We start from the raw sequence: 57,671 nt of genomic DNA on the forward strand, positions 1-57,671 counted from the left end.
GGCGCATGGCCGGGGGCTAATAATGTCGTGGTTTTTGGTTAGTTCTTCTTCTCAAAAAACACAAGCTATTTCAAGGCTTTTAATGCACTGACATTATTGTTAACATCAATCGTTGCAATAAATAGTTTACTGCCATTTACATCAGGAACCTTGTTTAAATCAATAGTTGCTTCCTTATCTGTTACAATCAGTTGCAATAGCTGACTATTGATGAATTTTACTTCTTTACCTGACGGTACGCTAAAGATGCCAAAGCCCCTGATTTTAAGATGACCATTGTAAACAATAGTAGTACTATTTGCATTCTGTGATATAGCAGGTTGATCTGGTGCATCATTATTGAGCCATGGCATTGGAGGCACCAGGGCTGGGTGATGGTAATAATTATTTCTTAAACTATCATTCCATCCATTCAGATTTTTTTCAAATGTTTTACTGCTAAAGTAAACACTGCCTTGGGTGGTTGGATATTTACGCAATTCCTTTATTTGTTCAGGAATTTGATTTTTGTCTTTCCATGACTCATTACTCCCGCCTCTGTATATTCCGTGTCCTATATAAATATGTTTGCCATATCCATTTTCATTCCACCATTTTAGCAATACATCATAATCGGCTAGTTTGTGGCCACGCTCCCAGTACAACTGCGGTGTTACATAATCAATCCATCCCTTGCTTAACCAAAGTAAAATATCGGCGTATAAATCATCATAATTGGTCTGGCCAGCTTTTGTATCACTGCCCATTGGATCCTGGCTTTTATTTCTCCAAACACCAAAGGGGCTGATTCCAAATTTAACTCTGGGATTGGTAGAACGGATTACTCTGTGTATATCTACAATGATACTGTCACAATTGCTTCTTCTCCAGGAATCTTTGCTAAGGCCATTGCCATATTTTTCAAAAGTTTTTTGATCAGGAAACTCTTTTCCGGGAATTCTGTAAGGATAAAAATAGTCATCCATATGAATCGCATCCAAATCGTAACGATTCAGTAAATCCTTCACTACCCTTACTGTATGTTGTCTTACTTCCGGTATTCCGGGATTAAAGTATTTTTTATCACCATATACCACAAACCAATCCGGATGAATTTTCGTAACATGAGAAGGGGCAACGGATGATTTGAAAATATTAAATACTGCCCTGTATGGATTCAACCAGGCGTGGAATTCCATCCTCCTTTTATGGGTTTCGGAAATCATGAACTCTAATGGATCATAGTACGGGTTGGGAGGCAATCCCTGCTTTCCTGTTAAATATTCACTCCAGGGTTCGTATTGGGATGGATAAAATGCGTCTCCTGCCGGTCTGATTTGCATTACAATTGCATTCATTCCATTGGATTGATGCAAATCGAGTAATCTGATAAAGCTGGCTTTTTGTTCAGCTACAGACAAGTTTCTTTTCGATGGCCAGTCAATATTTTCAACCGTTGCAATCCAGACACCTCTGAATTCATAGTTGGGCGAGTTTTGTGAAATTCCAATCTGGGAATTGAAAATGATGATAGCGAGAAGGATCTGGAACCGGTTTTTCATGCTATGAAGATAAGTCATCTCCTTAAATCTTCTCTCTCATTTTATCTAGTAAATCACTCAATCCGGCAGCTTCTTCCGGACTAAGATTTTGCAATATGGCATCCAACTCTTCATTTTTCTGATCCAGTCTTTTTAACAATTCCAGACCCGATTCAGCAATACTCACATCTACCAATCGTTTGTCAATATTGCTGGTTTTTTTCTCAACGAGTTCTTTTTTTACCAGACGTTCTACAATTCGGCTGGTATCACTCATTTTATCGAGCATTCTTTCTCTTATCTGAAGGGTGCTCAATGGTTTTTTACTACCTCTCAGAATTCTGAGGATATTGTATTGCTGAGGCGTAATATCTTCTTCCTGTAAAATATTTTTGATTTTCTCTGTAATCCAGTTGGTAGAAAAAATCAGGTTGATGGATAGTTTCTGATAAATACTTCTGAAATTTTCTTGCTGAATATCTTTATCTATTCCCATGTTGTTAAAGGTAAAAATTAATGTACAAACATTATCACTAATCTTCCCAAACACTTAGCCCCTCACTGCAATTTGAACAGATATCTATATTTTTTCTACTATTTAAAATTTCTGTTCTGAATTGATGATAATTGCTGTTTTTCCAGGTATCTCTAAAGCTTTGGGTTTTCAGGTTACCTAGTTGGTGCATGGCATCTTTATCGAAACAACAGGGTACTACTAAACCATCCCAGGTTATTACATTGGCATGCCAGAGTTTCCAGCAATAGTTCTTAAGGCCACTTTTGACCTTCATTTTTCCGTCTTTGCCTTTTTTGTATCTGCTGTATTTATTATTAGTGGGGATGAGCTGATTGGGGTCTTCTTCGTAGTTATATACCTGGGCTGTTTTAAATCTTACCTGATCTACCCCAATTTCTTTTCCCAATGCTTTTATTTCTTCAATCTGGTGTTCATTGGGTTTTACTACCAGGAACTGAAAAAACACAAACGGAGTTTTGCTATTGAGTTCTTTTTTCCATTTCACAATATTTCTGGCCCCTTCAATTACTTTATTGAGTTTACCACCCACTCTGTACTGCTGATAAACATCCTGTGTAGTTCCATCAATGGAAATAATCAGTCTGTCCAATCCACTTTCTACCGTTTTTCTGGCATTTTCATCTGTCAGGTAATGGGCATTGGTTGATGTAGCCGTATAAATCCCCTTTTTATTTGCATATTGAACCATTTCCAGGAAATTAGGATTTAAATAGGGCTCTCCCTGGAAATAAAAAATAAGATATAGCAGCTCCGGTGCAATATCATCAATGGTTTGTTGAAAAAAGTCCTTCTGTAACATGCCAGTAGGCCTGGTAAACTCTCTAAGTCCACTGGGGCATTCCGGACACCTTAAATTACAGGAGGTGGTAGGTTCAAAAGAGATAGTGACTGGCATTCCCCATTGAATAGGCCTGGAAATCAATCTTGAAAGCCTGAAACTGGAATATACAAGAATACCGTTCCAAAACCGCTTAAGAGTTAGTTTAGAAAGTAAATTAAGGCTGTCATTCAGGTTGAAATATGTCATTTTCAAAAATACTCAATTCAATTTGTTGATTTCATTAAAAATATTTCTTATCTTAAGATTGCTTAGTTTTTGCCATTTAACAGTTCTTTATTAAACAGATTCATGATTGTTGCGTCTATTATACAAAGCGCTACTATTTAATCAAGTATGATTAGTGAATCCTTAACAGTTAAGAATTTGATTTGGCATAGCGTTTGAAATAATTAGTAAAGAATAGCAGTTCTATACATTTTTCTCATAAGCAGTTAGTTTTGGTTGAGGCCCCTGTTTCCACAGGGGCCAACTTTTTTACAGACGCTTTATGAAAAACCTGAATCCAAGAAATATCAGACAACCAGACAGGTCGGCCAAAATATCCAACAGTTCAAAAGATCGTCCGATTATAAAATTCACCTGAATAAATTCAATGATAATACCATAAAGAGCCATGATCAGCACAATCGTCATGGCAATTCTTTTTTCAAAATCAGGAAAAACACTTACCAGCCATAGGTAGGCCGAGGAGCATAGGGAAATAAAAATACCTGCATGAATCAGTTTATCCAATTGTGGAATGGTAAGCCAATAGATTCTGGGTACTTTACTCGCGGGCAAAGTAAAAACAATAAAACTGACGATAAATAATAGAATGAATAAAATGGCCTTAAAGGGTCCACTTTTCCAATACTTTCCTAAGTTGATCAATGGTAAATGGTTTGGTAACAATGTCTTTCATTCCAAGCTGTAAGTACTCTGCTTCTGCTTCTTTTATGGCGTTGGCCGTCATTGCAATTATGATAGGAACTTTTGCTCTACCGCTGTTCAGAATTCTCTGTGTGGCTTCAATGCCATCCATTTCAGGCATATGGATATCCATGAAAACCAGGTCATAATCGTATTTGGCAGTCATTTCAACTGCTTCTTTTCCATTGTTTGCAATTTCAATGATATACCCAATTTTTTTAAACATTTTGGTAGCCAGTAACTGGTTCATATTATTGTCTTCGGCTACCAACATTTTTAACGGTTTTATCTCTGTTCCGCTGATCGCGCCCGCTGCATTTCTCTGCTGAGGTTGCTGACTTTTTCTTACTAGGTTAATCTGAACCGGAATGATAAATTTAAAAGTAGAGCCCTTGCCCAATTCACTTTCCACCCAGATTCTGCCCCCCATTTCTTCAATGATTTTCCTGCAGATGGAAAGTCCCAATCCGGTGCCACTGTGTTTTCGGGTGGCAGTGGAATCAATTTGTGTAAAGGGGATAAAAAGAGACTGAATATTTTCATCGCTAATCCCAATACCAGTATCACTTACAGCAAAATGAAGTTCTTGCAATGATTCATCAATCATGTTGGCATTAACTTCCAGCTTTATTTCTCCTGTTTCGGTGAATTTTATGGCATTGCCTACCAGATTAATCAGTACCTGTTTAATTCTGCTTTCATCGGCAATGATTTCCGATTCAACACTAGGCTGTACAGCAGCACTTAAAGTGATATTTTTTTTCAGTGAAATCAATCTGGGAGAGCTAATGGCTGTAACCTGCTGAATGATGTTTTCCAGATTGCAAGGCCCTTCAAACAATTCTAATTTATCGGCCTCAATCTTAGAAATATCCAGGACATCATTAACTATTTCCAGTAAATGCGTACTGCTCGATTTTAAAGAAAGCATTAGCTCTTCCTGTTCGGCATTTAGCGTAGTATGTTGCAATAAATCAATCGTTCCAATAATACCGTTGAGTGGTGTTCTTATTTCATGACTCATATTGGCCAGAAATCTGGATTTGGCTTTGGTAGCTTCTTCTGCCTGTTGCTTTGTTTCTGAAAGGTATTCCCTGGACTCTTCCAGGTCAATGGATTTCTTAATCAGGTTATCCCTGTCCATGTCATAGGTTCGCTTGTATAAGCTGACACTTATGGAAATAATCAGCAGATACAGGATGGTACTAATCAGAATATCTGTATGCTTTGTTTTTTCATTTGGATATTTTATCAGCCATTCGGGATGTTGAACTTCCAGCCAATACAAAGTCAGGATAATGGAAATGGTAACCAGAATAAACAATAAGTGGTAGCGCTTGGGCAAAATCATCATGGCCGCAACCACACTCATTAAATAAGCAGTTTTCGTTGGACCCACAATGCCCCCATTGCTAAACCAGATGGGCACGAAAAACAAAAGACTGAAAACAATGTAAACCAGCCCAATCGGAACAAATTTGTCCTGATAGCGGGAAATGTAAAAAACATAAAAGGAAATCATGGCAATGCACAATAGCATGCTCAATAAAAGCGAATCTCTTTCCAGTAAAATATTACTGGCAAGACTGATTGTCATTGCAATAAAGACAAGAAAAGAAACCAGGTTAAAGATTTTATTCTCCAGTGAGATAACAGCTTTCTTTAAGCCCAGTATTTTTTTAAGTTGATCTGCGTTCATAAAAATTATACGGAATAAAGATAACCGTAATTCACTACTCTAACCAACCTTTCCTGCAACATACATTTCGCTTAAGGTGGGTGATGAACTACCACCTGCCTTTTCAAGGGTAATGGCAAACATGGAAGCAGCGGGTATATTTTTCATTTTACACAATCCGGCACAATCTCCCATAACGCCGGCGTCCACGGGCTTACCATCTACGATTGCCCAAAGCTGGTATTGTTTTCCCTGAGCGGGCTGGGGTAATTTATTGGGCAGAAGGTAAACATCTTTTGATTTTGCATCCCAGAAAACAGTGGCATAATTCACTTCTTTTCCAGGAACGCCGGGCATGGCTATTTTTTGCATATTGGGGTCTGCCATCATTTGCATGCTGTTGAAAAGATCCAGACTCTTCGTTTGAATGATCTGGTTATTGGCCTGCAACGTATTTTTTTCAATTAGTAGTGCCTGATATTGCTGTGTGGTTTCGGTAAACTTACTGTAGAAATAAATGTTCAGGCCTCCGCTGATCATCAGTAGAATAATTGCTGCTGCAGCAAAATAGCGGCTAAAGCTCTTCATTGCAACAACTGGCGCTGGCTGAGTTGGCAAAACTGTCTGGTTGGGCTCTTCCGGCAAACTGGTTTTTGCAAAAGAAAATTCCAACTCTTTGAATAAGGCCTTTTTTACGCCCGGAGGTGGTGGAATAGCATTGGCCATTGCGTTTTTTTCCAGGGTTTCTTCAAACGCATTCAAAGCTGCTTTAATTTCAGGAAACTCAAGGCAAAGTGCTTCCAGTTCCGCAGCTTCCTCCGGACTGGCCATGCCTAACACATAGGTCTCAATAATGCCACTTTCTATGTATTCCCTTGTATTCAATCTTTAATCAATTTATGCAATTCTTTTAATGCTGCTCTCAGCCTTGTCTTAACGGTACCAAGCGGTATATCCAGCATTTTGGCCATTTCATCCTGGGTATATCCTTCAAAATAGGCCAGTTTAATCAGGACACTCCATTCCGGTTTAAGCTGATTCACCCATTTGCGAAGATTCAGATCATCTGAAGCTATGTTAACAGACCCTGCTGATTCATATACGGTTTCGGAAAGCGATTGGTTTTGCTGACTTTTTTGAAATCCCTTACTTCTTGTTGTATCGATGGCTGCATTTCGGGCAATATTCAACATCCATGTATACAAACGGCCCTTACTGCTATCGTAAGAGCCGATTTGTCTGAATATTTTAACGAAAACTTCCTGTAAGGTATCAGCAGCTATTTCCGAATCGGAAACAATACTCAGAATACTATGGTAAAGTGCTCCTGAATAATGGTCGTACAAATAACTGAAGGCGGCTTCATTTCGCTGCGTTAACAACAAAACAAGTTCTGCTTCTGTATATTGTTGATTTGGATTCAAATGATTATCCTACAAGGGCTTCGTAAGCTTCTTTGGTCATTAATCCATCCACGCTGGAAGGATCTGCAACAGTCATTTTAATCATCCAACCATCACCATATGGATCAGTGTTTACTAATTCAGGTTGTTTCTCCAATAAAGGATTTACTTCAGAGATGGTGCCGGTAACAGGTAAAAACAAATCACTTACTGTTTTAACTGCTTCAACGGTACCAAAAACCTCTTCAGCAGATAATTCTTTACCAACGGTGTTGATGTCTACATATACAATATCACCCAATTCATGCTGGGCAAAATCAGTAATACCAATGGTGGCAACATTGCCTTCCAATTTAATCCATTCGTGGTCTTTCGTGTAACGTAGTTCAGCTGGGAAATTCATATCGCTTTGTTTTAATTATGCAAATATTCAATAAAAAACGAAGGCAGAAAATTAAATATGATAAAGCATTAAAAGCCCGCCTGCTCAAAATACAGTAAAACATGGTCCTTGATAAAATTCTCCTGATCGGGCAAACTCATTTCCGGTAGTGGTTTCACCTGTCCGAAATGCGGCCAGCCCTCTTCATCCTTGCCTTCCATCAGGTAATATCCGCTTTGAGCCAAAACGGTACAAACGGCCACATGCATCAGGTCCTGCTTCTGTTCCTTCGATATTTTTTCGGCCATAAATCCGGTTTCCTGAAGGCCAATCAAAAATAAAACGGCTTCCAGATCGGGTTTTTTCCCGAATCTCTCTACCAATTTGGCTTCCAAAGCCCACCAACGTTGCTGTAAATCATCCGTAATAAACATAGTGCAAAGGTAAACCATCAAAGCATGCCATCATCAATTATTGAAAAGGTATATTTGCACCAAATTTGAGCAAATGTTACCCGTAAGTGTATTAAAAGCGAATCCCGAAAAAGTAAAACAACAGCTGGCTAAAAAGCATTTTAAACAGCCAGAACTGGTGGATTCTATCATTGCAAAAGATGAAGAGCGCAAGAAAGTGCAGGCCGCTTTTGATGATACACAAGCCAAAGTAAATGCCGCTTCCAAGGAAATTGGCCAGTTAATGGCCAAGGGGGATAAGGAAGGAGCAGAAGCCATCAAACAAAACGTGGCCACCTGGAAACAGACCCTGGAGCCATTGAAAGAAAAAATGGCCCAACTGGAAAAAGAGCTGTCTGAAGAGCTGGTTCAGCTACCCAATCTGCCAGCCGATATGGTTCCCGAAGGAAAAACCCCGGAAGAAAATGAAGTAGTAAGAACGGGGGGAGCAAAACCGCAACTAAGCGAAGGCGCTGTGCCACACTGGGACCTGACTACTAAATACAACCTGATTAATTTTGAACTGGGCAATAAAATTACTGGCAGTGGTTTCCCGGTATACATTGGCAAAGGAGCCAAATTGCAGCGTTCTTTAATTCAGTATTTTTTAGACTTTAATACAGCAGCCGGATACACAGAATACCTGCCACCTTTCATGGTAAATGCAGACTCTGCCTATGCTACAGGACAATTGCCGGATAAGGAAGGGCAGATGTACCATGCTACAGAAGACGATTTTTATTTAATACCCACTGCAGAAGTTCCGGTAACCAATGTGTACAGAGATACCATTTTAAAAGAATCTGATTTTCCGGTAAAAATGACGGCCTATTCTCCTTGTTTCAGAAGAGAAGCCGGCAGTTATGGAAAAGACGTTCGTGGACTCAACCGGTTGCATCAGTTTGAAAAAGTGGAAATCATTCAGATTGTACATCCCGATAAGAGCTATGAAACTTTAGATGAAATGGTATTGCATGTAGAAAAATTATTGCAATCACTGGAGCTGCCTTACCGTATTCTACGCTTATGTGGAGGCGACATGGGCTTTACCAGTGCCATCACCTATGATTTTGAAGTCTTCAGTGCTGCACAGGAGCGCTGGCTGGAAGTGAGCAGTGTCAGCAATTTTGAAAGCTATCAGGCCAATCGAATGAAATGCCGTTTCAAGGGAGCCGATGGTAAAACCCAATTGGTACATACCCTGAATGGAAGTTCATTGGCATTGCCGAGAATCATGGCTTGTTTATTAGAGAACAACCAAACACAAGAAGGCATTAATATACCTGCAGCGTTGCAGTCTTATTTTGGAGCTGAAAAAATCTGATTATAGCATATCTGCTATTTTTATTTATGAAGTATCTACTTACTATTTTTTTCTTTTCAGGAGTGACTGTTTTAACAGCACAAACAAACGGTAGTTTCTTTCTTTTTAATAAGGATTGGTCTTCTATGCAAGATTTTGATAAGGCTACCTATTTTATGCAGCAGGTAAAAGAAAATGACACCACTTTCACTTGCAGGTATTACCAAAAAAATGGACCGATGGTTAAGTGGGAAACCTATCTTGATTCTAATATGACTATACCCAACGGACTTTTTGCCTGGTACAACAAAAGAGGTGACTTAGATAGTATCGGGTATACCAATCGGGGGAGAAAAAACCTAACCTGGCAATATGGATTCAAGTCAGATGGGTCAGCCATTACAGCTGAAGAATATCTGAATGGTCGACTGGTTAAAAGGATTAATTATAAAACTAAAATAATTTCCTATCCGTCCGGGAAAGAAGAAAAATTAGAAGATGCCAAAGAAAACAAAACTGATGTTTTTAGGAAAGCCGAATTTATTGATGGTGGAATTGATGGCTGGGTAAAATACGTCTCAGAAAATTTAAAAACACCCGAAAGGTATATGTCAATTGCAGGGCCAAATTCGGATGGATATGTTGGCGTTAGTTTTGAAATAAATACAATGGGTAAAGTCAATAAAATTTTCTTGTACCATTCTGCGGAATGGTCTGCCGATAATGAAGCAATTCGATTATTAAATAACAGTCCTATATGGAATCCCGCAGAAAAAAATGGCTTGCCTGCAGAATATAATTTCAGACAAAAACTAACATTTAGGGTAGGACTTTAATCATCACTACCCTAAATATTATTGAATTAATGCTTGATAAACCGATCAAAAAACTCAATCGTTCTAAGCATCTGATCTACGCGCTGACGGTTATTTCCTGTGCGTGTTAATTCATGCGTACCGCCCGGATGCCTTACGTATTCAACGGTTCGGCCCAAGACCTTTAAACTTTTGTAGAGCATTTCACTTTGAATCACACCGGTTCTTAAATCGTTTTCACCATGGAAAATGATAAAGGGCGTATGTATTTTGTCTACATAATTAATGGGCGATTCACGGAATAAAATGGGTCTTGTTTTTTCTTCCCAGGGATAACCACCAAAATAATTCGGAACCAGACGCCATGCATTTCCTTCGCCAAAGAAGGTACCTAAATCGTACACCCCTCTTTGTGCGCAAGCTGCTTTAAAGCGCTGGTCATGGCTGATGATCCATGCAACTAAATAACCTGCATACGATCCACCAGTTACAGCTAATCTAGCCGTATCAATGAATCCTTCTTTTGTAGCTAAATCAACAGAAGTTAACACATCAGAAGTAGGTCCTGCACCCCAGTCGTTTACATTGGCTCTCAGGAATTCTTCCCCATAACCACCGGAACCTCTTGGGTTTCCATAAACAATGGCATATCCTTTTGCAGCATAGTACTGAAACTCATGCCACATAGAGCTTTCACCAGGTCCCCACATAGCCGAAGGTCCTCCGTGAATATTTAAAATAGTAGGATACTTTTTACCTGCCACATAATTGGCGGGCTTCATGATCCAGTATTCAACGGTTAAGCCTTTCTCGTTTTTAAAAGTTCTTTTTTCAGGCAGACTCAACTGTTTTTTGCTTACCCAATCGTAGTTGAAACTACTGATGCGTTTTTCGTTTTTGCCATTCAAATCGGTAGTATATATTTCAAATGGGTTGGCCACAGCGGTTTTCACGTATACTATTTTATCTCCCTTCATTGAGTAGCTGCTGATGCCTTCATCTATAGAAGTAAGTTGTTCAGCTTTTTTTGTTTTTACATTCATGCGATAGATGGGTGCACCGCCATTGCTTTGTGCCGTAAAATAAATATGCTGTTCGTCTTTGCTCCAGGTAAGACCTCCCTTGTTTCTGTCGAAGGGAAGCATAACCAAATCAGCAGCTGTTCCATTCAAAGGCATTATAGCTAATTCGGGCACGTTTACAAATGATACAGTTCCTACCTGAACAGCCAGCCATTTTCCGGAAGGAGAAACGGAGGGGCTATTATATGACTTACCTTTTTCTCCTAATAACTGCTTCATATCAGAACCATCGCTATTGGCTATGAAAATCTGTGTTTCCAATGCACGATCCGGGTGTTGTGTATCATCGGTATTACCAGTGAACAGAATTTTCTTTCCATCAGGAGTAAAGCTGGCACCACCAAAACGGTGGAAGCCATGGGTAATGGCTTTGGGTGTTGCACCTGCTTCTGCAGCCATGATGAATAAGTGCGAAAAAGACTGGTCTCCTGAAGTAGTGGCTTCTTCCTGGAAATTCAGTTTGTTAATTACTTTGGCTTTTCTTTCCGCCACATTCAGGTCTAAATATGCTTTAATTTCTTCGGGTGTTCCATCCGGGTTGGGTTGAGCGGAATTGGGTAACAAAAACTGGTTCTGACTGAATCCAGGCTTCTCGGCAGGCCATGCTGGCACAGCGCCTTTGGGATTCAGTTCTTTGTCTTTCAACAAGTCGCCCAATGAAACAGAGGCGCTGAATAGCAGCATGCTTCCATCCGGGCTGAATACCGGACTGCTGGCACCATATCGGAACCTGGTGATTTGAACCGGTTCTCCTCCCTCCAATGACAATAAAAAGATTTGCGGTTTACCGTCTGCTACTCTTACAAAAGCAATTTTTTTACCATCGGGGCTCCATACAGGCTGGCTGGCGCTCTCTTTAAATGTCAATGCTCTTGGGGCGGAAGAGCCATCTGCAGCTACCAGGTATAATTGGTTAGTGTATTTGTATTCCCATTTGCTGTTGCCCTCCGGCTCTATGCTGTTCAATACAAAGAGGGCCTGTTTACCGTCCGGACTAAGACTTACACTGTTCATTTGTTTAATCTTGTACATGTCGGTGATCTTAACCAGATCAACAGCCTGCTGTGCCAATGCAATGATGGGCAGAAAGCAAATCAGGAATAAAAATTTCTTCATTCGATAGTATTTGAGGTTTAAAATACAAAGAAATTGGTTCGGCTTAGTATTGCTGATGTATTTTTGCAGTATAATATTATCATATGAGCGAAATGGTGAATGAGTTTAACAGCTACAGAGAGCGGATGAACGAAGTGATTCTGAGTAAGAATAATCTGGTGATGAAGCGCCTTTGGAATCTGGATACCAATACTTACGAAGACGGCGCACTGGATAAGAAAACAAAAGAAATGCTGGGTCTGGTGGCCAGCATGGTTTTGCGTTGTGATGATTGTATCAAGTATCACTTAGGGAAAAGTTTTGAGCTGGGTGTAACCACCGAAGAAATGTATGAAATTTTTGCTGTGGCGAATATTGTTGGTGGAACTATTGTTATTCCACATACCAGAAGAGCTGCAGAATATTGGGAAGAACTTATTAAACAATAAATCATGTCTACTGAAACAATTGCCACTCCAACTTTAACAGCGAAGGATTTTGCAACGGATCAGGAAGTTCGTTGGTGTCCGGGTTGTGGAGATTATTCCATATTGGCTCAGGTGCAAAAAGTAATGCCGGGTATTGGAGTACCCAAAGAGAATATTGTAATCATCAGTGGTATTGGTTGCAGCAGCCGTTTCCCTTATTACATGAATACTTTTGGTATGCATAGTATTCACGGAAGAGCTACCGCTATTGCGAGTGGATTAAAAGCAACACGTCCTGAATTAAGTGTGTGGATTGTAACAGGAGACGGAGATGGATTAAGTATTGGTGGGAACCATACTATTCATTTGCTCAGAAGAAATTTTGATGTAAATATTTTATTGTTCAATAACCAGATTTATGGTTTAACCAAGGGACAATATTCTCCTACTTCTGAAGAGAAAAAAATCACGAAGAGTACACCTTTCGGTAGTATTGATCATCCGTTTAATCCTTTGGCATTGGCGATGGGTGCAGACGCTACATTTATTGCGCGTTCCATGGACCGTGACCCCAAGCATTTACAAACTATGCTGACCCGTTCACATCAACATAAGGGTGCTTCCTTTTTAGAGATTTATCAGAACTGTAATATTTTCAATGATGGTGCTTTTGAAATCTTTACAGAAAAATCTACTAAAGCAGATCACGATTTATTCTTAGAGCAGGGAAAACCTTTAGTCTTTGGTGCCAATCAAAATAAGGGGATTCGCTTGAATGGCTTACAGCCTGAGGTAGTTGAGCTAGGAGACAAGTATACTGCCGACGATTGCTGGATTCACGACGAGAAAGATTTTTACAAAGCACAAACATTAATCAGAATGTTTGATGATCCGCATCAGTCTAATTTCCAGTTCCCAAGACCATTTGGTGTTTTCTATGAAACAGAAAGACCATGCTATGAAGATTTGATGGCGCTGCAAATTGAAGAAACCATTGCTACCAAAGGAAAGGGCAACTTAGATCAGTTACTTCGCGGAAAAGAAATCTGGGAAATCAAAGCATAGGTTTTTAATCATGATTTCTTATAACTGAATTAGGTTGTTGCGAAGCGCAAACAAAACCAGACCAACCCTGTTGGTTACTTTTACTTTTTCAAACAGGTTATCTCTGTATCCGTCAATGGTTCTGGGACTCAGACTCATTTTAGCAGCAATCTCTTTCAGCGTTAAATCGGTGGCCAGTAATTTCAGGAATTCTTTTTCCCGTTCAGGCAGGTTAATTAAAATCTGGTATTCATCATTGGGTTCTTCCATTCCGTTTCTTACCGAGTGAATAAGATTGGTACAGAGTAGTTGATTAAAATAAATACCCTTATAATAGAGTTCATTTAAGGCACGGTTCAATTCTTTGGGATCAGTGTCTTTGGTCAAGTATCCAAGTGCCCCTAGTTTTAACATCTTAATAATGGTTCGTTCGTCGCCAAGCATGCTTAATACCATTACTTTAATGGAAGGATGATTGGTAATAATCCATTCGGCTGTTTCAAAGCCATTCATTACCGGCATGGTAACGTCGAGCAAAACAATGTCTGGCAAATTCTCTGGATTTAATTGCTCAATAAAGTGCTTTCCATGATTTGCTTCAAAAAGAACAGTGTAATCATCAAAGCCACTGATGATTACGGAGAGACCATTTCTTAATAGAACATGATCGTCTACTAAAACAATCTTTTTCATACAGTTCATTTAGTAAAATCGGGGGTATTACTAAACAGTGATATGAAGTAACTAAATAAAATTGAATATAAATTATTAATTATACGATTTTTTGACCGTGTTTTCACGGTATTTTTTAGATATAAATGCTGAGAATAAAACCTCTGAGGGTATTTAATTTTAATTACTATCAATTAAATGGTGACTATTTAATTTGATAGCATTTTTTAACCAGGGGTTACAAACAAACAGAGGGCGACAATAGTCGCCTTCGTTTTTTATTTACCTTTAAGTATGCTATTGCACATTCATCCGGATAATCCCAATCCACGTCATATTAAAACAGTGGTTGAATGTTTGTTGTCGGGTGGTGTTATCATTTATCCTACCGATACCATCTATGGTCTGGGTTGTGATATTTTTCAACCCAAGGCAGTAGAACGAATTGCCAGAATTAAACAGATTGATCCTGCAAAAGCACAACTGAGTTTTATCTGTAACGATTTAAGTGATTTAAGCAAGTATTGTAAAACAACTGATACGCCTTTATATCGTTTATTAAAAAGCCATTTACCAGGCCCCTATACTTTTATTTTGCATGCAAGTAAGGAAGTACCTAAGATTCTGCAAAACAAAAAAAGTACCATTGGTTTAAGAATACCCAATAACAATATTGCCCGAACCATTGTGTCTGAATTAGGCCATCCATTATTGTCTGCTTCCTTGCCGGGTGAAATGGTAGAAGAATATACCGATCCGGATACCATGTACGATAACTTTCATCATTTAGTAGACATTGTAATCGATGGGGGTAATGGGGGAATGATACCCTCAACTATTGTAGATTGTACAAAAAGTCCTTATGAACTGGTAAGACAGGGGGCTGGAGTTTGGGAGGAGGATTAAAACGGCATTTCCAATTGTTTGGGACTGATATTAAAACTCTTCCGGTGATGCACGCATAAGCCATTGGCTTCAATGGCCATCCGGTGTTCCAGGGTTCCGTATCCCTTGTTTTTTTTCCAGCCATACTGCGGAAACTGCTGATGGATTTTTTCCATGTAAGCGTCTCTGTATGTTTTGGCTAAAATACTGGCTGCAGCAATGGATGCATATTTACCATCTCCTTTCACTATGCACAAATGGGGTGTTTTTTTGTAAGGCATGAACCGATTTCCGTCGATCAATAAAAATTCAGGCTTTATTTTGAGTTGGTCAATGGCCATGTGCATGGCTTTGAAACTTGCTTTTAAAATATTAATTCGGTCTATTTCTTCTGCATCAATACTAGCAACCGACCAGGCCAGTGCATTTGCTTCAATTACTTCCTTTAAAATCAGTCGTTGTTTGGCCCCCACCTGTTTACTGTCATTCAACAATGGATGCTTGAAATGAGCGGGTAAGATAACCGCAGCAGCAAAAACAGGACCTGCATAACAGCCCCTGCCAGCTTCATCGCAACCGGCTTCTATTTGATTTTCCTGATAAAATGCGGGTAACATTTGGTAAAACTACTTAAACATGCATCAATTTCGAAGTTTGAGTGTTATACCTTTGCACAAAAGCACTAAAGCATGAGTTTAACAGCAGCGAAAGAAAATAAATCAGTAGCCACCTGGTTATTGATTGGAGTGGGGATGACGATTATTCAAATTGCATTGGGTGGGATTACCCGTTTAACCGGCAGTGGGTTGTCTATTACAGAATGGGATGTGATTACCGGCTCATTGCCTCCTTTGAACGAAGCGGCCTGGCTGGCAGAGTTTGACAAGTACAAACAAACTCCTCAGTTTCAATTGTTGAATTTTGATTTTCAGTTATCTGATTTTAAGTTCATTTTTTTCTGGGAATGGTTTCACCGTTTATGGGCCAGATTAATAGGGCTGGTATTTGCTTTTGGATTTATTTGGTTCATAGTGAAGAAGTCATTCAAAAAAGAAATGATTGGCTCTTTACTGGTTTTGTTTTTCCTTGGTGCTTTACAGGGTTTGGTTGGTTGGATCATGGTCGCGAGCGGATTAACTGGTGATGCAGTTTATGTAAAGCCCACTCGTTTGGCTATGCATTTCATTCTTGCATTGGGCTTATTAAGCTATACCTACTGGTTTGCATTAAAGCTGATTGTTCCAAAAGATCAGATAATTGAGGATAAAAAAATAAGAAATACCAATCTTGTTTTAATTGGCTTATTGGTTTTGCAATTAATTTATGGGGCATTGATGGCAGGGCATAAAGCAGCCAACGCAGCTGCTACCTGGCCCACCATCAATGGAAGCTGGATACCTGATACAATGTTTACACATCAGCCTTTCTTACTGAACTTTATTGACAATACCATTCTCATACATTTCATACACAGGGGATTGGCCTATATCATTTTAGGATTATTAATTTACTGGTCAATTCAACTCTTTAAATTATCTGCAACGCCAATACTAAGCAAAGCGGCTAAATATCCTTTAATATTAGTGATTGTTCAGGTTGTACTGGGAATAGCATCTGTCCTAACCAGCAGTAGTATTGTACCTGGTTCCTGGGGTAGTTTTGAATGGATGGCGCAGTTGCATCAATTAACGGGTATGTTATTGTTACTTTCCTTAGTTACCATATTATTTCTGGTTCGGCCTAAAATTTGCTAAATTTAAAAGCAGCAGAATAAATTTAAATAGCTGCTTTTAAACTGAATGAAGCAATATCTGAAAGGCATCTGGTTTTCTTTACCCATACAACTAATGTTGTTGCATTTCAGGCGTTACCAGATATTTCTTCTATTCTGGTATATCCTGTTTGCAACAGTAGGAGGCAGTTTCATGAAAACCTTCGGAGCTCATTCTCTCTTTTTGGCACCTGAGTATTTTGGAAATATCAGCCCGCTGAGTACAGCGATTGTTGGAATTACTTCCGGCGTTTTTATTATGAGCTGGAATATCACTACGTTTATTTTGCACAGCAGCAGGATTCAGTTTTTGGCTACTACTGCGCAGCCCTTTCTTAAATATTGTATCAACAATGCTATACTGCCAATTGCATTCCTGATTTTTTATCTGATTGAAGCCTATCAGTACAGTAGAAATCAGGAATTGTTTTCAGTGAGCGATTTTGCGGGACTAGCGCTTGGATATACGGGCGGTTTTGTTATTTCTATTGCATTTGCCTTTCTATATTTTTTTGGTGCCGATAAAACCATTTATAAAACCATTTCAGCTACCATATCAGATGCCAATAAGCGTCATGACCGCATGTCTGAAAAAAAACAGGACACCTGATATTAAACAGGACATGCGCGTAGACTGGTTTTTTAGTGCTGCTTTTAAGTTGCGAAAGCCAAGAAATGTAAAGCATTATAATCCTGAATTCTTAGAAGCGGTTTTTAGCAGACATCATTTTGCAGCAGTTATTGCCATTATGATTGCTTTTGTATTTCTCATTTTAGTAGGATATAGTTCAGATGCCAGATTGTTTCAGCTGCCAGCAGCTGCCAGCGTTACCTTATTATTTGCCATATTAATTGCCGCAGCCGGGGCATTGACTTTGTTTTTGAAGTCCTGGAGTTTTGTGGCTTTAGTGGCGGTATATATCGTGGCCAATATTTTGTACCAGTATGAAATTCTGGATCCGCGAAACAAAGCCTATGGACTCAATTATGTAACCAAATCGGAGAGACCGGTTTATACCAGAGAATCTATTCAGGAACTGGCTGCTGCAGATTCTGTTGAGAAAGACAAAACAGCTTTTTTAAATATTCTGAATAACTGGAAAGCCAGGCAGAAAGAAGAAAAGCCGATTCTATATATTATTAATACCAGCGGAGGGGGAACCAGGAGTGCTACTTTCACAATGAATACATTGCAGTATCTGGATAGTTTGATGAATGGACAACTCATGAAAAAAACCATTCTGATCAACGGGGCTTCTGGTGGTTTGCTTGGCGCAGTTTATTTCAGAGAGCTGTATCATGAAAAAGTAAAGGGCAAGCCAATCAATTTGCAGGACAAGCAATATGTAAATAATATCTCCAAAGACTTGCTAAGCCCTTTGTTCTCTTCTTTCTTAACGCGTGATATGCTGGGTCCTGCGCAGAAATTTACCTCTAATGGTTTTGTGTATGTAAAAGACCGTGGCTATGCATTTGAGGAGAAGTTAAATGAAAATACAGGTAGTGTTTTTCTTAAAACTATCGGATCTTATCAGGAGGCAGAAGCAAAAGCGCTTATTCCTTCAGTATTTTTTAATTCAGTAATTACCAGGGATGCAAGGAAAATGATTATTGCTTCCCGTCCTGTTCGATTCTTAATGCGTCCAGTTGCGGACAGCACGCATATCATGCCTTTTGACGCAGATGCAGTTGACTTCAACAGTTTTCTCCGCAACCAGAACAGCAATGATATTCATTTGTTGTCTGCTTTAAGAATGAATGCTACTTTCCCATATGTTTTACCCAATGTTTGGTTACCTACCAATCCGGTTATTGATGTAATGGATGCGGGACTAAGAGACAATTATGGGCAGGAATCTGCTTTGCGATTTATAGCTGTCTTTAAAGACTGGATACAGAAGAATACTTCCAAAGTGGTATTGATTCAAATAAGAGACAGAAGTTTAAGTGACTGGGAAAAGCCGTTGGAGAGTAATTCATTGATTGGCTTTTTAACCAAACCCTTCCTGATACTGCAGAACAACTGGTTTAAAATGCAGGACTATTACCAGCATGATCAATTAGACTATATGAGAAAAGCCTACGGAGATAATTTTTATCGCTTTTCTTTTCAATATATACCCTCAAAATCAGAAGCGCCGGCCAGTTTGAGTTTTCACCTGACGGCTGCAGAAAAAAGAGACATAGCTGAAGCGGTTAATAATCCATTGAATCAAAAGGAATTTGAGCGATTGCAGAAAACGATACAAAATGCTGAAATGAAATAAACTTACTTCCCTTTTGGCTTAATTAACCTGAATGCTTTTGGAATAATTGCAATGTTGAGTTCTTCAACAGCATCTCGGGGTTCACCATCAATATGTAGGGGCGCCAGCTTGGGATTTTTTATAGTCAGCGCCGGAGTTTGAAAATACAGAATATTTTTTGAGCTCATGTCTTCCACCAACTGCTGTACTTTATTATTTCCACGCATTTGACGCAGAATGGCAAATGGCAATTTGGCTTTGTTCATTTTCTGTACAATAACAATATCAAGCAGTCCGTCAGATAAACTTGCCTGAGGTGCAATAATGGCATTATTTCCAAATTGATTGCTATTGGCAATGCTGATGAAAAAAGCATCAGTAAATACAGAGAAATTGTCCAATACAATTTCAAACTGATAAGGGTTGGCTTTAAAAAACTGGATAATACTTTGCTGGGTATAGGTAAATAAGCCTCTGGTAGATTTCTGGGCAAAATCATGTGCCACTTGCGCGTCAAACCCCATTCCACTTAACATACAGGCATATTCACCATTCACCGTAAAAGCATCTATGTTTTCTGCTTCACCATTAAAAATAATTTCAATGGCTTTTTTCATACTGGTTGGAATACCAGCTGCTCTGGCCAGACCATTGCCTGATCCAACCGGAATAATACCAAATTGTACTCCTGTTTCGCGCAAGGAACCGGTTACCTGATTCACTGTTCCATCTCCGCCCAGAATTACCACATCGGTAAATCCTTCATTGGCAATATGTTCTATCAGGTATTCGTAATTGCCTGTTGCATTGGTATTAAATACGCGGTATTCAAAGCCTTTGGCAGCAGTTACTTTTTCAACCAGTTCTCTGATCTTATCTTTTTTAGATGTACCAGAAATGGGATTGATTAAATAAATGATTTTTCTTTTCATGATACTACACTTGGTATGGCTACCATTTCATTAATGCACTGGCCCAGGTAAATCCACTACCAAAAGCAGCTAAACATACCAGGTCTCCTTCTTTGATCATTCCTTTTTCCCAGGCTTCACACAAGGCAATTGGAATAGATGCTGCAGTTGTGTTGCCGTAGTTCATAATATTATTATAAACCTGATGATCCTGTAATTTTAATTTCTGCTGAACAAACTGACTGATGCGCAGGTTTGCCTGATGCGGTATCAACATGTTGATATCAGTGGATTGATAACCGTTTTTTTCCAGGGCTTCCATAATTACTTCAGGAAACTTCACTACTGCTTTTTTAAACACAGCAGGTCCATCCATGTATGGAAAATTTTGCGCATTGTCAATCATCTGATGGCTCATGAACATCTGAGAAATTTCCGCGTCATCAAAGCTGGCATAGTTTTTAGCTCCCCAGTGATTGGCATGAGATCCTGGATTGTACATGGCTAAAATTTCAGCAGATTCTCCATCACTGTGTAAGTGGGTGCTTAAGATTCCCTGACCCTCTTTTTCTGTTGGCTGCAATACCACTGCACCGGCACCATCTCCAAAAATCACTGATACATTTCTGCCTCTGGTAGAGAAATCCAATCCGAAAGAATGCTTTTCACTTCCTATTACTAGAATGTTTTTGTACATCCCGGTTTTAATAAACTGATCCGCCACACTCAATGCATACACAAATCCACTGCACTGATTTCTTACATCCAATGCCCCAACTTCTTTCATCTGCATGGCTCTTTGAACCAGCACCCCACATCCTGGAAAATAATAATCGGGTGATAAAGTGGCAAAAATGATAAAATCAATATCCTGCGCAGTAATCCCCGCTCTTTCAATGGCAATTTTAGCTGCTTCCACACCCATGGTAGTGGTGGTTTCTTCCGTTCTGTGTGCGTAACGTCTTTCTTTAATACCGGTTCTTTCCTGGATCCATTCATCGTTGGTATCCATATATTTGGTCAAATCATTATTGGTATAAACATTAGATGGAACGTACATGCCGATTCCGGCAATCTTACTCAATGGCATAGCAAACAGTTTAAAAGTTAAAGGTAAGGATTCTTCACCGTTGGGCTGTGAAGGATCAGTTAATGATTAGTTGTTAAAAATCATTGAAGGATTGTTTGTTTTGGCAACTGCATCACGGTTTTTAAAAAATCAGCTGTCTCTTTTTCAACGGAGATAATATCTTTTGATTGAATTGGCGATGCAATTACATGATTGCCTGTATTGGGCACCGGAACCATTTTTTTATTTTTTTCACTGGTACCAACTTCTGCAAACATTTTCTTCATTGCATCCACACTTACCACAGGGTCCTGCTCTTTTTCATTTTTGTAATAATATAACACCAATAAAGGTTGATTCACTTTTGCAAAATTTTCTTTTGTCATAGTGGTCTCTAGCAACTCTTCTAATTGAACAGTGGCTTCAAGCCTGTATTTGGTATTCCAGTATTGCTGATACAAGGGATGTTCTTTCTGAACGCCCATATAATTAGAGCCTTTTACCATACGTGCAATCTGTAATCCCCACGGATTATTTAATAACCATGCATTGGGATCTTTAATGGCAATATTGGGAGAGTATAATACCAGCCCTGCAATTTCCGGATAGATGGCAGCTAACTGTAAAGCTAAAGTTCCACCTGTAGATGTTCCCATCAGGATTACTTTTTCGCCAATTTGCTTTCCAATGGCATAAGCTTCTTTGGCCGATTCAAATAAGGATTCAGCAGTCATATTGATGAGTGCATCGGTAGTATCAATACCATGTTCTGATAAGCGAGCCAAATACAAATTGCATCCGAATTGATTGGCAATCTGCTGGTGCACCGGATTCCCTTCTTCCTGACTGGCACTGAATCCATGCAGGTATACAATGGCATAGGGTGTTTTTTGTTTCACACTATCATTGGCCCAAACTATTCTGGCTTCATTGTTCGGTCTAACCTTATGTTTTTGTTCATTCGATTGGATCAAAGCCTCCAGTACTGCAGGCGCTTCCGGAATGTTCGGAAGGGTTGTATTATAAACAGGAGTTGCAGGATTGGGACCAAGCAGGTATACAACACCAGCCAATGCAATGAAACCAATAAACCATTTGATGATACGCATACAATTGAATTAACAGGCCAATTTAGGGTTTATTATGTATTACAAGGGGAATCCTTAACAGAATAATGACCCATATTTACTTGCATCCCCCGCGTTAAAGCCGTACCTTTGCCGCCTCAATAAACAGTATCAAATGCGTAAAATGCTGATACTGAGATAAATACACAATAATGGAAATAAGAAACATTGCCATCATCGCGCACGTAGACCATGGCAAAACCACTTTAGTAGACCGAATTTTGGGTGCAACTAAAGTTTTCAGAGACAACCAGGATGCTGGTGAGTTAATCATGGATAGCAACGATTTAGAAAGAGAACGTGGTATCACGATCTTCAGTAAAAACGCTGCCGTTACTTACAAAGACTATAAGATTAATGTGATTGATACACCCGGGCACAGTGATTTTGGCGGGGAAGTAGAACGCGTATTGAAAATGGCCGATGGGGTAATTTTATTGGTGGATGCTTTTGAAGGCCCCATGCCTCAAACGCGTTTCGTATTGCAGAAAGCATTACAGTTGAACCTACATCCCATTGTAGTAATCAACAAAGTAGATAAGCCGAACTGTCGTCCGGATGAAGTTCATGATGCTGTTTTTGAATTATTCTTTAACCTGGATGCAACGGAAGAGCAATTGAATTTCCCAACTTTCTACGGTAGTGGTAAGAATGGCTGGTTCAATGATAGCTTAACACCTACAGAAGATATCCTGCCTTTAATGGATGGTATCATTAAATATGTTCCTGCACCAAGAGTAAGCGAAGGAACCCTTCAATTACAAATTACTTCATTGGATTATTCTTCATTCTTAGGTAGAATTGCCATTGGTAAAGTAACCAGGGGTTCTATTAAAGAAGGTCAGCAAATTGCCTTGGTGCAAGGAGCAGACGGTACCGTGAAGAAAATGCGTGTAAAGGAATTGTATGTGTTTGAGGGAATGGGCAAACGTAAAGTAGCTGAAGTTTTGGCTGGTGATCTTTGTGCAGTAGTAGGCTTAGAAGAGTTCAATATTGGTGATACCATTGCGGATGCTGAAAATCCGGAAGGTCTACCCATTATCAGTGTAGATGAGCCAACCATGAGCATGACGTTCAGCATCAACAACTCACCTTTCTTTGGTAGAGATGGTAAGTTTGTTACCTCCCGTCACTTGCGTGATCGTTTGATGAAAGAAACCGAAAAGAACCTGGCATTAAGAGTAGAAGATACAGACAGTGCAGATAGTTTCTTAGTATATGGCAGAGGTATTCTGCACTTGGGTGTATTGGTAGAAACCATGCGTAGAGAGGGGTATGAACTTACCGTGGGTAATCCTCAGGTATTGGTGAAAACCATTGATGGAAAGAAGCATGAGCCTTATGAAAACCTGGTAGTAGATGTACCTTCTGAATACAGTGGTAAAGTAATTGACCTGGTTACGCAGCGTAAGGGTGAAATGCAGGTAATGGAATCCAAAGGAGAAATGCAACACTTGGAGTTTGAAATTCCTTCCAGAGGATTGATAGGCTTGCGTTCTCAGATGCTGACTGGTACAGCTGGAGAAGCAGTAATGGCGCATCGTTTCATTGATTACAAACCATGGAAAGGACCTATTCCGGGAAGAAACAACGGGGTCTTGATTTCTAAATTCCAAGGTGTTACTACTGCTTACTCTATTGATAAATTACAGGATCGCGGATCTTTCTTTGTTGATCCGGGAGATGAAGTATACGTAGGACAAATCATTGCGGAACATATTAAGCCAGGAGACTTAAATGTGAATGCAGTGGAAATGAAAAAGCTGACCAACCACCGTGCAAGCGGAAGTGATGATGCAGTAAGAATTGTTCCGAAACTTCAGTTTACATTGGAAGAGTGTATGGAATACATTCAGCACGATGAGTGTATTGAAGTAACGCCTAAGAATATTCGTATGCGTAAAACCATTTTGGACGAGAACGAAAGAACCAAAATGTCTAAGAGCATGAAGTCTGAAGCAGTAGGATAATTCCCAAATACTTTTACATATTAAAAGAGCCTCCCATTGGGAGGCTCTTTTGTTTGCTATTTTAAATGAAAAGTAAGAGGTAGAAGTTTTATGATTTCATAAATTCAAACTATTGTGCAATTGCATAAATCACCCTAATTTTTGTAGAATTGACAGATTGTTAATTATAAATTATAATATTGAATTTTGATGAATCAATACTATTACTTCGTGAGAGTTCTCTTACTTTTATTTTTACTTATGTCCTTTAATATAAAAGGGTTTACTCAAGAATTAGATACTACATCTAATAAAATTGGCATATTTCGTGTTGCGGCAAGTATACCGATTCCTATTGTTAATCTTCAATATGAAATTCCATTAAAAAAGACAGTAACCTTGTTAATAAAATCAGGTTTAAATTTCACCTTGGCTTCAAGTGCCGCATTAAATAGGGATAAAATTAGATCACAAGTAAGTTGGATTTCTTCAATAGAATCAAGATATTATTATTCTTTGAATAGACGTATTAGGAATGGCAAATCAATTAAAAATTATTCGGCTGGCTATATAGGTGTAGAACCATACTTTCGCTCTAACAGTATTGCCTCAATTAATGAGCCTAAACAAATTAATAATGGCAGTTATGGGACTTTTATTAATCTAGGATTTCAAAATCAATCTGAAAAGAATATTTATACAGCTTTTTTTATTGGTGTTGCGCCTTTTGCATTTCGTTTAGGTGAAATGAATACCACTACTGGAAAGTTGGATCGAATTTGGCTTAACTTTTCTATTGGATATGTATTTTAAAGAAATGGTTATGAGTGTTTATTATTTAATAATAATTATAATAGGATCTGGAACCCTATATTCAAAAGGTAGACAATTACAAAAATCAATTAAAAGCAAAAACAGGAATCAAATAACTATCGATGTTTTTTTCCTTGTCCTTACATTGGCAATCATTGCTCTTCTTATCTATTTAAAAAAATTTCTTTCCTAGTATAATGATAAAAGCAGAGCCACCCATTGGGTGGCTCTTTTGTTTGTTACAATTCAGTTTTTAATTAAGACTTGCTGACTACAGCGTTTTCAATAACGATGGTTTCAAAGCTTACGTTGTACTGTTCTGCCTTTTTTGCTTTGGAATCTTCAATTACAAAAGACAATTTGTTAGACTCGTCTTTTGGAAACTTAAATGTCTTGTTGAAGTCTTTGTCGGAATAACTTCCTTTGAATACCAATTCATTGTTGGCATCTGTAATGATCAGGGTAAAGTTGGCACCTGTTGGGTTGCTGTATTTTACCTGAATGGTGTGTAGTTGATTCTTATCAATACCACTGTACTTTACTTCTGCATTGCTTTTAACAGATATATCATAAGCTCTTACAGGAGATACAGATGCATTGGCAGATAAAAACATCAAGGAAGACACCACAGATCCAAAAACGATTCTCTTGACACTGGTAACGATTGTTTGCTTTTTCATACTTTTCAAATTTTACTGTGAGTAATAAATTCTTCTCAAATGGCAACAGCAAACGAAAAAGCTTAGTGTACACTATACACATTAATACCCGATTGGATAAAAGGTAACCCAATTTTTTTTATATCGGCTTGTTCAAGGTCTCCCAAAGCAAGTCTTTCAGCTCGGTTAGTCCCTTATTGGTTACCGATGAAATGAAAACATGGGGAATATCAGCCGGTAATTCCTTGCTGATGGCTTCCTTTAATTCATCGTCCAGCATATCGCTTTTACTAATGGCAATGATGAAATCTTTCTGCAACATTTCTTCATTGTAGTTCTTTAATTCCTGACGAAGGATTTCAAACTCTTTTCGGTGATCATTACTGTCGGCAGGAATCAGGAATAATAAAACGGCATTGCGTTCTATATGTCTGAGGAATCGATGTCCCAATCCTTTACCTTCAGCTGCTCCTTCAATAATACCCGGTAAGTCTGCAATACAAAATGATTTTGAATCACGGTAGGCAACCATGCCTAACTGAGGCGTTAAGGTAGTAAATGCGTAATTGGCAATTTTAGGTTTGGCGGCAGTAATGACAGATAGTAAAGTAGATTTGCCTGCATTGGGGAATCCAACCAAACCCACGTCTGCCAATACTTTCAGCTCAATATTTTTCCATCCTTCCACACCGGGTTCTCCGGGTTGTGCATGGTCGGGTGCCTGGTTGGTAGGGGTGGCAAAATTGCTATTGCCCAATCCGCCTCTTCCTCCACGCATCCAGATATATTCCTGTCCGTCTTCTAAAATTTCTGCTTCAATCTTGCCGGTTTCTTCATCACGCGCAACCGTACCCAGGGGAACTTCAATAATAATATCTTTTCCGTCTCTGCCGGTACAATTGTCTTTGCTACCGTTCTCACCGTTTTCGGCCAATACATTCTTGAAATAGCGTAAATGCAACAATGTCCAGAGGTTGCGGTTCCCTTTTAAAATAATATGTCCGCCTCTGCCACCATCGCCACCGTCCGGGCCGCCCATGGCAGTTAGTTTATTGCGCATAAAATGTCTTACACCTGCACCACCGTGACCACTGCGCGCAAAAATTCTGATATAGTCTATAAAGTTATTCCGTTCCGACACTTGTATAATTTAAGTGCAAAGATACAACATTGAAATTTGGTCTATTTTTTCATTGCATTCCAGGTGCTGTAGAGTGTATCCTGTTTGGGGCGGTCGGCAGGAACGAATCTGAGCGGTTCGCAGGGTTCCCAGTATTCCTGCATTTCTTTGGGTAGCTGTTGGTAGAGTGCTGTACCCTTTGTCTTCCAGGCAATCATTTCATCTGAAACGGTCTTGATGATTTTGGCAGGGTTGCCTGCAATTAAAGAACGTGAAATAAAATGCTCATCTGCCTTAATAAAACTCATGGCACCAACAATGCATTCATCCTCTAGTACTACATTGTCCATAATAACGGAATTCATACCCACCAGACAATTGCGGCCAATGGTGGCTCCGTGAATAACCGCACCATGTCCAATATGGGCGTTCTCTTTTAATAATACGGTGGTGCCCGGAAACATATGCAGGGTGCAGTTCTCCTGCACATTGCAACCGTCTTCAATAATGATGGCGCCCCAATCACCCCTGATAGCAGCTCCTGGTCCTATGTAAACATTCTTTCCAATAATTACATTGCCTGTAACAGCAGCCTGGGGATGCACAAAGGAACTTTCATGTACAACCGGTATAAATCCTTTAAAAGAATAAATCATAAAGATGCTTTTACAACAAGCTTACCTGTTCTGAAACAATTTCCTTTAAAGTAAGACACCAACTCATTGTGCTGATTCGTAATTGTAATTTGATATAATCCTGTCGATCTTCCATTGTGTAATTCTTTGGCTTCGGCAATCAATGTATCGCCTACATGCACGGGTTTCAGAAAATTGATGGAAGTGTCCAATGCCACCGATAAATTATTTCTATTGTTGCAGGCAAAGGCAAATGCACTGTCGGAAAAAGCAAAGGCAATGCCGCCATGAACAATGCCCAATCCATTCATCATTTCAGGTCTTACCTGCATTTTAATTTTACTGTATCCTTCCTCTATCTCTACTACTTCTATGCCTAACCATTGTGAAAACAAATCTGCTTTCATCATTTCTTCTACAATATGTTGTGGTGTCATGGCTTTTGTTTTATCAATTTATTGGCCTTTGTATTGGGGAGCACGTTTGGCTAAAAAAGCATCCACCCCTTCTTTGAAATCTGCTGTTGCTGCTGCTTTTTGCTGCAAATCGTCTTCCAATGCCAGTTGTGATTGTATAGTATTGGTAGCACTTGCATTCAATGCCTGCTTTATATAACCCAGTGCTTTGGTGGGCATGGTGGCAAGTTGAACCGCCAGTTTTTTGCTTTCTGTTTCAAAAACCTCATCTTCAAATACTTTATACAACATGCCCATTTGCAAAGCTTCTGTTGCAGAAACCTTATCGCCCAACATCATTAGCGCACTCGCTCTTTGAAATCCGATTAATCGGGGCAAAGTGAATGTACCACCACTATCCGGAATCAATCCGATTTTAGAAAATGCCTGAATAAAAGAAGCGCTTGATTTGCTTACAACAATATCGCAGGCAAAAGCAATATTGGCGCCTGCTCCGGCTGCAACCCCATTTACAGCAGCCACTACCGGCTTCTGAATTTCTCTTAGCCTTTGTACAATCGGATTGTAGTGTTCGCTTAAAATTCTTTGCATGCCTGGACCTTCCGGATCTACCACTTCTGCCAAATCCTGTCCTGCACAAAATCCCTTCCCAGCACCAGTTAAATAAATGGCCCTGATATTTTCATCACTGGCGCATTCATCCAATATAGCCTGCAACTGCAATGCCATGGGTCGGTTGAAGGAATTTAATTTGTCGGGTCGGTTCATCGTAATGAAAGCGACACCAGACTCAACACTAAATAATATTGCATCCATAAAAATACTTTAATGGCATTTAAAATAATCAAAAGGTTCCTTGCACTCTTCGCATTTAAACAAAGCCTTACAAGCCGTGCTCCCGAATTGTGAAACCAATACGGTATGGGTGGATTGACATTGCGGACAAGGCACTACCAAATCTTCCAGGTAAGCAGCGTCAATGCTTTTACCTACAGGGGGAGCAATACCGTAGGCTTTTAATTGCTGCTTCCCTTTTTCGGTCATCCAGTCGGTGGTCCAGGCCGGAGATAAAATGGTTTTGATAGTTGGTTCATATCCTGCTCCCAACAAAGCCATTCTGATTTGCATGGCAATCATGTCCATGGCCGGACAACCTGTGTAAGTAGGCGTAATGGTAACCCTTACTTGCCTGCCTTCAACATCAACAGCTCTGATCACCCCCAAATCTACTACAGACAATACAGGCACTTCCGGATCCATAACGGATTCCATTATTTGCCATACTTCGGCATGTTGAGTTGTGGCTGAATTTACCATTCGCTGTTGGGATAAGCTCTTTGTAAATATTGCATTTCTGCCAGAATATATCCTAAGTGTTCTGTGTGCATGCCAGTTGCACCCCCTTTCTGTACAAAGGTTTTGGCAGGAATAAGCAGACCTGCTTCTTCAAAAATGGCTGTAACTTTTTGGTTCCAGGCAGTCTGAATAGCAGCATAGTTCAGGCAAGTAGCAGTGGCGTATTCAGGTTGAATAAACATTTCTCCTGTATAAGCCCAGATAGCATCAATGGCTTGCTGCATACGTCTCTTGCTTTCTTCTGTTCCATCGCCCAAGCGCAATACCCAATCCTGACTCCACTTTACATGATAGCTGATTTCCTTTATGGATTTTTCTGCAATAGCAGCAACCTGTGCGTCTTCGTGTTTCAATAACTGCGTAAACAATTCCAGTTGAAACTGACTCAGCAAAAACAAACGCAAAGTGGTTTGTGCCCAGTCTCCGTTTGGTATTTCCGTAATCAATAAATTTTTAAACTCTACCACATCTCTCAAATAAGCCAGACTGTCTTCGGTTACGGGCAAACTGATATCCTTGCCTGTTTGTGTAAGTTCAATCTTGTCTGCATGCTGGTTAATTAGTTCAGCAGCATGCTGGTATAAATTTCTTGCCTGTCCAATATAGTCCAATGCAATATTCGTGATGGCAATGTCCTGCTCTAATATTGGTCCGTGTCCGCACCATTCACTGTTGCGGTGTCCAATAATCAATGCATTGTCTGCCAGGTGAAGTAGAAAATCAATCTCGTTTTTCGCAGTTGCCATTACATGTATTTTACTTCATCAGGTAAATCATAAAAAGTGGGATGTCTGTAGGCTTTGTCATTAGCAGGATCATACAGCGCTTCCGCTTCATCCGGATTGCTGGCATGAATATGCTTGCTTTCTACTACCCAGATGCTTACCCCTTCCATTCTGCGGGTGTACACATCTCTGGCATTCTCAATGGCCATGGCAGCGTCGGCAGCGTGTAAGCTTCCTACATGTTTATGATCCAGCCCTTGTTTGCTGCGGATGAATACTTCCCATAAAGGCCATTCAGCCTTATTGGTTTGCTGGGTAGAAATATCAGCGGCTCCGTTTTTGCTTTCGCCGTAGTCGCCGTAGTAAAGTTTGTGTAATTGAAAGCTCATATTCTTTGATTTTAATGTTATGCTGCAGCCTGTTTTTGTTTCGCTTTTTTATTGGCATAGGCCAATGCCGCATCTCTTACCCATGCACCTTCTTCCCAGGCTTTTTTACGAGCGTCTAATCTTTCCTTATTGCAGGGGCCATTGCCTTGCACTACTTGCCAGAACTCATCCCAGTTGATTTCACCAAAATCATAATGACCTCTTTCTTCATTCCATTTCAAATCTTTATCGGGTAAAGTAAATCCCAGCACTTTCACCTGTTCTGCACAAACGTCTACAAATTTTTGTCTGAGCTCATCGTTGCTGAAACGTTTGATTTTCCATTTCATGCTTTGAATGGTATTAGGGCTTTCATCGTCCTTGGGTCCAAACATCATCAGGCTTGGCCACCACCAGCGGTTGATGGCATCCTGTGCCATTCTGCGTTGCGCTTCTGTTCCCTTGCTTAATACATACAGTATTTCAAACCCCTGACGCTGGTGAAAACTTTCTTCTTTACAAACCCTTACCATGGCACGTGCATAAGGACCAAAACTGGTTCTGCAAAGCGGTACCTGATTCATAATGGCGGCACCGTCTACCAGCCATCCAATCACGCCCATATCTGCCCAGCTTAAAGTGGGATAGTTAAAGATGGAAGAGTATTTGGCTTTGCCAGTATGCAATTGCTCGTACATCTGATCCCTTGTAATGCCAAGTGTTTCAGCTGCACTATATAAATACAAACCATGACCTGCTTCGTCCTGCACTTTGGCCAAAAGAATGGCTTTTCTTCTTAGTGATGGGGCACGGGTTATCCAGTTGCCCTCTGGTAACATACCAATGATTTCGCTGTGCGCGTGCTGACTGATTTGTCTGATCAGGGTCTGACGATACTTCTCAGGCATCCAGTCTTTTGGCTCAATTCTTATTTCACGATCAACCTTGTCCTGAAAGATTTTTTCAAAGTCTTGTTCCATAATTTTTTATTTAACATCAAAGTCAATGAATACATTTTCTGTTCTCGGATGAGACTGACAGGTTAAAATAAACCCATGCTCTATCTCTTCCTGTTCCAATCCATAGTTCACATCCATGTCTACTTCGCCTTCTATTAATTTTGCTTTGCATGTACAGCATACGCCTCCTTTGCAGGCATAGGGGAGATCAGCACCATTTTTTAAGGCGGCATCTAAAATGCTTTCTCCTTCAAAGCTAAGATCAAAGGCAAAAGTGATTCCATCCTGTTTAACGGTGATATGGCTTTTTACCTCTTTGCTGGCACTCGTTGAATCGGTTGTATTTTTCTTTGCCTTAACTCCGGTAGTAAATAATTCAAAGTGAATTTTTTTGGAATCAACGCCACTCTCTTCCAATGCCTGCTTAACGCCGAAAATCATTTCTTCTGGACCGCATAAAAAATAGGCGGCTATTTTTTCAGGCTGTAACAATGTTTTACAAAGTTGCTGGCATTTTTCCTGATCAATTCTTCCGAAATGAATGGGTGCATCTGTTTTTTCACGGGATAAAATATACACGATGCTGAATCGGCCCATGAACTTATTTTTCAAAGCTTCTAAAGCTTCTTTGAAAATAATGCTGTGCCGGTTTCTGTTTCCGTAAATTAATGTGAAGCTGCTATTTGGTTCGGTTTGGAGTGTTGTTTTGATAATGGAGAGAATGGGGGTAATGCCACTACCTGCAGCAAAAGCAACGTATTGATTTTTTGTAGCAGGATTTAGTTGGGTAAAAAATTTTCCCTGCGGAGGCATTACTTCCAAAGCCATTCCTTTTGCCAGTGACTCATTGGCCCAGGTAGAAAACAATCCGCCACTTACTTTTTTAATGGCTACCCTTAATTCATTATCCAAAGGGCTGCTGCAGATGGAATAAGATCTTCTGGCTTCTTCTCCGTTTATCAGGCTCTTAAGCGTAATGTATTGACCTTGCGTAAAATTGAATTTTTCCTGCAGGGAAGAAGGCACTTCAAAAGCTACAGAAACGCAGTCTGGTGTTTCTTGCTTTACTTCTTTAACGGTCAGTGTTTCAAACTTAGTCATTCTTTAATCCTCCCACCAAAATGGTAATCATATTACTAGTTAGTGCATCTGCATCAATTTTCTGTGTTGAACGATGCCAGCTTTCAATGCCTCCAATGGCATGCAGAATAATCAACACTGCCGTGGGTGCATCAATGGCTTTGATTTCCTTATTTCTGATGCCCGCTTCTATAATGGCGGCAAAACGCTTGCGATACATTCTTCGCTGGTTCTGAAAATTAGAAAGGTAAGGATCCGATAAATGTTTCCACTCTCTGTCGCTTACATATACTTCCTCGTAATGATTAATCATTTCATTGATATGGAAACGAACCAGCTCCTCCACTTTGGCAATGGAATTGTTTTTCTTAGACTCTACTTCGTCCATATGATGCATGAAGCGATTGGCCACACCAAAGCAGAGTTCATGTAATAATTCTGTTTTGGATTTAATATGGTTATACAGGCTGGCAGCTTCTACGCCTACAGCTTCTGCTAAGTCGCGCATGCTGGCAGCTTTAAATCCTTTTTCTCTGAATAAAGAAGCCGCTTTACTAACGATTACCTCTTTACGGCTGGTGTTTTTTTCTATTTTTATTCTGGCCATGGTACGAAGATAATATACTAACACATGTTAGCAATGATTTGTCTAAAATTATCTTATCCTGTTAGTTTATTGCCTCAACTGCTTATTTGGGGGGATTCGCTGATAAACCATTAATTTCGCAGCCGTATCTTAAATTATAATTATGTCTTTAGTTGTTGTTGGATCCATGGCATTCGATGCCATTGAAACCCCTTTTGGTAAAAGTGATAAGATAATTGGCGGTGCAGGTACTTATATTGCCTGGTGTGCTTCCAATTATACACCTGTTAAACAGATTTCTGTAGTGGGTGGCGATTTTCCTCAGGAGGAACTGGATAGCCTTACTGAAAGAAATGTAGACCTGGAAGGAGTTCAGATTAAAAAGGATGAGAAGACTTTTTTCTGGAGTGGCCGTTACCATATGGACATGAATACCAGAGATACTTTAGATACCCAGCTAAATGTATTGGGAGATTTTCAGCCTGTAGTGCCCGATAGTTATCAGGATTGCGAGTTTTTGATGCTCGGCAATCTAGCTCCCGCCGTACAAAGAAGTGTAATTGAGCAGCTAAAAAACAGACCGAAGCTGATAGTAATGGATACCATGAATTTCTGGATGGAAATTGCCATGGACGACCTGAAGCAAACATTGGCGATGGTAGACTTACTGATGGTGAATGATAGTGAAGCCCGTGAATTAAGTGGTGAATATTCATTGGTTAAAGCGGCTGCTAAAATCATGAAAATGGGCCCTAAATATTTAATTATTAAAAAGGGGGAGCACGGGGCGCTTTTATTCCACGGCAATCAGGTGTTTTTTGCACCGGCTTTACCACTGGAAGAAGTGTTTGATCCAACAGGTGCAGGGGATACATTCGCTGGTGGATTCATAGGACATATTGCGAAAACCAAAGACATTTCTTTTGAGAACATGAAAACTGCCATTATCGTGGGTAGTGCAATGGCTTCTTTCTGTGTAGAAAAATTTGGAACCCAGCGTTTAAGAGAAATCAACAAGGCAGATATTGATTCCAGACTGGATGAGTTTGTTCAACTGGTTAATTTTGATATTGAGTTGGGCAATTAATTGAATATATATTAACGGGCCTTCCAGATTTGGAAGGCCTTTTTTGTATAACCAAAACCCCGAGAGGGAAGGAGAATTAAAAAATGAAAGTAGCTGTTGTTGGCGCAACGGGTTTAGTAGGAACCAAAATGTTGCAGGTATTGGCTGAAAGAAATTTTCCGGTATCTGAAATTGTACCGGTAGCATCTGAAAGATCCGTAGGTAAGGAAGTAAGCTTTAAAGGGAAAGCATATAAAGTAGTAAGTATGGCGGATGGTATTGCAGCAAAACCTGCCGTAGCCATTTTTTCTGCTGGTGGCAGTACTTCTCTGGAATGGGCCCCTCAATATGCAGCAGCTGGAATTAAAGTGATTGATAACTCTTCTGCCTGGAGAATGGATCCTACAAAGAAACTGGTTGTTCCTGAGGTTAATGCTTCGGCCTTAACTGCTGAAGATTTCATTATTGCCAATCCCAATTGCTCTACCATTCAGATGGTGGTTGCCCTACAGCCACTTCATGCAAAATATACCATTAAGCGTGTAGTAGTAAGTACCTATCAAAGTGTAACTGGTACTGGAAAAAAAGCGGTAGACCAATTGTTTAATGAGCGCAAAGGAGTGGAAGGTGAAATGGCTTATAAATATCCCATAGATTTAAATGTAATTCCTCAGATTGATGTTTTTCTAGACAATGGATATACCAAGGAGGAAATGAAAATGGTGTTGGAAACCAAGAAAATCATGCAGGATGATTCTATTCGAGTAACGGCTACAACGGTTCGCATTCCTGTTATTGGTGGACATAGTGAATCTGTGAATATTGAATTTGCCAATGAATTTGATGTAGCTGAAGTAAAAGCATTGTTGGCAACTGCTCCGGGTGTTATTGTGCAGGATGATTTGCCCAATCAGATTTATCCAATGCCATTATGGGCACATGAAAAAGACGAAGTATTTGTAGGCAGAATCAGAAGAGACGAAACCCAGGAGAAGACCCTGAATATGTGGATTGTAAGCGATAACCTCAGAAAAGGTGCGGCTACCAATGCTGTTCAGATTGCTGAATACATGGTTGCCAACGGCCTGTTATAAATTTTGCTGAATGCGCAGATTCCGATTACTATGGTTTTGCCTGCTGTTAGTATCCATGGGTTGTGGTACCCGTTTGTTTACTTATCAATCAAGTAGAACAGGAACAAAAACTGGATCAAAGATTACTGGTGAACAATTCTATCAGCAGGCAATGACCATGCAATGGAAGCAACGGGATTCTTTTGCATTTGCTGCTGTCATAACTGGAAATATTCCTTCATTTTTAAGAAGGGCAGAAGCAATTCATGTAAGTGCGCTTGATTCTGCAACTGGCAAAACGAATAAGGCAACCTATTTTGTAATGCCGGATTACCTAAGTATTGGAACGGATGACAACTGGGCCAGAATTCCACTAACACCCATCACGGCACAACGTATTGCTGATAGCTTTCAGTGCTTTCTTCCTACACGCAAAATGGTGAATGATATTCATGCAGCTGCCAAAGTAAAACTGGCACCCATGCCCATGTATATTTATAGAGATAGTTCAATAACCATGTGGCAGCACCATTTAATGATTGAAGGTCAGCGAAAAGGTCAAAAGGGCTTAATCAGTGGGATCAAAAAAGATGTTGTGATTTCAGATCTGCTTACGCGTTCTGCAAAACAGCATCGGGTTGCCATTTATGGCTGGCATCAGTTGAATGGAAAACCCATACAGCCTTTGTATACGGGTCATGTAGACTGGTATGCAGACTATAGTCATGGTATTCGTATGATAGCCAGAAGAATTAAAGTAAATGGACAGTGGATGGATTATACAGATATCATGAAACACCCGGTTTACAGAAAGTTGTTATCTGATGAGGAGTTTGGGGATGTGTTCAGATATTGATTATTTTAGGGAAACAATTGAGATTACAATTTATGCGTGCATATATTTACCTGGCAGGATTGTTGTTTTTTCTGAGTTGTAAAAACCCTGTAGAGGAAACAGTGGTTAAGAATGATACAACAGTTATTAAAAAAGACACGATTGCTGAAAACAGAATCAATCCTTCATCCAAACCTGTAGCTACCTATAGTGTTCCGGTAGATGATGGCATGGGCAATATGAATAACTGGAAATTTTCGGTAAATATTTACGAAACTTCTAAAACCTTTGAGTACAAAGTTAATATTCAATACAAGGAGATAAGATCCTCTGAGATTGTGCAAATTCCCAACTTTAATATATTACCTGTTGTTGCCATTCAGCCAGGTAAAAATCCTATGTCCTGCATCATTGGTTTCAACGACGCCAAAGGGGAGTTCAAAGATTATATTCAGGTTAGTGTTTCCAACGATCAATTGAAATTCAAGAAAATAAACAATTACAAAGTTCGTAAGTACAGTACACCTGTTAATTAGTCTTCCATCCCCCGGTTCAAAAATTGTAGCAGGGGCTTCATGGTTGCAAATGCAGTCACTATCTTTTTTACTAAATCTTCCTGAGTGAGTTCTGCATCACTGATGGGTACTGATACAATGAAATTTTTCAATTTAATGTATTCAATGGCAGGATTATCTTTTTCATAACCCTTGGGTTCTCTGATAAGCGACATGCCTTCTTCTCTGGACAAATCTCCAAATAGCTTTTTGAAATTTTTATTGCCAAGGATACCCTTGAATTCTTCCCAGTTATAATCTATTTCCTGCCTTACTTTTTTAATCTGATCGGGTTCTCCCCCGTATAAACCGCCCCCAATAAAGCTTTTACCTCCTGGCTCACAATGAAAATAATATCCAGCCATCCAGGATTTTTTTCCTCCTTTTACAAAATAGGCTGCCATATTGGTTTTGTATGGATTCTTGTTTTTACTGAAACGAACATCACGATTGATTCTGAAAATACAATCCTTATAGGTAAGCAGTGAAAGCTCCTTATCAAAATCATTCACTTTTGCCAGTATTGCATTAACCAGTTCAATGAAATCTGATTTTGCGTTTTCATAATCAGTTCGATTTTCATTGAACCATTCACGACTATTGTTCTTTTTTAACTGTGTTAAAAACTGCAGTGTTTTTTTATTCAACATTATTGTCCATTAATCAATTCTATAAATTCCTGTTCCGTAATAACTTTTATGCTATTGATCTTTTTTGCTTTCTCCAGTTTGCTACCGGCATCTGCACCAACTACCAGGTAATTCAATTTGCTGCTAACGCCACTTAATATTATACCTCCAGCAGCTTCTACTTTTGCTTCTGCTTCTGATCTTTTTAATTGTTCTAAAGTGCCGGTAAACAAAAAGCTCTGTCCTTGAAGGCTTCCATCAGCACTCACTTCTTTTTTAATATTTACCAGCTGCAACCCCAGTTTTTCCAAGTCTTTTAGCATTTGCAGATTCTGGGTGTTTGAAAAAAAATGTTGAATGCTTTTGGCAACTTTTACACCTACATCTTCTAATTCTAACAAGTCAGCTTCTGTTTTGTTGGCAAATTCCATCAGGTGATTTACAGCGTTGGCCAATGTTTTGGCTGTGGTTTCTCCAACAAATCGAATCCCCAATGCATAAATCAATCGATAAAGTGGTTGTTGTTTACTGGCTTCAATGGCAGCGCGCAGATTATCCAGGGATTTTCTTCCAAATCCGTCCAGGTTTGCTAGGGAAAAATAATCCAATTGATAAATACCCGGAATATCTTTCAATAGGCCAAGTTCATAAAATTTACGAACATTGGCTTCTCCCAGACTTTTGATGTCCATGGCATCTTTGCTCACGAAATGGATTATTTTTTCTACCACCTGTGCCGTGCATTCAATATTAATACAACGCCAGACTGCTTCACCTTCTTCTTTAAATAATTCACTGTTACAAACCGGACAGTTTTTAGGAAACAGAATCATGGTTTCATTTCCATTTCTTAATTCAGGCAAACTTTTTACAATTTGAGGAATCACATCCCCGGCTCTTTCAATTAATACCTGATCTCCTATGCGCAAATCTTTTTGCTGAATGTATTCTTCATTGTGAACAGAAATGCTGGATACGGTAACCCCTCCCAGATAAACAGGCTTTAGTTTGGCTACCGGAGTTACAGCGCCTGTTCGCCCTACCTGAAATTCCACATCCAATAGTTCGGTGGTTGCCTGTCTGGCTTTGAACTTGAACGCTATGGCCCATCTGGGATGATGAGATGTCATTCCCATTTTTTCCTGTAAACTCAGTTCATTTACTTTAATGACCATCCCATCAATTTCATAAGGCAGGTCATCCCTGGTTGTTTCAAAAGAGAGACAATAATCAATCACGCCCTCAATCCCTTTCACAATCTTTTTTTCATTTTGCGGAGATCGGAAACCCATATCCCATAACAAGGAAAGGCTGCCACCGTGAGTTTCCAATGCTTTATCGTGATTATTGCTCAAATGGGTTACATAACTGATATGATACAAAAAAGCGTCTAGGTTTCTTTCCGCAACTTCTTTGGGATCTTTCATGCGCAGACTTCCGGAAGCAGCATTTCTTGGATTGGCCAACGGGCTCAATCCTTTTGCAATTAGTTTCTGGTTGTATTGGTCAAAAGCAATTTTGCTCATGATGACTTCCCCCCTGATTTCAATTTGCTGAATGCCTCTGGTAGAAAATGGAGCATAAATTGGGATGGATTTAATCTGCTTGATATTATTGGTAATATCTTCTCCTGCAACGCCATCCCCTCTGGTAACCGCACGAACCAATAAATCATTTTCATAATAGAGTGAAATGCTGGCCCCGTCAAATTTGGGTTCAATACAATATTCAAGCAATTCGGTGCCACTTAATTCCCTGGCTTTTCTGTCAAAGTCTTTCAGGTCATCTGCATTGTAACTATTATCCAGGCTCAGCATGGGAACCAGGTGAGGGGTAGTTACGAAGTTCTGGTTCAAACTACTGCCCACTCTTTGTGTGGGAGAATCTACACTTATCAAATCTGGATTCGAATGTTCTATTTTTACCAGTGCCTGATATAAAATATCGTATTCGTAATCTGCCAGCAATGGGTCATTCAATACATAATAGCGATATTCATGAAATCTCAGCACTTGCTTTAAAAGGGTCAAGTCAATATGGGTTGCCTTGCTGTTAAGCCCTGTTAGAATATCCCTGGTTTGTTCCTGTAAAACTTTCGTCTGATCTGCGGTGTACATATTGCGTCTTAAGCTGTAAAGATAGAAATTACCCAACAACCCTTAACTTTGTGTACTAACTACGCAATTGCCGGAGATTACTCCAAACGCTTGACCATATGAAGAAGAATTCCGTTAAAGCGGTGCATAGTTTAGTGGATACTTATCCCAAAGTTCCATTAACCGTGGACTGTGTCATATTTGGTTTTGAAGAGAGTAAGCTTAAAGTCTTGCTTATCAAAAGTGATTTGTCTATTTATCAGGGCAAACTTTCTCTTCTGGGGGATTTTGTTAAAAACAACGAAGATCTGGATGATGCAGCTTACAGAATCCTGAAAGAAAGAACCGGCATGACCAATGTGTTTCTTGATCAGGTAAAGGTATTTGGTAAGCCCGACAGGCATCCGGGAGGCAGAGTAATTACCATTGCTTACTGTTCACTATTAAATATTCAGCATCATGCATTGAATATTCATGAAAATGAGCTGGATTGGTACGATTATGAATCGCTCGAAGACATGGCTTTTGATCATAAGCAGATTGTGGATGAATGCCATAGCTGGCTGCAAAAACGGATTCAGGAACACCCATTGGGCTTTAATTTATTGCCAGATAAGTTTTCACTTCGTGAGCTTCAAAATTTATATGAAGCTATTCTAGGCGTTTCACTGGACAGAAGAAATTTCCGTAAGAAGTTTGCTTCAATGGATTTGTTGATCGACACCAATGAAATGGAGCAGGATGTATCACACCGTCCAGGCAAACTATACCAGTTCAACTTTACCAAGTATGAAAAAAAGAAAAGAAAGTGGATTGGAATTGATTTTTAGCTAATCTGCTAATGTTCCTTTACTTTTACTTAAACAGTTTGGTATGTTATATTCAATGACTGGTTATGGCAGAGCAGAGCAAACCATAGGGGACAAGAATTTTTTAATTGAAATCAAGTCTTTAAACGGAAAGCAATTTGATTTGCGTCTGAATATCCCTGCTTTGCTTAAACCCTATGAATTTGATGTAAGGAACTTACTGAACGAAGGATTGCAAAGAGGTAGTGTTGAGTGTAATATTACCATTAAACTAAATGGGGCCAATAAGCCAGTTACCATTAATACTGATTTGGCGAAAGCTTATTTTCAGCCCGTATCTCAACTGGCGAACGAATTAGGTTTGGCAACAGGCGATATTCTGAGTACCATATTGAAATTACCCGATGTAATTACCCCATCCACTGAAATGCTTTCTGAAGCTGAGTGGAGTCATTTTGAAAATCTTTTGAAAGAAGCCATTGCCCAGCTGAACAATCATAGAAAGGAAGAGGGTAAATCCATTGAAGCTGATTTATTGGTCAGACTAAAAAACATAGAAGAACAACAACAACTTATTACCGAGCTGGAGCCACTTCGCAGAACTAAAATCAAAGAGGGTTTAATGAAAGTGCTGGAAGAAAACGTGGGTAAGGAAAATTACGATCCCAACAGATTGGAGCAGGAATTAATTTATTATATAGAAAAAATAGATATCAGCGAAGAGCAGGTCCGCCTGAATAATCACTGTGCCTATTTTAGAACTGTATTGAATGAAAGCGGTCTTTCAAAAGGTAAAAAATTGTCTTTCATTTTGCAGGAGTTTGGAAGGGAAATTAATACAACGGGTTCTAAAGCCTACGATGCCAATATGCAAAAAGCAGTTATTTTAATGAAAGATGAACTGGAGAAGGCAAAAGAGCAAATTTTGAATGTTTTATAGATTCAGCACAGTCTGTATCTTTGATAATATGGATTTAGCGAAAACTTTTCTGGTAGCAGGTTTGGCATTCATGCTTTTAAGCAGTTGCCAATCGAATGGGGTCTTCGAAAAAGCAGCTTTTTTTCAAAAACATGAATGGGCGGCCAGCAACCAACCTGAATTTCAGTTTGCAGTTACCGATACCAATGTACTCTATCATATTTATGCAGTTGTAAGACATGAAGACGCCTATCGGTATAATAATCTTTGGGTTCATTTCTCTACACAATCACCCGGTGATTCAGCTAAAAAACAATTAATCAATTTGCGCCTGGCAGACAATCGAAGAGGTTGGCTGGGAACAGGGATGGATGATGTTTTTGATCATCGTATCCGTCTTACACAGGCACCCATTCAATTGAAATCCGGAACCTATAAATTCACCCTTCAGCAAGCTATGAGGGAAGATCCATTACCCTATATTCTGAATGCAGGTATACGGGTTGAAAAAGTTGCCAAATGAAAACGCTGAAGCCACCTAAACTGGGTTTTGTAACTTTTGTGTATTGGTTTTTACTTCTATACATGATTGCAGCGCTTGCCTGGTGGTTCATAGCATTGGAAAATCAAAATGGTATTTTAGCAGAGATAAGAATTTCTGAAATTTACAAGGATGATCCTGAGTATCTAACGAAGCTGTCGCGCATTGAAGAACTGCGCAAACGAAAAACGGCTCAGTATGTTGGAGAAGGGCTAACATTTCTTGCTTTAATTTTAGTAGGCGCTGTTTATGTATATCGGGCTACCCGTAGACAGCTCAAGTTTTCTGCACACCAGCAGAACTTTATGATGGCTATTACGCATGAATTAAAAACGCCGATTGCTGTTGCCCAGTTAAATTTGGAAACCTTGCAGCGACGAAAACTGGAAGAAGAGAAACAACAAAAACTAATTGCGAATACTTTGCAGGAAGCCAATCGGCTAAATGCATTGTGTAATAATATTTTATTTACCTCTCAGTTAGATGCAGGAGGTTATAAAGTAAATTTTCAGCGTATTAACCTTACAGATATTGCCGAGACCTGTGTGGATGATTGCAAAAGCAGGTTCCCGGAACGAGAGATTACGGATGCGATTGAAGAAAATATTTTCATTGAAGGAGATCCCTTTTTACTGCAAATGTTGCTGAATAATTTGTTGGAGAACGCAATTAAATATGCGCCTAAAAACCTGCCTATTCATGTTACATTGGTGAAGAATGCCAATAAGACCTGTTTGGCTATTGCAGATTTAGGTCCCGGTATAAATGACAATGAGAAGAAACGCATCTTTGATAAATTTTACAGGAGCGGGAGTGAGAATACACGAAAGGCTCAGGGTACCGGACTGGGACTGTATCTCTGCAAAAAAATTGTTGAAACCCATAATGGCTACATTTCTGTGACAGATAATCAGCCAAATGGAAGTATTTTTAAGGTCACATTTAAATCGTAAAAATGGCAACAGATAAAGCAAATATTCTCATTGTTGAAGATGAATTGAATTTGCATGAAGCTTTAAAGCTTAATCTGGAAATGGAAGGATATGAAGTAACTTCTGCCTTTGACGGCAATGAAGCACTCAAGAAAGTAGAAAACGCCTATTTCGATTTAATCATAATGGACATTATGCTTCCCGAACTGGATGGAATCAGTGTTACTGAAAGTATTCGGGTTCACAACAATGAAGTTCCCATTTTGATGCTAAGTGCTAAAAACACACCCGCCGACAAAGTGCTTGGATTAAAAAAGGGGGCTGATGACTATTTAACCAAACCCTTTAACCTAGACGAGTTACTTATCAGGGTTTCAAAGCTTATTGAAAAGAACAAGCGTTTACAAGTGAAGGAGTCAATCGGGGATCAATATAAATTCGGAAACAACCTGATAGACTTTAAAGCGCAGGATGCCGTTACCTGGAACGGTCAGCATGTAGACCTGAGTAAGAAAGAAGCTATGTTATTGAAACTCCTGATAGAAAATAAGGGTGAAGTAGTTACCCGCGAAAAGATTTTACAGGTAGTATGGGGATACAATGTTTATCCTACCACCCGGACCATCGATAATTTTATTCTCAGCTTTAGAAAGTATTTTGAAGAAGATAGTCGAAATCCTGTTTATTTTCACTCTGTCCGTGGTGTTGGCTACAAATACACTGATTAATTTTGTTGGCAATAATCATTGGGTTTTTTCGTTAAAGTAGGTACAAAATCGTACCCATGTCATTATCTTCAATAGTTGATTTTCTTGAACCCATTAATCTTGCTGAAATTTCTTTTGATGAAGGATTCAAAGACACACAAATTGGAAAACATATCCTGGCTTTTGAAGAAGAGATACCTGATATTAGTGAAGCTGATCTGGTGATTGTGGGGTGCGGGGAAATGAGGGGCATGGGCATGCAGTATACCAATACCAGCGCACCTAATAAAGTAAGAACGCAGTTTTACAAATTGTACTATTGGCATTCAGAAGTATCCATAGCTGATCTGGGAAATATTAAAACCGGAGCCAGTCTTGCTGATAGTTATGCAGCAGTAAAAATGGTAGTAAGTGAATTGATTCAGATGGGTAAAAAAGTACTCATTTTGGGTGGCTCTCATGATATCACTACCCCTCAATATCAGGCGTATGGTTCACTGGACAAAATTATAGATGCTGTTTCGGTTGATGCCAGAATAAACCTGGATATGGACAGCCTGGAACCAGCAGATCAGTTTCTGGTGGATATGTTTACCGGAATTCCCAATCACTTAAAGCACTATACGCATATAGCTTTTCAAAGCTACTATATGCATCCGCATATGCTTGAGACGATTAATAAGCTGGGATTTGATTTCTATAGAGTAGGTAGGGTTAAAGAGGCAATTGAAGAAATGGAACCTGCTATCCGGAATAGTGAACTTTTTAGTTTTGATATTGAAGCTATTCAATATGCACACGCGCCTGCAAACCGTGTAACGCCCAATGGACTAAACGGAGAAGAAGCCTGTACCTTAATGCAGTATGCAGGAATGAGCAGTATCTGTAACTCAATTGGGCTATATGGCTATGATGTAGCCAAAGACATGCACGATATGACTGCTATACAGCAGGCCCATATGATCTGGTATGTAATAGATGGAATTCACAGAGGCAAACAAGAAGCCAGTCTGGAAAACAGGAATGAATTCAATGAATTTACTATGGCGTTTGCAGAGGCTCCAACTGCATTTCTGCAAAGTAAAAGAACTGGAAGATGGTGGATGCAATTGCATGACGGTAAATTTGTAGCTTGCAGTCACAGAGATTATATCGTGGCTTGCAACAACGATATTCCAGAACGTTGGTTAAGGGCTGTAGAAAGAAGTTAAAATCTGCCAAATGAAAAAACTGTTTTCCTGTTTTGTATTGCTTTCTTTTTTTGTATCATGTAAGGTAGCTAAGACCTCAATGCAACCTGCAAAGCAAAATAAAGTTGATTTTTATCAGGAAAAAGCAGAAGAGTTTTTTTTGCAACATCCGGCATTTCAGCCAGCTCATTTGGGAGTCAGCGTATTTGATCCCGCAAGCGGAAAGTACCTGTTTAACCATCAGGCAGACAAATATTTTATTCCTGCAAGCAATACCAAAATTTTCACCTCTTATGCAGCCATGAAAAATCTGGGTGATAGTCTGATTGCCTTTCAGTATTTAAAAGATGAGGATAATATTACCCTGAGATTTACCGGTGACCCAAGTTTTTTGCACCCTGATTTTGACGAGCATCCGGCTTTTGATTTTCTACAGAAAAATGCGCCCCAGATTACCATTGTTGCTCCTAAATACACTGCAGAAGCTTTTGGAAACGGCTGGGCCTGGAACGACTTTGATGCGGATTATTCCCCAGAGAGATCCCCAATGCCAATTTATGGCAACCTGGTATATTTTGGCAAAAAAGGGAATCGTATAACTGTAACGCCAAAAGCATTTAAAGACTCTTTGGTTATATTCTCCAGCACAGAAGATGGCAAATTCTCTATTGCCAGAAGTAAGTCGGAGAACAGTTTTACAGTAGTTAAAAGCAATCGAAATTTTAACGGCACTGCCATTCCTTTTGTAGTGAAGCAGGATATGGAACAGCTGATGATACCTCTGCTGGAAGATACATTAAACAGAATATTGAGTTATGCAAATGAGGTTGTGCTGGATAATCCAAAATGGCAAAATTTTTATTCGCAGTCTACGGATAGTCTCTTAAAGCTCATGATGCATCGCAGTGATAATTTTTATGCTGAACAGGTATTATTAATGGTAGGCAATCAGAAAATGGGCATCATGAATGATGCACAGGCCATTGATACCTTGTTAAAATCGGATATGAAAGGCATGCCTCATGCCCCCAGATGGGTGGATGGAAGTGGCTTGAGTCGCTATAACTTAATGACTCCCAAAGATTTTGTATGGGTGTTGAATAAAATGAAACAAGAGCAGAACTGGAATAGGATAAAAACGATTTTCCCAACTGGAAATACAGGCACATTAGGGGGCTTGTATAAAGGATACGAAGGAAAAATCTTTGCCAAAACAGGAACCCTTTCCAGCCATGTTGCCTTAAGCGGATTCCTGATTACCAATCAGGGAAAAGAGCTGATTTTTTCTGTAATGGTAAACGCCCATCAGTCTTCTGCTACTGTTATAAGAAAGCAAATAGAACAGTTTCTTAGTTCCATTATTAACGAACAATAAAATCACCGCTAACTGTTATTTATTAAATAACTGCTCCAGGTAATTGCCCTTGTATTCAATATATGTGGGGGCGCCTGAAGGACTGATATTGGGCGTATTGCAGGCAAACAAATCATTTATCAGTTTCGTCATTTCTCTTTCGTCCATGCCCGTTCCGGATTTAATGGATTGTTGTTTTGCCATACAACGAACCAGTTTCTCTCGCTGACTGAATTTAACATCACTGCTGAAATGTTTGAATTGTTCAATCAGCATTTCAATTGCATGCTTTTCATTGCCTGGTGTTACGTCGGCAGGGGTCCCCTGAATTAAGTACTCTTGCAGTTCATCTCTTTCTATCTGATAGCCGATTAATTGTAAATCGGGTAATAATTCATCCAGCAAAACCTTATCAGGAATTGTAAGGTCCAATGGAATCGGGAATAAACTTTTTTGTGTAGGAGCTTGTTTGCTATGTACGGCCTGACTGTATTTTTCGTACAATATTCTTTCATGGGCCAGCTGCTGATGAACAAGCAGAAAGCCTTTTTCAGTGGTAGCAATGATATAGGTTTGCTGTACCTGAAAATATTGTTGCACAACCGGTACATTCAATAACCGGTTTCCTGTGTAAGATTCTTCCAATATCTGTTTCTCTGTTCCTGTATTTTCTTGTGTGGTATTGGATGAAAATGTAGAATGAGCAGAAGGCTCAAAAAATGATTTCCAGCTTTTCAATTCAGATTTTGCACTGGGTTCAATTAAATGAGCCTGGTGTTTCTGAGTGAATGCTTTATAGAGGCTGGATGAAACAGCTGCATCCTTCTGGTTGCTGGTAAAAGGTTTGCTTACTGCATCCAAACCCTGAATATCTGCGTTCAATGAAAAGTCTAAAGAAGGAGCTATGCTAAATTGTGCCAATGCATGTTTGATGGCTGCCTGAACAAATGCATACACAATCTTTTCATCCTCAAACTTAATTTCCTGTTTGGTTGGATGCACATTGATGTCTACCTGACCCGGATCTAAATCTATATACAGCACATAGCTGGGAAAACTATCTTTTGCAATCAATCCTTCAAACGCCGCATTCACTGCATGATTTAAGTAAGCACTTTTAATGAAACGATTATTCACAAAGAAATACTGATCACCTCTTGTTTTCCGAGCAGTATCGGGTTTGCCAATAAAGCCGCTGATATTCATATAATCTGTTTCTTCTGAAACCGTCACCAATTTTGCATTATAACTGTTGCCTAAAATCTGTACAATTCTTTGCTTGCGTGAACCGGCTTCCAGATGGTATACTTCCTGACCATTGCTTTTTAAAGAGAAAAATATTGCTGGATTAGCCATGGCAACCCGGATGAATTCATCCATGATATGCCGCATTTCGGCTGCATTACTCTTTAAGAAATTTCTGCGGGCAGGAACATTAAAGAATAAATTTTTCATGCTGATACTGGTGCCTACTGCAGCGGTACAGGCTTCCTGACGAATTACTTTGCTGTTTTCCACTTCTACCCAACAACCCAGTTCATCTTCTGCTCTTCTGGTTTTTAATTCAACTTGTGATACCGCAGCTACCGATGCCAATGCTTCTCCTCTGAATCCCATGGTGCTGATTCGGAACAAATCTTCAATCTGTCTGATTTTACTGGTAGCATGTCTTTCAAATGCTATGCTGGCATCTTCCGGACTCATGCCCTTGCCATTGTCTATTACCTGAATCAGTGCCTTTCCGGCGTCATTTACCAGTAATTGTATTTGTGTAGCACCAGCGTCCACTGCATTCTCCAATAATTCCTTCACTGCACTGGCAGGTCTTTGAATTACTTCACCAGCAGCGATCTGATTGGCTATATGATCAGGTAAAAGGTGTATAGAATTGCTCACAATATTGTCTCCTGCGCTTATTACTCAAAAAATAAAAGTTTGTAAAAATAAGATTCCTCCACCAACTGCAAGGTACAGTTGCCCTAAATTTGCGGTTAAATTGAGTGAATATGCACCCGAAAGCTGCGATACAGAAGATTCCCAGAAGTTTTTTGCCTGCTGATTATATGGTAACTGACTGGAATAGCCTGGAGCCCTATTTTATAGAGTTGTCTGAAAGACCCCTGAATAATAAAGCAGATTTATCGCAATGGCTGCAGGATTTGAGTGAACTGGAGGCAGTGGTAAGTGAAGACGCTTGCTGGAGACAAATTAAAATGACCTGCGATACTACAGATAAAACACTGGAGGAGGCGTTTACTTATTTCTGCATGGAAATTCAGCCTAAGCTACAGTCTTATGCGGATCAGCTGAACAAAAAACTAATTAACTGTCCATACACCAATGAGCTGGACCAGTCGCTTTATCATACTTATCTGCGTTCCGTAAGAAAAAGCATTGAATTGTTCAGAGAAGAAAATATTCCTATTGCCGCTGAGCTAAGTGTTTTGCAGCAACAATACGGAGCGATTGCCGGAAGGATGACTATTGAAGTAGATGGAAAAGAGTATACCTTACAACAGGCAGCCAAGTTTCTGGAGAGTAGTGACAGAAAATTACGTGAATCTGTTTATTATAAAATTCAGGATCGTAGAAAGCAAGACGAAAATGCGATGCATGAGTTGTACTCCACCCTGATAGCCAAACGTCATCAGATAGCGGTGAATGCAGGTTTTGAAAATTACAGAGACTATAAGTTTAAAGAACTGGGTCGCTTTGATTATACCAAGGAAGATTGTTTTCAGTTTCATGAAGCCGTGAAGCAATATGTATTGCCGCTGGTGAACGAAATCTATGAAAGAAAACGTCAAAAGCTGGGACTGGATACATTAAGGCCCTGGGATACTGAAGCAGAGCCTGCTGGAACACAACCTTTAAAACCGTTTACTACGGGTGAAGATTTATACGAAAAGACAGTAAAATGTTTTGATCAGCTGAATCCATTCTTTGCGGATTGCCTTCGCAAAATGAAAGAGATGAATCATTTTGATTTGGAGAGCCGCAAGGGTAAGGCTCCGGGAGGTTACAACTGTCCTTTGGCAGAAAGCGGAGCTCCTTTTATTTTTATGAATGCAGCCGGACAAATGAGTGATGTAACAACTATGGTGCACGAGGGCGGACATGCGGTGCATTCTTTTTTGGCACATCCGCTTCCTTTATCTGCTTTCAAGGAATATCCAATGGAAATTGCAGAGGTAGCCAGTATGGCAATGGAGCTTTTCAGTATGGATCACTGGCAGGCATTTTTTGATAATGAATCTGATTTGCTTAGAGCCAAAGAACATCAGTTGGAAAGAACCATCACCATCTTCCCATGGATTGCCATCATCGATAAGTTTCAGCACTGGGTATATGAGCATCCACAGCACAGCGTTGAAGAAAGAACAGCTGCCTGGATGAATATTCTTACTGAATTCTCCACATCAGCAATTGATTATACAGGGTTGGATGCCTACAGAGCTATTGGCTGGCAAAGACAATTGCATTTATTTGAAGTGCCCTTCTACTATATTGAATACGGTATTGCACAATTGGGTGCTATAGGTCTTTGGATGCAATACAAGAATAATCCCGAACAGGCCTTGGAAAACTATATGAATGCCCTGAGTTTGGGAGGCACAAAAACATTACCTGAATTGTACAAAACTGCCGGACTGGAATTTAATCTAACTCCTGCCTATATTAAAACCCTTATGGAATTTGTAAAAACCGAAATGGATCAGCTTATTCCGGCTTAGGTCCGTTCTCAGGTCTGGAATTATTCCCGTTATTTGGCCTATTGGCGGGACCATTATTCGGCTGAACGGGCCTGTTGGGTCTGTTTGGCTGAGGTCCACGGGGTCCGCGAGGAGCATTCGGATTGTTTTGCTGTGGTCTTCTGGGTCCCTGCCCCTGATTTTGACCACCACCCTGATTTTGCCCCCCTTGTTGAGGACTTCTGTTGGGCCCCTGGTTGGGTTGGTTCCTGCCTTGTGGTGCATTACCCTGCTGACCACGTTGGTTATTTCTTTGCTGATCTCTTCTTCTTCGGTCGTTTTTCTCCAATGTTTTTAAACTGATTTGTCCAACCAGTTCAACAAATGCAGGTTCCGCCTCTTTCTGTTTATTGCTTACAATTTCAACAGCCTGTAATTCATCTACTCTTTGACCCTGCTTGTTCAGGCGTTTAATCTCTTTAACGCGATCAATGGTTAATGGATAGTGCTTGGTATTATTGGGCAGCACATACCACATTAAATTTTTAAAAATATCTTTTTTAATCAGATGAGCGGTTCCCATTGCTGTATCCAATGTGTCAGCATAATCAGGGAATTGCTGAAGTGCATCTAAATAAGTATCCAGTTCGTAGTTCAGGCAACATTTTAAACGGCCGCACTGACCACTTAACTTGGTCTGATTAATAGAAAGGTTTTGATAGCGTGCTGCGGTAGTATTTACGCTTTTGAAATCGTTCAACCAGGTACTGCAACAAAGTTCTCTGCCACAGGAACCAATACCACCTAGTTTTGCAGCTTCTTGTCTAATACCAATCTGTCTCATTTCTACCTTGATCTTGAAATCACTGGCAAAAATTTTAATCATTTCCCTGAAGTCAACGCGATCATCAGCGGTATAGAAGAAAGTTCCTTTTTTACCATCTGCCTGAATTTCAACTTCACTTAGTTTCATTTGCAGATTCAGGCTTCTGGCGATGGTTCTGCTTCTGGCCAGAATTTCTTTTTCACGGCCTTTACTTATTTCAAAACTCTCAATATCTCTTTCCGTACTTTTTCTGAGAATTTTTTTCATCTCGGGGCTGAACTCGTCAATCTGTCTTTTCTTTAATTGCATACGAACCAGTTCGCCGGTGAGGCTCACTTCACCCACATCAAAACCACTTACGCCTTCAACGGTAACGTATTCCCCTTTTTCAAAATATTGTAGTGTAGGATTTCTATAGTATTCCTTTCTGCTTCCCTGCTTAAAGCTAACTTCTACCACGCGGCAGCTGCTTTCAGGATCGCTGAAAGGCAGATTCATTAGCCAGTCGTGCACATTTAAACGATTGCATCCGCCCGTGCTGCACCCTCCATTACTTTTACAGCCGTTAGGCTTTCCTGTTCCACAAGATCCACATCCCATATATATATGTAAATAAAAAGTTCTTTAATTGATACCTATTTACTCAAAATTAGGGTTTTGTTCTGAATGATATGGTATAGTTTAATGGTCAGTGCCTGAAACAGCATTTTGGCGTGGGCATTGCGTTCTATGTAGTAAGCGGCCTTGTCCAGCTCCTCAATCATACATTCCTGCTGACTAACGGAAGCAATTTTATTCAGTCTTTTGGCAAAGTCTTTTTCCTCAGCTGCCACTTTAATCTGTTCCTCGCCCATTACGCGAATACGAATGCTTTGTTCCAGCAAGTGGTTGAAATAACGTAGAAATTGTTTTTGTTTTTCTCTTCCCAGTCTGCTGACTTCATCAATAAATTTCAGTTGAGCGGCCGGTCCGGTTTTCAGCATGGCATTCAACCATTCTCTTAACAAAGACTGCCAGTCTTCGTCGGCATGTTGTAATAAATGCAGGGCTTCCCTGTAGTTGCCCTCACAAATCCCTGTAATTTGTCTCGCTGTTTCTTCATTGGCTTTGGCACGTTCAGTCAAAGCTTTTTCAATATCTGCATCTTCCAATGCTGGAATACGAACCAATTGACACCTGCTTAAAATAGTAGGCAGAATCGATTCTTCATTTTCAGCAACCAGAATGAAAACGGTATTGGGCGGAGGCTCTTCAATCAACTTTAAAAGTTTGTTCCCCTCTTTGCCCAGGTATTCGGGCATCCAAAGCAATAAAACCTTGTATCTGCTTTCAAAACTTTTTAAACTCAGCTCCCTGATAATCTGGTTGCATTCTTCCGCTGTAATATTTCCCTGTTTGTTTTCGGCACCAATACTTTGCAACCAGTCGTAAACATTACCATAAGGCATGGTTTCAACAAAGCTTCTCCACTCTTCAATATAATCTGCGCTTACGGGCTTATCTCCAGATTTTCTGGGAATAACGGGATAAGTAAAATGCAAATCGGGGTGCACCAGTTTATCTGCTCTTACATAGGCAGGTTGGTTGGCTATTTGTTCGGGGGGAATAAAACCGCCTGAAGGTTCCAATGCCGTCATTCCACCAAAAAGATCTTCTACTACCGGGGCTTCGGCAGGAAGGCTTACAATATATTGCGCAAAAGCAAGGGCAAGTGGAAGTCCACCTGCCCCTTCTTTTGCCAGGAATAATAATGCGTGGCTAAGTCTGTTATGTTCAACCATTTCAGCCAAATGCTGCTTAATGGTATCCTGTCCTATTACATCTGAAAAAAGCATCTGTAAAAATAGCTGAAAAACTATTTTACATACTTTAAAATTTCTTCGCTGTCTGGTTTTACTTTGCTAGGATAATAAGCAATCATTTTTCCATTTTCATCCAGCAGGAATTTCCCAAAATTCCAGCCTACTTCTGCATCCAGTACACCATTCTCTGCTTTTGCAGTCAGCCATTTGTAGATGGGTGCCATATCGTTTCCTTTAACACTTACTTTGCTGGCCATTGGAAAGCTTACGCCAAAACGAGCTTTGCAAAAGTCCTGGATTTCACTATCTGAACCTGGCTCCTGACCTCCAAAATTATTGGCTGGAAATCCTACGATTACCAGTTTGTCTTTGTGGGCTTCATACACTTTTTGTAAAGCTTCATATTGAGGGGTGTAGCCACATTTGGAAGCCGTGTTTACTACTAGTATCTTTTTTCCTTTAAAGCTGGAAAAATCAATGGTTTTGCCATCAATCGACTTTACTTTAAAACTATGAATGCTGGGTCCGCCGGGTAGGGTAAATGCACTAAGCATAACAAAGCTGATGATTGAAAGAAAGTATTTCATGCGTTTTTATTTATATAACGAAACTAAGCAGAAAAAGTTGATGCAGTAAGGGGTAGTTTAAACGGTATAGGCTGCAGTTACGATACTGAGTTTTGTTCCGGCAACACTTAAAATGGCATTTCCGCAGGCTTCCAGGCTGGCACCTGTAGTAATTACATCATCAATTAACAAAATATGTTTGTTTTTAATAAATGCAGGGTCTACAGGCCAGAAAGCATTTTCCATATTTTTCCAGCGGCTGATACGGTTACCCTGGGTCTGGGTTTGGGTATACACTAGTCGTGATACTGCCTTTGTACAAATTGGTTTAGGCCATACTTCTTTAATTCCCTCACAAATCAGGGCTGCCTGGTTATATCCCCGTTGAAATTCTTTTTTGGGATGGAGCGGAAGGGGCATCAGTAAGTCAACCCCATTAAAACGATTCGTAGCTTTTAACTGACGGCCCAGACATCTGCCTAAAAATCTTCCTGCTTCTTTGTTCTGATGATATTTTAACTGAGCAATCAGGTGCTGGACCAGCCCAGACTTATAGAAATAAAAGCCGGCTCCGGCTGCAATAACCGGCAGTCTACCCTCAAAAATTTTGTCGATTGGATTCCCTGATTTATCTAAAAAATGGGTTTCTGGCAACACCTGCATACAAGATGCACAAATGAATTGATTGTCTTTTAAATAATCTGCTCCGCATCCGCAACAGATATGAGGAAAAAACAATTGTTGAAATGCGCTGATATAATATTGAATGGGCATTGACATGATGTCAATTTCTGCATTGCATAAAATATACAGGTGCGTAATTATCGTTTAAGAAAAAGTTTTTAAACGGTATGTTTAAAATAGTTGTTGATACACTTCATCCACTCTACTCAGTGCAATAATCTGAATCTGGAAAGCTTTTGCATCAAAACTTTTTTTATTGAATTTGGAGACAATTATTTTTTCAAAACCCAGTTTTTGAGCTTCTGCAATTCTTTGTTCAATTCTATTCACTGCTCTGATTTCACCATTCAATCCAACTTCACCGGCAAAGCAAATATTTTTTGGCAACGGGTTATCTTCATAAGAGGAAAGCAAAGCACAAATAACGGCAAGGTCAATGGATGGATCTTCAATTTTTATACCCCCTGCAATGTTTACAAAAACATCTTTAAGCCCAAATTGAAATCCACCTCGCTTCTCTAGTACAGCCAATAAAAGTTGTAATCTTCTCAAGTCAAAACCCGTAACCGTTCTTTGTGGTGTTCCATAAACACTGGGTGTAACCAATGCCTGTACTTCAATTAATAACGGTCGCATTCCCTCCAGGGCAGCGGCGATTCCACTCCCACTTAAAACTTCTTCTCTTTGTGCAATTAATATTTCGGAGGGATTAGTTACGACGCGCATTCCGGTTCCGCTCATTTCGTAGATACCCAGCTCAGATGTAGACCCAAAGCGGTTTTTAAGCGTTCTGAGTATTCTGTAAGCATAGTGTCTGTCTCCTTCAAATTGTAACACTGTATCCACCATATGTTCCAAAATTTTTGGTCCAGCAATGGATCCATCTTTGGTAATATGTCCAATAAGGAAAACAGGCGTGTTGGTTTCTTTAGCAAAGCGCTGAAAAGCAGCAGCGCATTCTCTTATTTGTGAAACAGTTCCTGCAGCTGAATCTATTAAATTGGATTGCAAGGTTTGAATTGAATCAACAATAACCAGCTCAGGTCGTAGCTTTTTTATTTCTTTAAAAATGATATTAGTATCTGTTTCTGTTAACAGATAAAAATTTTCGTTACTGATGTTCAGGCGATCAGAACGCATTTTTATTTGCTGTTCACTTTCTTCCCCACTTATATATAGTACGCGTATATTTTTTAGTTGTAATCCGTTTTGTAAAAACAAAGTGCTTTTACCAATTCCCGGTTCCCCTGCAACCAGTACCAGACTACCGGCAACAATCCCCCCACCTAAGACCCGATTTAATTCTGCGTCTGTAGTTACCAATCTTTTTTCTTCTTTGTAAGTAATTTCATTTAGTGCTACAGACTTGCTTGTTCTTTTTTTATCTGAGTAATCTTCCCAGGTAGTTTTATCTTTTGCATCTCCACTTTGAATAACTTCTTCTGAAAATGTATTCCATTGATTACAAGAAGGACATTTTCCAATCCATTTTGTACTCTCGTATCCACAGTTGCTGCAAAAAAATGCGGTCTTAATCTTACTCATAACAGGTTTAAATAAGGGAATTTAAAGGGAGAACCATACAACGCAAAAGGGCCAACAAAACTGTTGACCCCTTTACTTACTAACCCATTAAATTCTACCACTAAATTACCAAAATAGGGCAAACTGCAAAATTAATTTTTGATGATGAAGGAGGTTTTCTCTCTTTTCAATTTTTTAAATAATTGATATACAATTTAAAATACATAAAATTATTTATATATTTTAAATAAAACTATATATAAGACTTTTGCTCGTAAGTTTTTAGAATTTAACCAAATCCGGCGTATTCGCATTTAAATAACCTGGTTTTAACCATTCATCCTTTTAACAAACCTTAAAAAACCTTTAACAAATCGTTTGCAAATGATTTTTTTGTTAACTTGGTGGCTAACTGGTGAACTCACCGGTGTAGAACCAAAAAATAAATATGAGAAAAAAACTGCTAGTAGGGCTTTTTGCTCTCTTCTGTGTTGTGGTAGCTCATGCTCAAACAACCGTGTCAGGTAAAGTTACTGACGCCGCTAACGGGGCTCCGCTGGGTGGTGTTACAGTAAAAGCAAAAGGTACCGCTGTAACCGCCTTAACAGGCGCGGATGGTGCGTACAGTATTAAAGTAACTTCCAGCGTAAAAACCCTGGTGTTTTCTTATGTAGGATATTCTGAAGTGGAAGCTCCTGTAAGAGGTACCAATGTGGATGTTGCCTTAAATTCTTCTGTTTCTAATTTGAGTGAAGTAATCGTTACCGGTTTCGGTGGTGCTCAAATTAAAAGAGAAGTAACAGGTAATATTGCCCGCGTAAAAGGAAAAGATATTGAATACATGCCCACACCCAGTGTGGATGCGGCTTTACAAGGTAAGGCAGCAGGTGTATTTGTAAACAGCCAGTCTGGTAAATTGGGACAGGCGGTTACCGTTCGTGTTAGAGGAAACTCTTCCATTAGTGCGAGCAGCCAGCCTTTGTATGTATTGGATGGAATTCCAATGACTTCCAATAGCCAAAGTTCTTATGGTGGTGCAACCAACCCATTGGTGGATCTTAACCCCAACGATATTGAATCTATTGAGGTATTGAAAGATGCTTCTGCAGGTGCCATTTTTGGTTCCCGTGCGGCAAACGGAGTTGTCTTAATTACAACCAAGAGAGGTCGTGCAGGTAAAACACAGGTTACTTTCAACTATCAGACTGGTGCTGCTGAAGCAACCAAGCGTTTGAAAATGTTGAATTCTGAAGAATATGCTACACTTATTTTAGAAGGTGCTAAATATCGTGATGATCTGGATGGTACTCCATTGAATGATCCGGATAGCTGGACTACCTATGTTAAAGATGGTGTAATGGATTATTACAGTTATGGCAACTGGTCAAAAGATCCAAAGAAATCTTATGACTGGCAGGATGCTGTTTTCCAGAAAGCTCCTTACAGACAAGCTGATTTACAAATCAGAGGTGGTACAGATAAAACCAAGTTTTTCTCTTCTTTCCAGCATTTAGAGCAAACTGGTACCATGATTGGTAACGAATTAAAGAGAACTACCGGTCGTTTAAGCATTGACCAGAAAGTTAACGATTGGATGGATATGGGGGTTTCTTTAAGCCTTTCCAGAACCTATAACAGACGTTTACCTGATGATAACGCCTTCTCCAATCCTTTACAGGCAATCGCATTAATGCCAATGACTCCATTCACCGATCCGAATACTGGTTTACCTGCTGGTGCACCTCCCGGAGACGTGAATATTCCTTTGTATTATAACCCGGTATTGTCTGTGAACTATGCTAAATATACTCAAGACGTTTACAGAACTTTTGGTAATGCTTATATTAAAGCTTATTTGGCTAAAGGTTTAACCTTCCAGACTGAATTTGGTATGGACTACTTAAGTCAGAACGAAGAAGGTTATTTCCAAACGCAAACTGTTAGAAACCAAACCAGAGCGTCCAGAGGTTTGGGTACCAACAGAGGTGCATTTGTAACCAACTACAATACACAGTCTTACTTTAATTACAGCACTGTTGTAAATAAGCATAATATCAGTGCAACATTGGGTACTCAGTATCAGCAGTCTCAGGCGAAATACAACTTTACAGAAGGTACTGCATTCCCTTCCGATTCTTATCAGAAGATTGCCAGTGCGGCAACTATCTCAAGTGGTAGTTCTTCTCAGACTGATTTCCGCTTCCTTTCTTATTTCTTAAGAACCAATTACACTTTTGACGAGAAGTATATTGTGGCAGCGAGTGCTCGTATTGACCAGTCTTCCAGATTCGGTAAGAATTCCAGATCCGGTTTCTTCCCTGCAATTTCTGCGGGCTGGATCATGAGTAACGAAAAGTTCCTACAGGATAATAAGTTCATCAGCTTCCTGAAAATGCGTGCAAGCTACGGTATCGTAGGTAACGCTGAAATCGGAAACTTCCCTCAGTTAGGTTTGTTCTCCGGAGATGCGGGTTATGCAGGTGCTGCAGGTCAGCGTCCTTCTCAGTTGAGAAACGACAACCTGAAGTGGGAAACTACCAAGCAATTTGATATCGGTTTCGACTTCGGTTTCTTGAACAACCGTATCACTGGTGAAATTGACTACTATGTAAAAAATACGGAAGGTTTATTATTGAACGTAAATATTCCTGCAACTACTGGTTTCAACAGCCAGGTTAGAAACGTGGGTAAATTGCAGAACAAAGGTTTTGAATTTGTATTGAATACACAGAACCTTGTTGGTGCATTTAAATGGAATACCAGCTTTAATATTGCTCGTAACATAGGTAAGGTAACCGATATCGCTGGTCAAATTATTGAAGGCGGTATCAGCAGCATGAACCGTGTTCAGGAAGGATATGCAGTGGGTGTATTCTACACTCCTCAATATGCGGGTGTTGATCCTGCAAACGGTAATGCTTTATTCTACTTGAATACTAAAAATCCTGATGGATCTCTTAATAAGGGTACTACCAGCAACTACAACTTAGCACAAAGAATTGTTGCAGGTGATCCAAACCCGGATTATATCTTAG

58 protein-coding genes (2 of these 58 running past the window's edge) are annotated in these 57,671 nt (G+C 39.7%); 24 read left to right on the plus strand and 34 right to left on the minus strand.

Annotation, left to right across the window (positions count from 1 at the left end; translation table 11 throughout):
* A protein-coding gene (locus tag F777_RS0103700; RefSeq protein ID WP_026750855.1) for an SRPBCC family protein crosses the window boundary here: on the plus strand, nt 1-42 show its end. Its footprint begins 456 nt before the window's first position; only the last 42 of its 498 coding nucleotides appear in the window; its start codon lies off the left edge, out of view; it ends in the stop codon at nt 40-42.
* 23 nt (nt 43-65) lie between these two features.
* On the opposite strand, the gene F777_RS0103705 is transcribed toward F777_RS0103700, so the two are convergent.
* From F777_RS0103705 to F777_RS0103745, 9 genes are all read right to left on the minus strand, one after another.
* Nucleotides 66-1,541 carry a glycoside hydrolase family 10-like protein gene (locus F777_RS0103705; RefSeq protein WP_026750856.1) on the minus strand — a complete coding sequence of 492 codons (1,476 nt, stop codon included), beginning with the start codon at nt 1,539-1,541 and terminating at the stop codon, nt 66-68.
* Nucleotides 1,542-1,563: 22 nt separating this feature from the next.
* A complete protein-coding gene (locus tag F777_RS0103710; protein ID WP_026750857.1) occupies nt 1,564-2,016 on the minus strand; it encodes a MarR family winged helix-turn-helix transcriptional regulator in 453 nt (150 codons plus the stop codon).
* Between the two features lie 37 nt (nt 2,017-2,053).
* The gene (locus F777_RS0103715) at nt 2,054-2,953 is read right to left on the minus strand and encodes a radical SAM/SPASM domain-containing protein (RefSeq protein WP_235785883.1); all 900 of its coding nucleotides are present in this window, start codon (nt 2,951-2,953) and stop codon (nt 2,054-2,056) included.
* Nucleotides 2,954-3,373: 420 nt separating this feature from the next.
* Nucleotides 3,374-3,679: a VanZ family protein gene (locus tag F777_RS0103720; RefSeq protein WP_161631479.1), complete on the minus strand. Its 306-nt coding sequence runs from the start codon at nt 3,677-3,679 to the stop codon at nt 3,374-3,376.
* 49 nt (nt 3,680-3,728) lie between these two features.
* Complete coding sequence (locus F777_RS15645; protein WP_051408416.1) at nt 3,729-5,507, minus strand: ATP-binding protein; 1,779 nt, start codon at nt 5,505-5,507, stop codon at nt 3,729-3,731.
* A gap of 39 nt (nt 5,508-5,546) precedes the next feature.
* Nucleotides 5,547-6,371: an anti-sigma factor gene (locus tag F777_RS0103730; protein ID WP_026750860.1), complete on the minus strand. Its 825-nt coding sequence runs from the start codon at nt 6,369-6,371 to the stop codon at nt 5,547-5,549.
* Nucleotides 6,368-6,910: an RNA polymerase sigma factor gene (locus tag F777_RS0103735; protein ID WP_026750861.1), complete on the minus strand. Its 543-nt coding sequence runs from the start codon at nt 6,908-6,910 to the stop codon at nt 6,368-6,370. Before F777_RS0103735 ends, F777_RS0103730 begins: the two co-directional genes overlap by 4 nt.
* Before the next feature lie 4 nt (nt 6,911-6,914).
* Nucleotides 6,915-7,292, minus strand: coding sequence for a glycine cleavage system protein GcvH (gcvH, locus tag F777_RS0103740; RefSeq protein WP_026750862.1), 378 nt, complete (start codon nt 7,290-7,292; stop codon nt 6,915-6,917).
* A 68-nt stretch (nt 7,293-7,360) separates the two neighbouring features.
* A complete protein-coding gene (locus tag F777_RS0103745) occupies nt 7,361-7,705 on the minus strand; it encodes a hypothetical protein (protein WP_026750863.1) in 345 nt (114 codons plus the stop codon).
* A 73-nt stretch (nt 7,706-7,778) separates the two neighbouring features.
* Between F777_RS0103745 and serS the strand changes: the two genes are divergently transcribed.
* Nucleotides 7,779-9,047: a serine--tRNA ligase gene (gene serS / locus F777_RS0103750; RefSeq protein WP_026750864.1), complete on the plus strand. Its 1,269-nt coding sequence runs from the start codon at nt 7,779-7,781 to the stop codon at nt 9,045-9,047.
* Between the two features lie 26 nt (nt 9,048-9,073).
* Nucleotides 9,074-9,862, plus strand: a complete 789-nt coding sequence (locus F777_RS0103755; RefSeq protein ID WP_026750865.1) for an energy transducer TonB — start codon at nt 9,074-9,076, stop codon at nt 9,860-9,862.
* A 26-nt stretch (nt 9,863-9,888) separates the two neighbouring features.
* On the opposite strand, the gene F777_RS0103760 is transcribed toward F777_RS0103755, so the two are convergent.
* Entirely contained in the window at nt 9,889-12,039 is a 2,151-nt protein-coding gene (locus F777_RS0103760; protein ID WP_026750866.1) for a S9 family peptidase, read from the minus strand.
* 83 nt (nt 12,040-12,122) lie between these two features.
* On the opposite strand from F777_RS0103760, the gene F777_RS0103765 reads away from it, so the two are divergent.
* Nucleotides 12,123-12,467, plus strand: a complete 345-nt coding sequence (locus F777_RS0103765) for a carboxymuconolactone decarboxylase family protein (RefSeq protein ID WP_026750867.1) — start codon at nt 12,123-12,125, stop codon at nt 12,465-12,467.
* Between the two features lie 3 nt (nt 12,468-12,470).
* Complete coding sequence (locus F777_RS0103770; protein ID WP_026750868.1) at nt 12,471-13,511, plus strand: 2-oxoacid:ferredoxin oxidoreductase subunit beta; 1,041 nt, start codon at nt 12,471-12,473, stop codon at nt 13,509-13,511.
* 18 nt (nt 13,512-13,529) lie between these two features.
* Here the strand turns inward: F777_RS0103770 and F777_RS0103775 are convergent, their stop codons facing one another.
* Nucleotides 13,530-14,183 (minus strand): response regulator transcription factor, encoded by a 654-nt coding sequence (locus F777_RS0103775; protein ID WP_026750869.1) that lies wholly within the window; start codon nt 14,181-14,183, stop codon nt 13,530-13,532.
* Between the two features lie 273 nt (nt 14,184-14,456).
* On the opposite strand from F777_RS0103775, the gene F777_RS0103780 reads away from it, so the two are divergent.
* Nucleotides 14,457-15,068 (plus strand): L-threonylcarbamoyladenylate synthase, encoded by a 612-nt coding sequence (locus tag F777_RS0103780; protein WP_026750870.1) that lies wholly within the window; start codon nt 14,457-14,459, stop codon nt 15,066-15,068.
* On the opposite strand, the gene F777_RS0103785 is transcribed toward F777_RS0103780, so the two are convergent.
* Nucleotides 15,065-15,664, minus strand: coding sequence for a ribonuclease HII (locus F777_RS0103785; protein WP_026750871.1), 600 nt, complete (start codon nt 15,662-15,664; stop codon nt 15,065-15,067). The two genes, F777_RS0103780 and F777_RS0103785, sit on opposite strands and share 4 nt — an antisense overlap.
* A gap of 72 nt (nt 15,665-15,736) precedes the next feature.
* On the opposite strand from F777_RS0103785, the gene F777_RS0103790 reads away from it, so the two are divergent.
* The 3 genes from F777_RS0103790 to F777_RS0103800 are packed head-to-tail and all read left to right on the plus strand — an operon-like array spanning nt 15,737 to nt 19,085.
* Nucleotides 15,737-16,801: a COX15/CtaA family protein gene (locus F777_RS0103790; protein WP_026750872.1), complete on the plus strand. Its 1,065-nt coding sequence runs from the start codon at nt 15,737-15,739 to the stop codon at nt 16,799-16,801.
* A 45-nt stretch (nt 16,802-16,846) separates the two neighbouring features.
* The gene (locus tag F777_RS0103795) at nt 16,847-17,428 is read left to right on the plus strand and encodes a hypothetical protein (RefSeq protein WP_026750873.1); all 582 of its coding nucleotides are present in this window, start codon (nt 16,847-16,849) and stop codon (nt 17,426-17,428) included.
* Nucleotides 17,394-19,085: a hypothetical protein gene (locus F777_RS0103800; RefSeq protein WP_026750874.1), complete on the plus strand. Its 1,692-nt coding sequence runs from the start codon at nt 17,394-17,396 to the stop codon at nt 19,083-19,085. The genes F777_RS0103795 and F777_RS0103800 overlap by 35 nt, the downstream gene beginning before the upstream one ends.
* A 2-nt stretch (nt 19,086-19,087) precedes the next feature.
* On the opposite strand, the gene F777_RS0103805 is transcribed toward F777_RS0103800, so the two are convergent.
* The 3 genes from F777_RS0103805 to F777_RS0103815 form a co-directional block, all read right to left on the minus strand.
* A complete protein-coding gene (locus F777_RS0103805; protein WP_026750875.1) occupies nt 19,088-19,996 on the minus strand; it encodes a diacylglycerol/lipid kinase family protein in 909 nt (302 codons plus the stop codon).
* 19 nt (nt 19,997-20,015) lie between these two features.
* Nucleotides 20,016-21,065, minus strand: a complete 1,050-nt coding sequence (locus F777_RS0103810) for a 3-oxoacyl-ACP synthase III family protein (protein WP_026750876.1) — start codon at nt 21,063-21,065, stop codon at nt 20,016-20,018.
* Nucleotides 21,066-21,145: 80 nt separating this feature from the next.
* Nucleotides 21,146-22,153, minus strand: coding sequence for an alpha/beta hydrolase (locus F777_RS0103815; RefSeq protein WP_026750877.1), 1,008 nt, complete (start codon nt 22,151-22,153; stop codon nt 21,146-21,148).
* 170 nt (nt 22,154-22,323) lie between these two features.
* Between F777_RS0103815 and typA the strand changes: the two genes are divergently transcribed.
* Nucleotides 22,324-24,141 carry a translational GTPase TypA gene (typA, locus tag F777_RS0103820; RefSeq protein ID WP_037369112.1) on the plus strand — a complete coding sequence of 606 codons (1,818 nt, stop codon included), beginning with the start codon at nt 22,324-22,326 and terminating at the stop codon, nt 24,139-24,141.
* A 210-nt stretch (nt 24,142-24,351) separates the two neighbouring features.
* On the plus strand, nt 24,352-24,933 hold the full coding sequence (locus F777_RS0103825) for a hypothetical protein (RefSeq protein ID WP_152530851.1): 582 nt from the start codon (nt 24,352-24,354) through the stop codon (nt 24,931-24,933).
* 257 nt (nt 24,934-25,190) lie between these two features.
* Here the strand turns inward: F777_RS0103825 and F777_RS0103835 are convergent, their stop codons facing one another.
* The 11 genes from F777_RS0103835 to F777_RS0103885 all read right to left on the minus strand — a co-directional run bounded on the left by F777_RS0103835 (nt 25,191) and on the right by F777_RS0103885 (nt 32,858).
* Nucleotides 25,191-25,613, minus strand: a complete 423-nt coding sequence (locus F777_RS0103835) for a hypothetical protein (RefSeq protein ID WP_026750881.1) — start codon at nt 25,611-25,613, stop codon at nt 25,191-25,193.
* A gap of 118 nt (nt 25,614-25,731) precedes the next feature.
* The gene (gene obgE, locus F777_RS0103840; protein ID WP_037369115.1) at nt 25,732-26,733 is read right to left on the minus strand and encodes a GTPase ObgE; all 1,002 of its coding nucleotides are present in this window, start codon (nt 26,731-26,733) and stop codon (nt 25,732-25,734) included.
* Nucleotides 26,734-26,774: 41 nt separating this feature from the next.
* Complete coding sequence (locus F777_RS0103845; RefSeq protein ID WP_026750883.1) at nt 26,775-27,368, minus strand: acyltransferase; 594 nt, start codon at nt 27,366-27,368, stop codon at nt 26,775-26,777.
* On the minus strand, nt 27,365-27,784 hold the full coding sequence (paaI, locus tag F777_RS0103850; protein WP_026750884.1) for a hydroxyphenylacetyl-CoA thioesterase PaaI: 420 nt from the start codon (nt 27,782-27,784) through the stop codon (nt 27,365-27,367). The genes F777_RS0103845 and paaI overlap by 4 nt, the downstream gene beginning before the upstream one ends.
* 18 nt (nt 27,785-27,802) lie before the next feature.
* A complete protein-coding gene (locus tag F777_RS0103855; protein WP_026750885.1) occupies nt 27,803-28,579 on the minus strand; it encodes an enoyl-CoA hydratase-related protein in 777 nt (258 codons plus the stop codon).
* Between the two features lie 9 nt (nt 28,580-28,588).
* Entirely contained in the window at nt 28,589-29,080 is a 492-nt protein-coding gene (gene paaD, locus F777_RS0103860; RefSeq protein WP_026750886.1) for a 1,2-phenylacetyl-CoA epoxidase subunit PaaD, read from the minus strand.
* Nucleotides 29,074-29,865 (minus strand): 1,2-phenylacetyl-CoA epoxidase subunit PaaC, encoded by a 792-nt coding sequence (gene paaC / locus F777_RS0103865; RefSeq protein WP_026750887.1) that lies wholly within the window; start codon nt 29,863-29,865, stop codon nt 29,074-29,076. The genes paaD and paaC overlap by 7 nt, the downstream gene beginning before the upstream one ends.
* Nucleotides 29,865-30,233: a 1,2-phenylacetyl-CoA epoxidase subunit PaaB gene (gene paaB, locus F777_RS0103870; RefSeq protein ID WP_081720454.1), complete on the minus strand. Its 369-nt coding sequence runs from the start codon at nt 30,231-30,233 to the stop codon at nt 29,865-29,867. Before paaB ends, paaC begins: the two co-directional genes overlap by 1 nt.
* A 17-nt stretch (nt 30,234-30,250) precedes the next feature.
* On the minus strand, nt 30,251-31,192 hold the full coding sequence (gene paaA / locus F777_RS0103875; protein WP_037351716.1) for a 1,2-phenylacetyl-CoA epoxidase subunit PaaA: 942 nt from the start codon (nt 31,190-31,192) through the stop codon (nt 30,251-30,253).
* Nucleotides 31,193-31,198: 6 nt separating this feature from the next.
* Nucleotides 31,199-32,272 (minus strand): 1,2-phenylacetyl-CoA epoxidase subunit PaaE, encoded by a 1,074-nt coding sequence (paaE, locus tag F777_RS0103880; RefSeq protein WP_026750890.1) that lies wholly within the window; start codon nt 32,270-32,272, stop codon nt 31,199-31,201.
* Nucleotides 32,265-32,858: a TetR/AcrR family transcriptional regulator gene (locus F777_RS0103885; protein WP_026750891.1), complete on the minus strand. Its 594-nt coding sequence runs from the start codon at nt 32,856-32,858 to the stop codon at nt 32,265-32,267. Before F777_RS0103885 ends, paaE begins: the two co-directional genes overlap by 8 nt.
* Nucleotides 32,859-33,000: 142 nt before the next feature.
* Between F777_RS0103885 and F777_RS0103890 the strand changes: the two genes are divergently transcribed.
* From F777_RS0103890 to F777_RS0103905, 4 genes are all read left to right on the plus strand, one after another.
* Complete coding sequence (locus F777_RS0103890) at nt 33,001-33,924, plus strand: PfkB family carbohydrate kinase (RefSeq protein ID WP_026750892.1); 924 nt, start codon at nt 33,001-33,003, stop codon at nt 33,922-33,924.
* 83 nt (nt 33,925-34,007) lie between these two features.
* Entirely contained in the window at nt 34,008-34,997 is a 990-nt protein-coding gene (locus F777_RS0103895; RefSeq protein ID WP_026750893.1) for an aspartate-semialdehyde dehydrogenase, read from the plus strand.
* Nucleotides 34,998-35,007: 10 nt separating this feature from the next.
* Complete coding sequence (locus tag F777_RS0103900; protein WP_152530852.1) at nt 35,008-35,832, plus strand: hypothetical protein; 825 nt, start codon at nt 35,008-35,010, stop codon at nt 35,830-35,832.
* A gap of 32 nt (nt 35,833-35,864) precedes the next feature.
* Nucleotides 35,865-36,347, plus strand: a complete 483-nt coding sequence (locus F777_RS0103905; protein WP_152530853.1) for a hypothetical protein — start codon at nt 35,865-35,867, stop codon at nt 36,345-36,347.
* Here the strand turns inward: F777_RS0103905 and F777_RS0103910 are convergent.
* On the minus strand, nt 36,344-37,015 hold the full coding sequence (locus tag F777_RS0103910) for a DUF2461 domain-containing protein (RefSeq protein ID WP_026750896.1): 672 nt from the start codon (nt 37,013-37,015) through the stop codon (nt 36,344-36,346). The genes F777_RS0103905 and F777_RS0103910 overlap by 4 nt on opposite strands.
* Nucleotides 37,015-39,111: an NAD-dependent DNA ligase LigA gene (ligA, locus tag F777_RS0103915; RefSeq protein WP_026750897.1), complete on the minus strand. Its 2,097-nt coding sequence runs from the start codon at nt 39,109-39,111 to the stop codon at nt 37,015-37,017. The genes F777_RS0103910 and ligA overlap by 1 nt, the downstream gene beginning before the upstream one ends.
* Before the next feature lie 98 nt (nt 39,112-39,209).
* Here ligA and F777_RS0103920 point away from each other — a divergent pair, with 98 nt between their 5' ends.
* The 7 genes from F777_RS0103920 to dacB are packed head-to-tail and all read left to right on the plus strand — an operon-like array spanning nt 39,210 to nt 45,563.
* On the plus strand, nt 39,210-39,920 hold the full coding sequence (locus F777_RS0103920) for an NUDIX hydrolase (RefSeq protein ID WP_026750898.1): 711 nt from the start codon (nt 39,210-39,212) through the stop codon (nt 39,918-39,920).
* A gap of 43 nt (nt 39,921-39,963) precedes the next feature.
* Nucleotides 39,964-40,839 carry a YicC/YloC family endoribonuclease gene (locus F777_RS0103925; protein WP_026750899.1) on the plus strand — a complete coding sequence of 292 codons (876 nt, stop codon included), beginning with the start codon at nt 39,964-39,966 and terminating at the stop codon, nt 40,837-40,839.
* Nucleotides 40,840-40,867: 28 nt separating this feature from the next.
* Nucleotides 40,868-41,341, plus strand: a complete 474-nt coding sequence (locus tag F777_RS0103930; RefSeq protein WP_037369119.1) for a gliding motility lipoprotein GldH — start codon at nt 40,868-40,870, stop codon at nt 41,339-41,341.
* Nucleotides 41,338-42,312 carry a sensor histidine kinase gene (locus tag F777_RS0103935; RefSeq protein WP_037369120.1) on the plus strand — a complete coding sequence of 325 codons (975 nt, stop codon included), beginning with the start codon at nt 41,338-41,340 and terminating at the stop codon, nt 42,310-42,312. Before F777_RS0103930 ends, F777_RS0103935 begins: the two co-directional genes overlap by 4 nt.
* A 2-nt stretch (nt 42,313-42,314) precedes the next feature.
* Nucleotides 42,315-43,019, plus strand: a complete 705-nt coding sequence (locus F777_RS0103940; protein WP_026750902.1) for a response regulator transcription factor — start codon at nt 42,315-42,317, stop codon at nt 43,017-43,019.
* A 56-nt stretch (nt 43,020-43,075) separates the two neighbouring features.
* Entirely contained in the window at nt 43,076-44,209 is a 1,134-nt protein-coding gene (locus tag F777_RS0103945; protein ID WP_026750903.1) for an arginase family protein, read from the plus strand.
* 10 nt (nt 44,210-44,219) lie between these two features.
* Complete coding sequence (gene dacB, locus F777_RS15650; RefSeq protein WP_081720455.1) at nt 44,220-45,563, plus strand: D-alanyl-D-alanine carboxypeptidase/D-alanyl-D-alanine endopeptidase; 1,344 nt, start codon at nt 44,220-44,222, stop codon at nt 45,561-45,563.
* Nucleotides 45,564-45,578: 15 nt separating this feature from the next.
* Here the strand turns inward: dacB and mutL are convergent, their stop codons facing one another.
* Complete coding sequence (gene mutL / locus F777_RS0103955) at nt 45,579-47,438, minus strand: DNA mismatch repair endonuclease MutL (RefSeq protein WP_026750904.1); 1,860 nt, start codon at nt 47,436-47,438, stop codon at nt 45,579-45,581.
* A 110-nt stretch (nt 47,439-47,548) separates the two neighbouring features.
* On the opposite strand from mutL, the gene F777_RS0103960 reads away from it, so the two are divergent.
* Nucleotides 47,549-49,276: a M3 family oligoendopeptidase gene (locus F777_RS0103960; RefSeq protein WP_026750905.1), complete on the plus strand. Its 1,728-nt coding sequence runs from the start codon at nt 47,549-47,551 to the stop codon at nt 49,274-49,276.
* On the opposite strand, the gene ricT is transcribed toward F777_RS0103960, so the two are convergent.
* From ricT to radA, 5 genes are all read right to left on the minus strand, one after another.
* Entirely contained in the window at nt 49,263-50,660 is a 1,398-nt protein-coding gene (ricT, locus tag F777_RS0103965; protein ID WP_026750906.1) for a regulatory iron-sulfur-containing complex subunit RicT, read from the minus strand. The two genes, F777_RS0103960 and ricT, sit on opposite strands and share 14 nt — an antisense overlap.
* Nucleotides 50,661-50,695: 35 nt before the next feature.
* Complete coding sequence (locus tag F777_RS0103970) at nt 50,696-51,895, minus strand: DNA polymerase III subunit (protein WP_026750907.1); 1,200 nt, start codon at nt 51,893-51,895, stop codon at nt 50,696-50,698.
* Between the two features lie 20 nt (nt 51,896-51,915).
* The gene (locus F777_RS0103975) at nt 51,916-52,449 is read right to left on the minus strand and encodes a glutathione peroxidase (RefSeq protein WP_037351714.1); all 534 of its coding nucleotides are present in this window, start codon (nt 52,447-52,449) and stop codon (nt 51,916-51,918) included.
* A gap of 57 nt (nt 52,450-52,506) precedes the next feature.
* Nucleotides 52,507-53,208 (minus strand): ComF family protein, encoded by a 702-nt coding sequence (locus tag F777_RS0103980; RefSeq protein ID WP_152530854.1) that lies wholly within the window; start codon nt 53,206-53,208, stop codon nt 52,507-52,509.
* Between the two features lie 75 nt (nt 53,209-53,283).
* Nucleotides 53,284-54,657 (minus strand): DNA repair protein RadA, encoded by a 1,374-nt coding sequence (gene radA, locus F777_RS0103985; protein ID WP_026750910.1) that lies wholly within the window; start codon nt 54,655-54,657, stop codon nt 53,284-53,286.
* 427 nt (nt 54,658-55,084) lie between these two features.
* Here radA and F777_RS0103995 point away from each other — a divergent pair, with 427 nt between their 5' ends.
* Nucleotides 55,085-57,671, plus strand: the 5' portion of a protein-coding gene (locus F777_RS0103995) for a SusC/RagA family TonB-linked outer membrane protein (protein WP_026750911.1). It continues 491 nt past the right edge of the window; the window shows 2,587 of its 3,078 coding nt (coding positions 1-2,587); it begins with the start codon at nt 55,085-55,087; its stop codon lies beyond the right edge, outside the window.

Origin of the sequence: Sediminibacterium sp. C3, assembly GCF_000508085.1 — a bacterium.
In the GTDB taxonomy this organism is placed as follows: domain Bacteria; phylum Bacteroidota; class Bacteroidia; order Chitinophagales; family Chitinophagaceae; genus Sediminibacterium.

Bases quoted from the DNA above. Each gene is read 5' to 3' on its own strand.
- F777_RS0103715 (WP_235785883.1), bottom strand. From the start codon at position 2,953: ATGCCAGTCACTATCTCTTTTGAACCTACCACCTCCTGTAATTTAAGG.
- F777_RS0103970 (WP_026750907.1), bottom strand. From the start codon at position 51,895: ATGCTTTTTTCAGATGTAATAGGACAGGATACCATTAAGCAGCATTTG.
- F777_RS0103770 (WP_026750868.1), top strand. From the start codon at position 12,471: ATGTCTACTGAAACAATTGCCACTCCAACTTTAACAGCGAAGGATTTT.
- F777_RS15645 (WP_051408416.1), bottom strand. From the start codon at position 5,507: ATGAACGCAGATCAACTTAAAAAAATACTGGGCTTAAAGAAAGCTGTT.
- F777_RS0103790 (WP_026750872.1), top strand. From the start codon at position 15,737: ATGAGTTTAACAGCAGCGAAAGAAAATAAATCAGTAGCCACCTGGTTA.
- F777_RS0103975 (WP_037351714.1), bottom strand. From the start codon at position 52,449: ATGAAATACTTTCTTTCAATCATCAGCTTTGTTATGCTTAGTGCATTT.
- F777_RS0103705 (WP_026750856.1), bottom strand. From the start codon at position 1,541: ATGAAAAACCGGTTCCAGATCCTTCTCGCTATCATCATTTTCAATTCC.
- F777_RS0103785 (WP_026750871.1), bottom strand. From the start codon at position 15,664: ATGTTACCCGCATTTTATCAGGAAAATCAAATAGAAGCCGGTTGCGAT.
- F777_RS0103760 (WP_026750866.1), bottom strand. From the start codon at position 12,039: ATGAAGAAATTTTTATTCCTGATTTGCTTTCTGCCCATCATTGCATTG.
- gcvH (WP_026750862.1), bottom strand. From the start codon at position 7,292: ATGAATTTCCCAGCTGAACTACGTTACACGAAAGACCACGAATGGATT.
- F777_RS0103810 (WP_026750876.1), bottom strand. From the start codon at position 21,065: ATGCCATTGAGTAAGATTGCCGGAATCGGCATGTACGTTCCATCTAAT.
- typA (WP_037369112.1), top strand. From the start codon at position 22,324: ATGGAAATAAGAAACATTGCCATCATCGCGCACGTAGACCATGGCAAA.
- paaE (WP_026750890.1), bottom strand. From the start codon at position 32,272: ATGACTAAGTTTGAAACACTGACCGTTAAAGAAGTAAAGCAAGAAACA.
- paaA (WP_037351716.1), bottom strand. From the start codon at position 31,192: ATGGAACAAGACTTTGAAAAAATCTTTCAGGACAAGGTTGATCGTGAA.
- F777_RS0103845 (WP_026750883.1), bottom strand. From the start codon at position 27,368: ATGATTTATTCTTTTAAAGGATTTATACCGGTTGTACATGAAAGTTCC.
- F777_RS0103960 (WP_026750905.1), top strand. From the start codon at position 47,549: ATGCACCCGAAAGCTGCGATACAGAAGATTCCCAGAAGTTTTTTGCCT.
- dacB (WP_081720455.1), top strand. From the start codon at position 44,220: ATGAAAAAACTGTTTTCCTGTTTTGTATTGCTTTCTTTTTTTGTATCA.
- F777_RS0103980 (WP_152530854.1), bottom strand. From the start codon at position 53,208: ATGTCAATGCCCATTCAATATTATATCAGCGCATTTCAACAATTGTTT.
- F777_RS0103745 (WP_026750863.1), bottom strand. From the start codon at position 7,705: ATGTTTATTACGGATGATTTACAGCAACGTTGGTGGGCTTTGGAAGCC.
- paaD (WP_026750886.1), bottom strand. From the start codon at position 29,080: ATGGTAAATTCAGCCACAACTCAACATGCCGAAGTATGGCAAATAATG.
- F777_RS0103800 (WP_026750874.1), top strand. From the start codon at position 17,394: ATGACCGCATGTCTGAAAAAAAACAGGACACCTGATATTAAACAGGAC.
- F777_RS0103710 (WP_026750857.1), bottom strand. From the start codon at position 2,016: ATGGGAATAGATAAAGATATTCAGCAAGAAAATTTCAGAAGTATTTAT.
- ricT (WP_026750906.1), bottom strand. From the start codon at position 50,660: ATGGGATGTGGATCTTGTGGAACAGGAAAGCCTAACGGCTGTAAAAGT.
- F777_RS0103930 (WP_037369119.1), top strand. From the start codon at position 40,868: ATGGATTTAGCGAAAACTTTTCTGGTAGCAGGTTTGGCATTCATGCTT.
- F777_RS0103805 (WP_026750875.1), bottom strand. From the start codon at position 19,996: ATGAAAAGAAAAATCATTTATTTAATCAATCCCATTTCTGGTACATCT.
- F777_RS0103895 (WP_026750893.1), top strand. From the start codon at position 34,008: ATGAAAGTAGCTGTTGTTGGCGCAACGGGTTTAGTAGGAACCAAAATG.
- F777_RS0103775 (WP_026750869.1), bottom strand. From the start codon at position 14,183: ATGAAAAAGATTGTTTTAGTAGACGATCATGTTCTATTAAGAAATGGT.
- F777_RS0103910 (WP_026750896.1), bottom strand. From the start codon at position 37,015: ATGTTGAATAAAAAAACACTGCAGTTTTTAACACAGTTAAAAAAGAAC.
- F777_RS0103945 (WP_026750903.1), top strand. From the start codon at position 43,076: ATGTCATTATCTTCAATAGTTGATTTTCTTGAACCCATTAATCTTGCT.
- F777_RS0103920 (WP_026750898.1), top strand. From the start codon at position 39,210: ATGAAGAAGAATTCCGTTAAAGCGGTGCATAGTTTAGTGGATACTTAT.
- F777_RS0103765 (WP_026750867.1), top strand. From the start codon at position 12,123: ATGAGCGAAATGGTGAATGAGTTTAACAGCTACAGAGAGCGGATGAAC.
- F777_RS0103900 (WP_152530852.1), top strand. From the start codon at position 35,008: ATGCGCAGATTCCGATTACTATGGTTTTGCCTGCTGTTAGTATCCATG.
- F777_RS0103815 (WP_026750877.1), bottom strand. From the start codon at position 22,153: ATGCGTATCATCAAATGGTTTATTGGTTTCATTGCATTGGCTGGTGTT.
- F777_RS0103885 (WP_026750891.1), bottom strand. From the start codon at position 32,858: ATGGCCAGAATAAAAATAGAAAAAAACACCAGCCGTAAAGAGGTAATC.
- F777_RS0103755 (WP_026750865.1), top strand. From the start codon at position 9,074: ATGAAGTATCTACTTACTATTTTTTTCTTTTCAGGAGTGACTGTTTTA.
- paaI (WP_026750884.1), bottom strand. From the start codon at position 27,784: ATGACACCACAACATATTGTAGAAGAAATGATGAAAGCAGATTTGTTT.
- ligA (WP_026750897.1), bottom strand. From the start codon at position 39,111: ATGTACACCGCAGATCAGACGAAAGTTTTACAGGAACAAACCAGGGAT.
- serS (WP_026750864.1), top strand. From the start codon at position 7,779: ATGTTACCCGTAAGTGTATTAAAAGCGAATCCCGAAAAAGTAAAACAA.
- F777_RS0103925 (WP_026750899.1), top strand. From the start codon at position 39,964: ATGTTATATTCAATGACTGGTTATGGCAGAGCAGAGCAAACCATAGGG.
- paaB (WP_081720454.1), bottom strand. From the start codon at position 30,233: ATGAGCTTTCAATTACACAAACTTTACTACGGCGACTACGGCGAAAGC.
- radA (WP_026750910.1), bottom strand. From the start codon at position 54,657: ATGAGTAAGATTAAGACCGCATTTTTTTGCAGCAACTGTGGATACGAG.
- F777_RS0103855 (WP_026750885.1), bottom strand. From the start codon at position 28,579: ATGGATGCAATATTATTTAGTGTTGAGTCTGGTGTCGCTTTCATTACG.
- F777_RS0103835 (WP_026750881.1), bottom strand. From the start codon at position 25,613: ATGAAAAAGCAAACAATCGTTACCAGTGTCAAGAGAATCGTTTTTGGA.
- F777_RS0103890 (WP_026750892.1), top strand. From the start codon at position 33,001: ATGTCTTTAGTTGTTGTTGGATCCATGGCATTCGATGCCATTGAAACC.
- F777_RS0103795 (WP_026750873.1), top strand. From the start codon at position 16,847: ATGAAGCAATATCTGAAAGGCATCTGGTTTTCTTTACCCATACAACTA.
- paaC (WP_026750887.1), bottom strand. From the start codon at position 29,865: ATGGCAACTGCGAAAAACGAGATTGATTTTCTACTTCACCTGGCAGAC.
- F777_RS0103935 (WP_037369120.1), top strand. From the start codon at position 41,338: ATGAAAACGCTGAAGCCACCTAAACTGGGTTTTGTAACTTTTGTGTAT.
- F777_RS0103940 (WP_026750902.1), top strand. From the start codon at position 42,315: ATGGCAACAGATAAAGCAAATATTCTCATTGTTGAAGATGAATTGAAT.
- F777_RS0103905 (WP_152530853.1), top strand. From the start codon at position 35,865: ATGCGTGCATATATTTACCTGGCAGGATTGTTGTTTTTTCTGAGTTGT.
- F777_RS0103780 (WP_026750870.1), top strand. From the start codon at position 14,457: ATGCTATTGCACATTCATCCGGATAATCCCAATCCACGTCATATTAAA.